Origin of the sequence: Chryseosolibacter histidinae, from assembly GCF_018598225.1 — a bacterium.
Taxonomy (GTDB): Bacteria; Bacteroidota; Bacteroidia; order Cytophagales; family Cyclobacteriaceae; genus Chryseosolibacter; species Chryseosolibacter histidini.
Genome location: NZ_JAHESF010000006.1, coordinates 173,015 through 230,685 on the forward strand (window position 1 = coordinate 173,015; position 57,671 = coordinate 230,685).

General features: G+C 50.9%; 40 protein-coding genes (2 of these 40 running past the window's edge). 13 read left to right on the plus strand and 27 right to left on the minus strand.

Annotated features, from left to right (window positions below; genetic code table 11):
• From KK083_RS08310 to KK083_RS08365, 13 genes are all read right to left on the minus strand, one after another.
• A protein-coding gene (locus KK083_RS08310; protein ID WP_254162387.1) for a VCBS repeat-containing protein crosses the window boundary here: on the minus strand, positions 1 to 2,937 show its 5' portion. The gene continues 396 nt to the left of window position 1, outside the view; 2,937 of the gene's 3,333 nt are visible here — the first part of the coding sequence; it begins with the start codon at positions 2,935 to 2,937; its stop codon lies off the left edge, out of view.
• A gap of 90 nt (positions 2,938 to 3,027) precedes the next feature.
• A complete protein-coding gene (locus KK083_RS08315; RefSeq protein WP_254162389.1) occupies positions 3,028 to 4,629 on the minus strand; it encodes a RagB/SusD family nutrient uptake outer membrane protein in 1,602 nt (533 codons plus the stop codon).
• A 13-nt stretch (positions 4,630 to 4,642) separates the two neighbouring features.
• Positions 4,643 to 7,792: a SusC/RagA family TonB-linked outer membrane protein gene (locus tag KK083_RS08320; RefSeq protein WP_254162391.1), complete on the minus strand. Its 3,150-nt coding sequence runs from the start codon at positions 7,790 to 7,792 to the stop codon at positions 4,643 to 4,645.
• Positions 7,793 to 8,215: 423 nt separating this feature from the next.
• A complete protein-coding gene (locus KK083_RS08325) occupies positions 8,216 to 10,075 on the minus strand; it encodes a glycoside hydrolase family 13 protein (protein ID WP_254162393.1) in 1,860 nt (619 codons plus the stop codon).
• 438 nt (positions 10,076 to 10,513) lie between these two features.
• Positions 10,514 to 10,876, minus strand: a complete 363-nt coding sequence (locus KK083_RS08330; protein ID WP_254162395.1) for a DUF4890 domain-containing protein — start codon at positions 10,874 to 10,876, stop codon at positions 10,514 to 10,516.
• Positions 10,877 to 11,074: 198 nt separating this feature from the next.
• On the minus strand, positions 11,075 to 14,086 hold the full coding sequence (locus KK083_RS08335) for a T9SS type A sorting domain-containing protein (RefSeq protein WP_254162397.1): 3,012 nt from the start codon (positions 14,084 to 14,086) through the stop codon (positions 11,075 to 11,077).
• A gap of 126 nt (positions 14,087 to 14,212) precedes the next feature.
• Entirely contained in the window at positions 14,213 to 14,335 is a 123-nt protein-coding gene (locus tag KK083_RS32490) for a hypothetical protein (protein WP_262899473.1), read from the minus strand.
• Between the two features lie 279 nt (positions 14,336 to 14,614).
• Positions 14,615 to 17,482 (minus strand): alpha-amylase family glycosyl hydrolase, encoded by a 2,868-nt coding sequence (locus KK083_RS08340; protein WP_254162399.1) that lies wholly within the window; start codon positions 17,480 to 17,482, stop codon positions 14,615 to 14,617.
• 175 nt (positions 17,483 to 17,657) lie between these two features.
• Entirely contained in the window at positions 17,658 to 19,406 is a 1,749-nt protein-coding gene (locus KK083_RS08345; RefSeq protein WP_254162401.1) for a SusE domain-containing protein, read from the minus strand.
• Between the two features lie 17 nt (positions 19,407 to 19,423).
• The gene (locus KK083_RS08350) at positions 19,424 to 20,182 is read right to left on the minus strand and encodes a hypothetical protein (protein ID WP_254162403.1); all 759 of its coding nucleotides are present in this window, start codon (positions 20,180 to 20,182) and stop codon (positions 19,424 to 19,426) included.
• Between the two features lie 6 nt (positions 20,183 to 20,188).
• On the minus strand, positions 20,189 to 20,704 hold the full coding sequence (locus KK083_RS08355; protein ID WP_254162405.1) for a DUF5004 domain-containing protein: 516 nt from the start codon (positions 20,702 to 20,704) through the stop codon (positions 20,189 to 20,191).
• 21 nt (positions 20,705 to 20,725) lie between these two features.
• On the minus strand, positions 20,726 to 22,123 hold the full coding sequence (locus KK083_RS08360) for a RagB/SusD family nutrient uptake outer membrane protein (protein ID WP_254162407.1): 1,398 nt from the start codon (positions 22,121 to 22,123) through the stop codon (positions 20,726 to 20,728).
• A 9-nt stretch (positions 22,124 to 22,132) separates the two neighbouring features.
• Positions 22,133 to 25,243, minus strand: a complete 3,111-nt coding sequence (locus KK083_RS08365; protein WP_254162409.1) for a SusC/RagA family TonB-linked outer membrane protein — start codon at positions 25,241 to 25,243, stop codon at positions 22,133 to 22,135.
• A gap of 203 nt (positions 25,244 to 25,446) precedes the next feature.
• Between KK083_RS08365 and KK083_RS08370 the strand changes: the two genes are divergently transcribed.
• The 6 genes from KK083_RS08370 (at position 25,447) to msrA (ending at position 34,219) form a co-directional block, all read left to right on the plus strand.
• Positions 25,447 to 26,496, plus strand: a complete 1,050-nt coding sequence (locus tag KK083_RS08370; RefSeq protein WP_254162411.1) for a LacI family DNA-binding transcriptional regulator — start codon at positions 25,447 to 25,449, stop codon at positions 26,494 to 26,496.
• A 157-nt stretch (positions 26,497 to 26,653) separates the two neighbouring features.
• A complete protein-coding gene (locus KK083_RS08375; protein WP_254162413.1) occupies positions 26,654 to 29,149 on the plus strand; it encodes a glycoside hydrolase family 31 protein in 2,496 nt (831 codons plus the stop codon).
• A 21-nt stretch (positions 29,150 to 29,170) separates the two neighbouring features.
• Positions 29,171 to 30,703 (plus strand): MFS transporter, encoded by a 1,533-nt coding sequence (locus tag KK083_RS08380; protein WP_254162416.1) that lies wholly within the window; start codon positions 29,171 to 29,173, stop codon positions 30,701 to 30,703.
• Positions 30,704 to 30,782: 79 nt separating this feature from the next.
• Complete coding sequence (locus tag KK083_RS08385; RefSeq protein WP_254162418.1) at positions 30,783 to 31,970, plus strand: alpha/beta hydrolase; 1,188 nt, start codon at positions 30,783 to 30,785, stop codon at positions 31,968 to 31,970.
• A 218-nt stretch (positions 31,971 to 32,188) separates the two neighbouring features.
• Complete coding sequence (locus tag KK083_RS08390; protein WP_254162420.1) at positions 32,189 to 33,325, plus strand: hypothetical protein; 1,137 nt, start codon at positions 32,189 to 32,191, stop codon at positions 33,323 to 33,325.
• Between the two features lie 327 nt (positions 33,326 to 33,652).
• Positions 33,653 to 34,219 (plus strand): peptide-methionine (S)-S-oxide reductase MsrA, encoded by a 567-nt coding sequence (msrA, locus tag KK083_RS08395; protein WP_254162528.1) that lies wholly within the window; start codon positions 33,653 to 33,655, stop codon positions 34,217 to 34,219.
• Positions 34,220 to 34,457: 238 nt separating this feature from the next.
• Here the strand turns inward: msrA and KK083_RS08400 are convergent, their stop codons facing one another.
• The gene (locus tag KK083_RS08400; protein WP_254162422.1) at positions 34,458 to 36,431 is read right to left on the minus strand and encodes a PAS domain S-box protein; all 1,974 of its coding nucleotides are present in this window, start codon (positions 36,429 to 36,431) and stop codon (positions 34,458 to 34,460) included.
• 8 nt (positions 36,432 to 36,439) lie between these two features.
• Complete coding sequence (locus KK083_RS08405; protein ID WP_254162424.1) at positions 36,440 to 36,946, minus strand: YfiR family protein; 507 nt, start codon at positions 36,944 to 36,946, stop codon at positions 36,440 to 36,442.
• Between the two features lie 331 nt (positions 36,947 to 37,277).
• Between KK083_RS08405 and KK083_RS08410 the strand changes: the two genes are divergently transcribed.
• Both KK083_RS08410 and lhgD read left to right on the plus strand, forming a co-directional pair.
• A complete protein-coding gene (locus KK083_RS08410) occupies positions 37,278 to 38,132 on the plus strand; it encodes a class II glutamine amidotransferase (protein ID WP_254162425.1) in 855 nt (284 codons plus the stop codon).
• A gap of 156 nt (positions 38,133 to 38,288) precedes the next feature.
• Complete coding sequence (gene lhgD / locus KK083_RS08415) at positions 38,289 to 39,485, plus strand: L-2-hydroxyglutarate dehydrogenase (protein WP_254162427.1); 1,197 nt, start codon at positions 38,289 to 38,291, stop codon at positions 39,483 to 39,485.
• Between the two features lie 110 nt (positions 39,486 to 39,595).
• Here the strand turns inward: lhgD and KK083_RS08420 are convergent, their stop codons facing one another.
• Positions 39,596 to 40,330 carry a hypothetical protein gene (locus tag KK083_RS08420; RefSeq protein ID WP_254162429.1) on the minus strand — a complete coding sequence of 245 codons (735 nt, stop codon included), beginning with the start codon at positions 40,328 to 40,330 and terminating at the stop codon, positions 39,596 to 39,598.
• Positions 40,331 to 40,538: 208 nt separating this feature from the next.
• Here KK083_RS08420 and moeB point away from each other — a divergent pair, with 208 nt between their 5' ends.
• Positions 40,539 to 41,693 carry a molybdopterin-synthase adenylyltransferase MoeB gene (moeB, locus tag KK083_RS08425; protein ID WP_254162431.1) on the plus strand — a complete coding sequence of 385 codons (1,155 nt, stop codon included), beginning with the start codon at positions 40,539 to 40,541 and terminating at the stop codon, positions 41,691 to 41,693.
• Positions 41,694 to 41,772: 79 nt separating this feature from the next.
• On the opposite strand, the gene KK083_RS08430 is transcribed toward moeB, so the two are convergent.
• The 11 genes from KK083_RS08430 to KK083_RS08480 all read right to left on the minus strand — a co-directional run bounded on the left by KK083_RS08430 (position 41,773) and on the right by KK083_RS08480 (position 53,193).
• Positions 41,773 to 42,954 carry a trans-sulfuration enzyme family protein gene (locus KK083_RS08430; protein WP_254162432.1) on the minus strand — a complete coding sequence of 394 codons (1,182 nt, stop codon included), beginning with the start codon at positions 42,952 to 42,954 and terminating at the stop codon, positions 41,773 to 41,775.
• 6 nt (positions 42,955 to 42,960) lie between these two features.
• A complete protein-coding gene (locus KK083_RS08435; RefSeq protein WP_262899474.1) occupies positions 42,961 to 43,383 on the minus strand; it encodes an OsmC family protein in 423 nt (140 codons plus the stop codon).
• On the minus strand, positions 43,352 to 44,761 hold the full coding sequence (locus KK083_RS08440) for a high affinity choline transporter 1 (protein WP_254162435.1): 1,410 nt from the start codon (positions 44,759 to 44,761) through the stop codon (positions 43,352 to 43,354). The genes KK083_RS08435 and KK083_RS08440 overlap by 32 nt, the downstream gene beginning before the upstream one ends.
• 65 nt (positions 44,762 to 44,826) lie before the next feature.
• Positions 44,827 to 45,711 (minus strand): DUF5777 family beta-barrel protein, encoded by an 885-nt coding sequence (locus KK083_RS08445; protein WP_254162437.1) that lies wholly within the window; start codon positions 45,709 to 45,711, stop codon positions 44,827 to 44,829.
• Positions 45,708 to 46,247: a YceI family protein gene (locus KK083_RS08450; protein WP_254162440.1), complete on the minus strand. Its 540-nt coding sequence runs from the start codon at positions 46,245 to 46,247 to the stop codon at positions 45,708 to 45,710. Before KK083_RS08450 ends, KK083_RS08445 begins: the two co-directional genes overlap by 4 nt.
• A gap of 7 nt (positions 46,248 to 46,254) precedes the next feature.
• Complete coding sequence (locus tag KK083_RS08455; RefSeq protein WP_254162442.1) at positions 46,255 to 46,791, minus strand: YceI family protein; 537 nt, start codon at positions 46,789 to 46,791, stop codon at positions 46,255 to 46,257.
• Between the two features lie 4 nt (positions 46,792 to 46,795).
• Positions 46,796 to 47,119 (minus strand): hypothetical protein, encoded by a 324-nt coding sequence (locus tag KK083_RS08460; protein ID WP_254162444.1) that lies wholly within the window; start codon positions 47,117 to 47,119, stop codon positions 46,796 to 46,798.
• 655 nt (positions 47,120 to 47,774) lie between these two features.
• Positions 47,775 to 50,939, minus strand: a complete 3,165-nt coding sequence (locus KK083_RS08465) for a HEAT repeat domain-containing protein (RefSeq protein WP_254162445.1) — start codon at positions 50,937 to 50,939, stop codon at positions 47,775 to 47,777.
• Between the two features lie 316 nt (positions 50,940 to 51,255).
• On the minus strand, positions 51,256 to 51,882 hold the full coding sequence (locus tag KK083_RS08470; protein WP_254162446.1) for an OmpH/Skp family outer membrane protein: 627 nt from the start codon (positions 51,880 to 51,882) through the stop codon (positions 51,256 to 51,258).
• A gap of 108 nt (positions 51,883 to 51,990) precedes the next feature.
• Positions 51,991 to 52,545 (minus strand): hypothetical protein, encoded by a 555-nt coding sequence (locus tag KK083_RS08475; protein ID WP_254162447.1) that lies wholly within the window; start codon positions 52,543 to 52,545, stop codon positions 51,991 to 51,993.
• Between the two features lie 135 nt (positions 52,546 to 52,680).
• Entirely contained in the window at positions 52,681 to 53,193 is a 513-nt protein-coding gene (locus KK083_RS08480; RefSeq protein ID WP_254162448.1) for a gamma carbonic anhydrase family protein, read from the minus strand.
• Between the two features lie 211 nt (positions 53,194 to 53,404).
• Here KK083_RS08480 and miaB point away from each other — a divergent pair, with 211 nt between their 5' ends.
• The 4 genes from miaB to KK083_RS08500 all read left to right on the plus strand — a co-directional run.
• Positions 53,405 to 54,859 carry a tRNA (N6-isopentenyl adenosine(37)-C2)-methylthiotransferase MiaB gene (gene miaB, locus KK083_RS08485; protein ID WP_254162449.1) on the plus strand — a complete coding sequence of 485 codons (1,455 nt, stop codon included), beginning with the start codon at positions 53,405 to 53,407 and terminating at the stop codon, positions 54,857 to 54,859.
• A gap of 2 nt (positions 54,860 to 54,861) precedes the next feature.
• Entirely contained in the window at positions 54,862 to 56,124 is a 1,263-nt protein-coding gene (locus KK083_RS08490; protein WP_254162450.1) for a sigma-54 interaction domain-containing protein, read from the plus strand.
• Positions 56,114 to 56,680: an LPS assembly lipoprotein LptE gene (gene lptE, locus KK083_RS08495; protein ID WP_254162452.1), complete on the plus strand. Its 567-nt coding sequence runs from the start codon at positions 56,114 to 56,116 to the stop codon at positions 56,678 to 56,680. Before KK083_RS08490 ends, lptE begins: the two co-directional genes overlap by 11 nt.
• A 109-nt stretch (positions 56,681 to 56,789) precedes the next feature.
• On the plus strand, positions 56,790 to 57,671 hold the 5' portion of the coding sequence (locus KK083_RS08500; RefSeq protein ID WP_254162455.1) for a DUF8458 domain-containing protein. The gene runs 174 nt beyond the window's last position; the window shows 882 of its 1,056 coding nt (coding positions 1-882); the start codon lies at positions 56,790 to 56,792; the stop codon falls past the right edge of the window.

Consider the following 57,671-nt stretch of genomic DNA (forward strand, 5'->3'; position numbering starts at 1 on the left):
TTCCAGCAGCTTCGCGTCGAAAATATCAGGGATCGATTTACCCGCGTAGTCTTTGTAGTAGACGAATTTCTTTTTCAGCGAGCTCATCTGCTTGATAAGGTCCTGGCGCAACGCCATCGGATATTCGTTACCATCCTTGCGGTAAGCGAACACCGGCTCGATGGAACCGTTCTGGTCAAAATCGTTCACGTACAGGGTCAGAGGCGACTCCAGTGTAGGTTGAAATTTGGAGTTTAGTCCAAGATTCCCCAACACAAAATCGGTATCGCCGTCATGGTCGAGGTCTGCGGGCTCGATCCGGTTCCACCACCCCGATGTATGATCAAGTCCTTTAACGCTGTCAATGCGCACAAGCTGTTTTCCGTTGTTGGAGAAAACTGTTATGGGCATCCAGTCGCCCACGATCATCAGGTCTTTGAACCCATTGCTATCGTAATCGAACCATACGGCATCGGTAACCATGCCGAAACGTTTCAACTGAGGAGCCATTGTAACCGTTGCATCTGAAAAGTTTCCTTTGCCATCGTTGATCAGCAGAAACTGGTCGCAGGGCAGACCATAGTATGAAGGGATCGCGCGTGTGCCTACAAACAGGTCGATGTCGCCGTCCTGGTCTACGTCAGCGGGGCTTATGCAGCTGCCACTGAAATACAGATCGGGGATCCGGCCCGACGATCTGCTGAATGCTGGCTTCCCTTTCTTCAAACCTTCGTTGATGTACAGGATGTCTTTCAATGCGAGCGACTGGCCTGTATGCTCAGAGCCTCCGGTGACTACATACAAGTCGAGGTCTTTGTCCCCATCCGCATCGAAGAACGCCGCGTCTACGATGTCGGCCAGTGTATCGGCTTCAAAGGCTTCGATCGGCACGGGTGAGAATTCGCCGTTCGTGCTTTGAACATAAAGCTTGCCAGGGCTGCCGACAGAACCGCCGAGGTAAAGATCGTCGCGGCCGTCATTGTTGAGATCTGCCTGGGCAAAGGCAGGTCCTTGTGTGGAGAGCATGTGATAATTGAGGCGGTCGCGGTCAAAATCGTTATAATCGTTCTCTTCATGACGCACCGTTCCTTCGTTCACTGTTTGCAGCAGCGGACTTGCGATCCTGGATGCCTTGCCATCTACTTTCGTTTCTGTTGCACGGGCATGGTCGAGCACCAGCGCCTGGTCTGCCCCGACGGATCGCAGCATCTCCGTTTTGCCATCGGGCCATGTCACGAGCAGGCTATCGGCCTGGCTACGGGTTCCGAGTCCGATCACCATCCTGTAATCCATGCTGGACTGAAATCCCCGGATGGGCATGTTCTCCATGCCAATGATCTCATCGCCCATATACACTTTTACACAGGCGCCGAGGCCGAATGAATTTTTGTCATAACCCTTGAATGAAAGGGTGAGCGCATGATGGTGGTTCTGTTCGCTCGCCAGGTTCTGATAGACGAACATCGGCATGTTGACATTGTTCACCACCAGGTCGAGGTCACCGTCGTTGTCGAGGTCACCGTAAGCCGCGCCATTGGAGAAGCCCGGCGTGGCAAGCCCCCATTCTTCCGACACGTTCTTATACTGCCATGGGGCCGTCCTGGTGAACATATAATTGCTTTGAGGAGCGGAAGGCATCCTGTCAACAAATTGTTTGAAGTCGATCTTCTTTCCTTCAATGGCGGCGCGCATCTGGTCGCTGCTGCCGAGGTATTCGATGAAGTCCTGGTTGATAAGGTCTTTGTAGATGCCGTTGCAAACGTAAACCTCTTTGTAGCAGTCGTTGTCGAAATCGGCGATCAGGGCGCCCCAGCTCCAGTCCGTGGCCTCCATGCCTGCCATGGTTCCGATCTCGCTGAAGGTGCCATCGCCATTATTCCGGTGTAGCATGTTGCGCATGAACTGGTGGTAATAACCGTTCCTGAGCCGGAGCTGGTACACATCGTAAGTTTCGAAAGCTGTCAGCGTCTTGAGCCGGTAGTCGTCTTCCGGCAGCATGTCGGTGGAGAAGATCTCGGGATACGAGTCATTGTCCATGTCCGCCAGGTCGGCGCCCATGGAGAACATACTGATGTGCCCCATGTAATCTTCTAGCTTTTCTTTGAAGGTGCCGTCGTGGTTGTTGATGTAGAGGTAATCGCGTTCGTAAAAATCGTTGGAGATATAGAGGTCGGGCCAGTTATCCTGGTTCACATCGCCTACGGTGACGCCGAGGCCGAAGCCGATCACGCTGCCGTAAATGCCAGCCTGCTCACTTACATCGGTAAAGTGTCCGTTGTCGTTGCGGTAAAGCTTATGGCCACCGAACTCGTCACGTACATTCCGGAGGTTGCGATAGCCGAGTGTAGAAACGGGGCGGTAAGAATTGTTCAGCACATAGCAGTCGAGATCGCCGTCCTTATCGTAATCCAGGAATGCTGCGTGGGTAGAGAATCCCCTGTCGGCCAGGCCGTACGCTGCTGCCTGCTCTGTAAAGGTGAGGTCGCCGTTGTTGATGAACAGCTCGTTCTCACGGTTGTTGCCTTTTACATCGCCCGCATTGCAGACGTAGATGTCGAGCAGGCCATCGGCGTTGACATCTGCGATGCTGACACCGGTTGACCATACTTTTGTTCCTTTGACGCCAGCCTTCGTGGTGATGTCTTCGAACTTCCAGTTCCCTTTGTTGAGGAACAGCTTGTTATCGCCCATATTCGACGTCATGTACACATCAGACAAGCCGTCGTTATTGAAGTCGGCGATGCCCACACCTCCACCGTTGTAATAGTTCCGGTACCTGAACACGTCGAAGTCCTCACGCTCCTCCAATGTGTTGGTGAAGCGCATGCCAGTCTCTTCCGCTGTCAGGCTCCTGAAAAGCGCAGGGCCATGAGCATGCGCTGCGGGGGCATCTTTTTCTCCGGAACTGCACGCGCAGCAAGTCAGCAAACAGGCATACATCAGCCAAGGTCTCCACATGATCGGAATAACATTTTTACGCGTGCTAAAAATAAAAAAAGAAGGCAAGCATCGTACTTGCCTTCTGATAATTTAGGTCACTAAATTCAATTATTCTCCACCGTATCCCGGGTTCGGTTTCAGGTTAGGATTGGTTGAGAGTGCATTGGCAGGAATGGGATAAATGCTCAGGTGATCATCTGCTATGGTCATGTAGGGGAATGGCTTGCTGAAGGTACCGAAGCGTACCTGGTCGTTCCTTCTCCATCCTTCGATGTACAGCTCCCTTCCTCTTTCGTTCAGGATATCATCCAGTGTGATGGCGCCTGCTGGTGTTGCCTTGCGGATGACGCGCAGCTCGTTATAGAGGGCCAGCGCATTATCGGTAGAGGTTCCCCCTCTCAGTATGGCCTCGATCTTCATCAGGTGCGCATCGGCATAGCGGAACAATACATAATAGCTATTGGCCTGACCATTGGCGGGGTGATATTTGATCACGCGGATACCTTGCCGCTCGTTGTTACCTGTTAAGCTGTTTTGGCTGGCAAATTCTTTTGTATATACCAGCGGATTGCCCGGCCTGTCTTTCATGGCATTGCCGGATGAGTCATACTGCTGCCCTACCAGGAAGCCATAACCGATACCGGCATGATACCAGTCCGTTTTCTTGGGCACAAATCCTCTCCTTTCCTCCTGCCCTGCGCCTGGTTCGTTCGAGTTGGCATCGCCTTCAAACAAAGCGTAGAACTCTGCAGTAGTGGAGAAACCATTCCAGCCACCCCCGGTGTTTTCGCCGAAAGTATCGTCCTTATATTTATCATAGGTTTTCTGGAAGTAGTGAAGTCCGGCCCAGATCCTGTTACCGCTGGAGGCGTCTGTCCAGAAAATGGTTTCGCTGTTGTTGGCATTTTTAAAGATATCGAAATAGCCATCGTGCAGCTTGAAGCCCACGGCTTTGATCGCATCCACGTGCTGGATCACGCTGGTCATATCTGCCGCCACGGGTGTTCCGCCAACGTATACGTGTTTGTTCAGGTACATTTTCGCCAGCAGGAAATGAGCCGCGGCCTGTGATGCTTTCTTCCTGTCGCCGCCGGTGCCTGTAGCAGGCAATGAGGGAAGCGCTTCCGTAAGATCCTTGACAATGAAATCAAAACCTTCCTGCGCTTGCATCACACGTGGGTCAACGTCAACCCCGTCTGTGGCTTCACGCAGCGGGATCTGACGATAAAAGTCCAGCACATGCCACATGTTGAATGCCCTGAGAAACTTGGCTTCCGCCAGCTGCGCCGGTGTCGCCGCAGTGCTGGATGCAATGATGGTATTCAGCTTGTATACATTCCTGTTCAGGATATTCCATGCGCCCAGGATGTCGCGGTGGGTTCCGTCCCAGGTGTGCTGCCGCAGCGCTCTCCAAACGCCATTGTCTCCCCAGTCGGTACCACGGGTAGGCACCAGGAGCTCATCCGAAGAAACTTCCTGGAGCGCATACATATTCTCCTGGTTACCCCAGTTATCCCTGAGGTCAGCATAGGCAGACTGCAATGTAGCCGTGACGCCTTCCGGTGTAAGGGGTGTAAAAGCACCCGCCTCACTCCTCAGAAAAGAGTCCTTCTCTTCCACTTCCAGGTCTGTGCAGGCTGAGAAGACGAGCACCAATGCCAGCAGTCCCGCACCGAATATTTTATTGCTGTGTTTAATATATCTGTTCATAGTCTTCATTGAATTAAAATGTTGCACTCAGTCCGAGGGTAAATGTTCTGGCTCTTGGATAAGCTGTGTAGTCGATACCCAGCGAAGGAACGCCATCCCTGGCTTTGTTGATATTCACTTCCGGGTCAAGGCCTGAATAATCGGTGATCAGGAACAAGTTCTGCGCGGTGCCTGAGATCCTCAGCTTCTTAATGAACTTCTCTTCGAAGTTGAGGCTGTAGCCAAGGCTCAGGTTCTGCATTCTCAGGAAATCTCCTTTTTCCAGAAAACGGGTCGAAGCATCCGGAGCATTGGGTGCCGCCTCGCCGGAGGTGAGCACATCGGTTGTGACATTTTTGCCCTGGCCAAGCGAGCCCATGTTGAAGAAAGCGTTGGCGGTGTTGTTGTAGACATAGTGACCGAACTGACCGTTGAGGTAGGCTGCAAAGTCAAATTTCTTAACCCTCGCGCTAATGTTAAATCCCAGATTATATTTCGGGATCGGGCTTTTGCCTACGTAACGTTGAAAATCGCCGTTGTATGTGGCAAGTCCATTTTCATCGAACCCGGTGAATTCACGGATAAAGTAAGCGAACAACGGCTGGCCATCTGCGATACGTTGCGAAAATGCGCCGGTAAGTCCCTGGCCATTGATATCACCTGTATTCAAAGGAGCGCCGGTGTAATGCTCAACTTTGTTGGTATTGTGTGCAATGTTGAAGCTGAAGTTCAGCCCGGTATTTTCATTATCGATGGCATAATAGTTCAGCGTCAGCTCAACGCCGTTGTTGATCACATCCGCATCGAGGTTTTTCCATACGAAGTTCTGGGCGGCAGGTTGTGCCGAAGTTACCTGGATAAGCAGGTCATTGGTGATCTTCTTATATACATCGATGGTACCGCTGAACTTACCCTGTCCAAAGCCGAAGTCGAGGCCCAGGTTCCACTGCGTGGTCTGCTCCCACTTCAGGCCGGGGTTGGCGAACGTCACCTCGCTGAGACCGGGCGGGTTGATCTTGCCGTCATTGGCGATGGCAGGTGCTGCGGGTGTTGCCGTAGCATTCACACCAAAACGCACGCGGGTCTGGTGCAGGTTGTGCGGGATCTCCTGGTTACCTGTAACGCCGTACCCTACACGGAACTTCAGGTCATCGAAGAGCTCGGGAATAAAGTCTTCTTCAGAAAGCCTCCATGCCAGCGCGGCCGAAGGGAACACGCCGTATTTATTATCACCGCCAAACTTGGTGGAGCCGTCGGCCCGCACGGTAGCGGTGATCATATACTTATCAGCCAGTGAATAATTCACCCTGCCAAAAAACGACTGCAATTCGTCAGTGGTGTGGAATACATCGCCGCTCACAGCTTTCACTGTAGACGCAGGAAGCTCACTGATGGCTATTGCGGGCGTAGGCTGCGGGAACAACTGATTGATCCAGAAATCAGGACCGTTGTCGGTGTTTGCCGGGGCATAACCATATTGCTGATAAGAGCGGTTGCCTATGGCAGCTTCGATGAGGCCCCTGGAGTGCTCGAGGTCGTTCATCATCACGTCCATATTGGGTGATGCGAATCCCCATCCAAGCACGGTTTTGCCTTCGCGGTTGAACTCCTGGTAAGAGTAACCGAGCACTGCGCTGAGGTTGCTGTTCTCGAATTTCTTATTGTAGTTGAAATAGGTTTCCAACAGGTTGCTGCTGGTCTTGATATCAGCAATGGCGCCGCGGCCGTTGCCGAACACACCACTGCTCATGTTGAGCAGGGATGAGAACGCTTTTTCGCGGGTGGAAGACGACCTGTCGAAACCTGCATTCACTTTAAAACTAAGTTCTTTGGTGATGTCAAAGTTTCCATTGAGGTTGATCAGGCTCCTGTCAGTCTCTGTATTATCCTGGTGATATTTCAGGTATGAGTTCGGGTTCAGGTTGTTGCCACCGGCGGGCTGAACGTCAGGGTCGGCAGACCAGGTGGGGTTCGCCATGTAAGTAGACCCGATGAGGTCACCTTCAAAACCGGAGTTGTTGGTGATGGGGGCAGCCTGGTCGTTAACCTTTGAAACGGTGACCTGCGCGCCCAGGTCGAGCTTGTCGTGAAGGAATGAGTGGTTGATATTTAATCTTCCTGTCAGCCTTTCCATGCCGGAATTCCTGACAACACCTTGCTGGTTATCGTAGCTCAGCGATGCACGATAGTTGCCTGACTTATAGTTATCAGCGAAGGAAAGATCGTGCCGGTGCGACACCGCGGTGCGTGTGATCTCATCCTGCCAGTCGGTATTGGAGCCACCATCGAGCTCTGCAACGTTCGAGCCCAGCGCAGCAGCGCCTGACAGGAACTGCTCGCGGTTCAGCAGGTCATAACGCCTGGCCATGGTGGAGAAGCTTACGGAAGGCGAATACTCGAGCTGCCTTCTCTTTCCCCTGCCACTTTTTGTGGTGATCAGCACCACACCGTTTGCGCCGCGTGAGCCGTAGATGGCTGTAGCGGAAGCGTCTTTGAGGATGTCGATGCTTTCAATATCATTCGGGTTAAGGAAGTTCAACGGATTCTTCGTGGCTGCATTTCCCCTGCCGAGGTCAAGGCCTCCCGCCGTAATATCTTCACCCGACAACGGAATACCATCCACCACAAAAAGAGGATTGTTACCACCACGAACCGAAGATGTTCCGCGGATCCTGATGTTGACACCGGCACCGGGCTCACCACTGGCGGAAGTGATCTGCACACCTGCGGATTTCCCCTGGATGAGCTGCTCGGGCGACGCAATGACACCACGGTTGAAGTCTTCAGCTTTCACGGAAGCAACGGCACCGGTAGCATCGCGGCGCTGAACCTCGCCGTATCCGATCACCACGATCTCCGAAAGCGCCGTAACGTTCGGGGCCAGCGCAATGGTGACAGACGACTGATTGCCGACAGCGATCTCCTGCGACTCATAACCAACAAATGAAAATACAAGGGTAGCGCTACTGCCACCTGTTACGGTGATCGAGTAGGTTCCATCCACATCTGTCACGGTACCATTATTTGTTCCTTTTTCGAGAATGTTCACGCCGGGAATCGCGGTTCCATCATCCGCCGAAGTTACTTTTCCTGTTACGGTTTTGCTCTGCGACCACGCTACGGTGGCCAATAGGAGGAGCATGGCCGTCAAATACCTGCTGAAAGACAAGTAGAATTTTGACATACGGTTATTTTGGTTTGGGTTAAAAAAATTCTCTTCCGGACGTGCGCCTTCAGACAGTAGTCTATAGGCACAAAATCCTCATATAATTTAAGGATATAGCCCAGAATTGCTAGTGAAAAATCGTATGAATTTTAACAGGAATCGATGCCGCAATCGTTTCCAGTAACGAAATTTTGATTTCTATGCCCGTTTCAGACGGTTGTATTGAAAATCTGAAAATGATGGAATTGGTGCCTGCCTGGTGTAAAAAAGTGTGCCAATGGAAAGGTACGAGGTTCGAAATACGAGGTACGGAAGTAGTTGACAGTTGACAATAAAACAGTTGACAACGGGGCGGATAGATCAATGTGATGGGATCTTGTGATCGAAGCCAATGTCAATTGCCCCGATAACTATCGGGGTTTTGTCAATTGTCAACTGTGCTTACTTCACTTCTATGATCATCGCGGTGTAAGCTGGAACATTCACCTGATCTCGTAAGCTCACCTCCGCCTGCGAGATAACATCCACTCCCCTACCTGCGCCTCGAAGGCATTCTGTGAACGGCGCGAGGGATAGTGTTTTCTCCTGGTCATTGGCGTTGAGGATCACCATCACCCGGTGGCTATTGCTTTCGCGGAAGTAGACGTAAATGTTGTTCTCGGGGATGAAGTGTGTGAGCTTTCCGTTATGAACGGCGGGCTGCGACTTGCGCCAGTGGAGCAGCGTCTTCATAAAATCAAAGGCTTCATTTTGTGCTTCGGTCCTCCCCTGCCTGCTGAAAGCACTCGTCTTATCTCCCGGCCATCCTCCCGGAAAATCTTTGCGTACATTGGGGTGATAACCGCCGTCACCATCCATCAGCAGCTCGGTGCCATAATACAGCTGGGGAATGCCACGGGTGGTGAGCAGAAATGCGAGGCCGAGCTTGAATTTCTTCAGGTCCTTGCCGGCCGAAAGAAAGAACCTGCTCATGTCATGGTTATCCAGGAACGTGAGATTCCGGTTGGCATCGGGATAGATAAAATCCTGGCTGAGCAGCGTATACAACCTTCGCATACCGGTATCCCATCCTGCCGGCTCGTTCAACGCCTGGGGTACCGTAAAGCAGAAGGGAAAATCGGTCACCGTAGGGAGGTTCGACTGATAACTATCTTTGTTGATCATACCTTTCTGCCAGTATGCCGTTGTAGCCACACTGTTGATCCATACCTCGCCCACAATGTTGAACTGCGGATACTCATGCATCACCACTTTTGCCCATTGCGCCATGAAATGTTTGTCGGGGTACGGCTGTGTATCCATCCGGATGCCATCGATGCCCGCGTGCTCGATCCACCACAAAGTATTTTGAATGAGGTATGTGGCAAACAGCGGATCAGTCTGGTCAACGTCAGGCATAGTCGTATCGAACCATCCATTGCTCATTTTCGTGGCGTCGTACTTCGACTGATAAGGATCGGATATAACATTGCCCTGATAGTTGGAGCGGGTGAACTCCGGGAACTGGTGGATCCAGCCCTTTGCGGGAAGATCGTGCATGAGCCAGTGGTCGTTGCCAATATGGTTCATCACCATATCCTGGATCACTTTCAATCCCATGCTGTGACATTTGTTGATGACCGACAGGTAGGCTTCATTGCCACCGAAGCGCCTGTCTACCTGATACAGATCGGTAATAGCGTAGCCGTGGTAACTTGACTTGCGCTGGTTGTTTTCCAGCACCGGGTTGAGCCAAAGCGCGGTGACGCCGAGATCTTTGATGTAGTCGAGGTGATCAGCGATGCCCTTCAGATCGCCGCCATGCCTGCCTTCCGGCTGATCGCGGTGCGCCCCCTCGAACATGCCGGGGATTGAGTCATTCGCCGGATCGCCGTTCGCAAAACGGTCGGGCATGATCAGGTAAAGCACGTCAGACGAATTAAAGCCCTGAATGCGGTTGGTGTCTCCGGACTTGCTTTTTATCTCGTACTGATAGGTGAAAGTTTTCTTTCCCGCTGTAAAAGTAACGGGCACTTTACCTGCCTTTGCCGTTGGCGAAATGTTGAGTGTTACAAACAGGTAATGCGGATTTTCAACAGTCTTCGTTTCGCTAATGGTAACACCGTCATACTTCACCGTTGCGCTGAGCGATGACAGGTCTGCGTCTTTGTTATGGAACAGGATCTGCACGGACGGGTTCTTCATGCCGGTCCACCAGAACGGAGGTTCAACGTGGTGGAAAGTGGGCTGTTTCTTTTGTGCTTGCGCGATGATGGATAACAAGAAAAAGAAGACGAGGGCTATGCGGGGACGGGGAAGCATGACGGTGAACGTTAACGTTAATTACCGATCACAATATACGAAAGTCCGTGGGCTATAGACGCCATGGCCTTACAACCATGGCTAGGTGTATTGCGGCCCTTCAGGCCTTTTGGGAAGTGGGTGACCTATACCTTGGTGATACCGTTCCGTTCCTATAGGCGGCGATCGGATGAAGACGAGGTGATGACTATATGAAGGCCATACGAAAGTCTGTATAAGGTCTCTATAAGGCCTGTATAATGTCTGTATGAGGGCTGTGAAAGGTCTGCTTAGGGCCAGTATAATGCCCCTTTAAAGACAAGGGGCACGATTTGCAGATGTTCGTACCAAAAGCTACGATGTGATCGTTCTATTGTTAACGTCGAAACGAAGGGAATGAGGTTTGTGAAATGGAGTTCAAAGTAGCCATGGGGTTTTCTACCCCATGGCTACGGATGACTATGACCTGCGGCCACCCTTTTTACGGTGCTCCATTTGGTTGGCGCGGTAAGCTTCCCATTTTGTATTCTGGTCGGTGGTCAGTACTTTTTTGAGCGCTTCGTTTTTTTCTGTTCCCAGCGCTTTCATCTGCGTCATCTTTTCTTCGCGGCTCAACGCGCTGTTATCCCGTAAGGCCGTCTGCTTCTTTGCAAAATCTTCGTTGATGGCTTTTACGGAAGCATACTGTGTATCGTCCAACGCGAGCTCAGTTTTCATTTTCTCTGTTTGCCGCGCCGCTGCCGCCTGCGGGTCGATCTTCCGCTGCGCAAAAATGACACTGCTTATCATCATCAATCCAAGAAACACAACACTCTTTTTCATAATCATATTGTTTTTGTTGTTTGTCTTTAGATGGCAGATATCGTTCCGGGTTTAATGGGGTGGGAAGTTTTTAGACAAAGAACATGCTTGGGTCTATGGAAAGGGTTTGGAGTTCGACGATTGGGTTAAAGTCCAGGTCCTCCGCCTGCTGACGAATGGCTGAAGACTTGAACTGGTGTAGAGCATCAGATGACGCCATTATTTGCTTACGACAATCTTTCGGACATCCTTTTCACGCTGATGCGATGCGACCAGGAAATAGATGCCAGGTGAAAGCTTCTCACTATTCCAGGTATAGCCATTGGCTCCCTCCAATCTGAAGGATGAAATGGTTTGTCCCAAGGTATTTCTGATTGAGTAAGATCCACCCTGGAGTGACTGAATGGTAAATGATCCGTTGCTGGGATTGGGATATACTGTAAGCTGATCGTTATGTAATTCCATTTCTTCCGTAGATGTAATGGTCACATCCACGCAGTCCGAAGTAACAGAGCATCCGTTTCGCGTGACCGTCACAGCATAGTCTCCGCTTTTATCCGGAACGTAACTTTGCGCTGCTGCGCCAGCAACCGGAAGGTTGTTCTGATTGCAATCCAGCCACTGATAGGTTGCGCCATCCTGGTTTGCCTTGAGGGTTGTCCCAGTCAGAGCTACTCCTTTATCGGGAAGCGCATTAACAGTAACTGCCAGCGAAGCGCAGTTGCCTGGCGTGACGCATACTCCTTCACCTCTTGCGTAATAGGTGGTGGTGGCTGCTGGAGAAACTGTGATCGAAGTGCCCGAACCCAATGCTGTACCACCGCAGGAGTCATTGTACCATTTCCATTCTGTGGCGCCGTTCAGGGTACCAGTGGCTATACTGAGTGTGGTGTTTTTGACGCCGCAATTCACAACGCTGCTTGCGGCAAGTGTGGGCGTTGTCGCCGCAATACAAGGTATCGCAATTACCCTGGCGAGCCGGTTCCGTCCTGTTTCCTTATAGGCCGTAAAGGCTCCACCGAGCATGATCTTTCCATCATCTTGCATAGCCATGGCATACACGTCATTGTTGACACCTGTTCCAACAGCAAAATCATTATCAACCGTACCATTAGCATTCAACCGCGCAATGCGGTTTCGCGCCACACCGTTGTAGCTCATAAAAAATCCGCCTATAATAACTTTGTCGTCCGATTGCACGACACTCACCCAGACAGCGGCATCAGTTCCTGATCCTGTATCAAAAGCTGCATCAAAACTGCCATCGGTATTTAATCGCGCGATGTTCTTATAGGTCTTGCTTGCGCCGGAGGTATCGAAGTATCCGCCTATAATGATCTTGCCATTTTTTTGGATCGATGCCGAATTGATCTCGCCGTAAACCATAATACCCGTCCCTGGATGAAAGGCTGCATCCAGTGTACCATCGGTGTTCAGACGAGCAATGGATTGATAATTCTTCCCGCCATCGGAAATAGTAAAATTACCACCGACAATTATTTTATTATCATTTTGTATGGAAGCAGTGCGTATCGCGCCTGAAAAATAAGTTCCGGAGCCAAAACCAAACCCGATGTCGACGCTGCCGTTTGAATTGAGCCTTACAATGGTGTAACCCGCACTGGCCTTATAGATATCTCCTCCGATGATAATTTTTCCGTCACGCTGTATGACAATTTTATAAACATGATTGTACCAATAGTCGGGATCATTGCCGGGGTTAAATGTTACATCCAGAGAGCCGCTGGCATTCAGGCGTGCGACCCGGTTGCGATCAGTATCGTTACAACGATCGAAATCACCTCCGATAATTATCTTTCCGTCATCCTGAATGGCGATTGTATGTACGGCGCTGTCAACGCTGGCTGTAAAGGAAGGGTCGATACTTCCGTCAGCGTTCAGGCGCGCGATGTGATCGGTAGCTTTGCCGTTATACATGGTAAAATCTCCTCCGATAAGAATCTTACCATCGGCTTGCATCGCTATCGCGTGTACAATCCCGTTCGCACCCGTTCCGGCACCAAAGAGAACGTCGAGGGCTCCGTCTGTATTCAGGAATGCCAAATTATTCCGGCCAGCACCGTTGTAGACTTCAAAAGAACCGCCGATGATGATCTTTCCGGTGGTGTGCACTGCTATCGCATAGATCTGACCTGCGCCTACACTCGTTCCAACAGACAACGACGGACTTGGGAAAGGGCCTCCGTCCGCAGTTAACCTGGCCAGTCCGTTCCGGGGATTAGAATCATAAGACTGAAAAGCTCCGGCGATCAGGATCTGGCCATCGCTTTCTATTGCGATCTTGGTTACATACTCATCCGGGCCGCCTCCGGTAGGAAAGCCGGGGTCCCAACTTCCATTGGCATTCAGGCAAATCAAATGACGCACTGAAACGCCATTATAACTTGTAAAAAAACCTCCCAATAAGATCCTGCTATCACTTTTCAAAGCCACTGTGTTCACAGCGTCGTTTGGCCCTGTTCCAATGGTAAAACCTCCATCAAGGCTTCCATTGGCATTCAGGCGCGCAACGCGATTTCGCCCTGTACCGTTATAACTGGTGAACCCGCCAACGATAACGATCTTTCCATCATTCTGTACTGCGATGTCGGCAACACGGCCATTGGCGCCGGTTCCAGGCGTAAAGCTACCGTCAAGACTGCCGTTTGCATTCAGACGTGTGATCTTGCTCCTCGCGCTGCCATCGAATGTTGTAAATTCACCACCGATCATGATCTTTTGATCGCTTTGGATCGCAATCGTGGTCACTACATCATTCGCTCCGGTTCCAATTGAAAAAGAACCATCCAGGCTTCCATTGGTATTTAACCGGGCGATACGCGAGCGCGCTGTGCTGCCATACATTGTGAACGAACCTCCGATCACGATCTTTCCGTCAGCTTGCAACGCAACGGTGCTTATATTGTCATTTGCGCCGGTGCCGACGTTAAAGCTGGCATCCAGGCTACCATCTGCGTTCAATCTTGCTATACGGCTTCTAGCCACACCGTGGTAGGTTTTGAAGGCGCCGACGATGATAATCTTTCCATCGGTTTGTACTGCAACGTCTGTCACTGTGCCATCAGGGCCATCTCCATAACCGAAACCAAGATCTGTTGGGTTGAATGAAGGATCAATAGCACCGGCCTGCGCATAGGCATCCTGTGAGAATAAAACTGAAATGATTGAAAGGAAGGCAGAGGCCACGACGACAGAGAAACGGAATTGCATTAGTTAGAATTTTGGGGCATAATATAGGGTTATAGACGCTTCCCTGCAACGAAAGAAATACCCGCCGGTAAAATAGATGCTTGGCAAGCGTGGAATGTATGGCGAAGTGCTTTACAAACAAGCGCCCTACCTTATCGCCTTCGGATTTCCCAGCAACGGAATATTCAGCTCCTCAACAAAGACCGTATTGATCTTTTTCTGGTCGCCACCACAGGCCAGGTTCACGATCTTCACCTGTGACGGCATCACGTTATCTTCTAACTACGCATAACCCCGTTGGCTAAGGAACTCAAATTTGGCGAAGGACCGGAATCCCGCCAAAGCATTTACTTTCCGCGCCTGGTACTGGACAGAGATATTCGGTCCCAGTCCTTGGGTTCACCACCAGCTGAAACTCAATACGAACCTCTTTTAACCCAGCTTCTCTTGCAATCTTGTGTCGAATCAGACCGCATTGTTTTTAAATCCTGGTCAGTCTCTGACGTAAAAGGTAGGATGTCTGATAGTTAACGGCAGTTCATGAAATAATTATCTCTTCAACACCTTTTTTCTGTGAACTTCCCCTCTAACCCTAAATTCAATAATATACAACCCCGCGGGAACATTGGCCAGGCTCCATGAGTTTTCATCGATCATCGGGGGCACGGTCCGTATGCCCTGCACGTTGTACAAGCTAAGCGCTGACGCCCGTTCCCCTTGCGCTTCCACTATCAGCCTGTCGTTCACAGGATTGGGATAAATGTTCACACCTCCTCCCACCTCCTCCACCCCCGTGACAAACGGCGACTGAATAGCATAATCCGTGAAGAGCTTGTACGCTCCAGGCTTCAGCACAAAGCTGGAGGGTGTGCTTGTAATGTCAACGGCATGGCCACCCTCATAGTAATCGTACCAGGTGCCGGTGTGTGGGAAGGACGCTGATACATTCTGATCGGTAACGTCGAAGTTTACCACGACGAGGGTGTTCATGTCTGCTGCCTGTGCTGGCGAGGCTGTATAGGGAACGTTGCGGAGAATGAGCTGCTTTACCAGGTTGTTGCCGCTGGGGAATTCGGCGTTGCCTGAGGCGAACACGTCGTGTTCTTTTCGGAGGCGGTTCAGGTCCGCGATGTGTTTGTAAAGGTCATAACGCCGCGCCTCGTTGCGGTAATTCCATCGTACGGGTTTGGGTGACACGCGGCAATTGGAATTATTACTGCCATCGGGACACTGATTGATGCTCAGGTCGTAACCCAGCTCGCCGAATTGCCAGAGCATCTTCGGGCCAGGTACGGTATAAAAGATTGTGGCCGCGGCTGCCATCCGTTTCAACGCTACGTCTATGGCTTTTGTATCGTGACCGGTGACGGTTCTGCCATACTGAACGTTCTTGTACATCAACCGTTCTTCGTCATGACTTTCCATGTAGCCCACCAGGTGAGGTACGCTCCAGCCACGGGCTCCGTAATGCACACAGCTGATGTCTGAGTTGTTTGCGTAGCCCATGGTGCTCTCGTTGTAAGGGTCCGTCATCTTACCCCACAGCATCATTCCTTTTCCTTCGGCGGCGCGGTATTCGGCAAGCTCCTTCTCTTCTGTATTCACCGACAGGTGTTCGAGGATCACATAAGCGTTAGGTGAATGCGCCCAGATCTTATCGGCCATGCGTTTCAGTAAAGCGATGCGTGAGGCATCGTAAGCCGACCAGGCATTGACCTCCGCGCCGGTATCACAATTGGGCGTAGTGCAATAATTCGTTGTTGTAAATCCTTTTGAAAGATCAAAGCGGAACCCGTCGACCTTATACTCATGCAACCAGTGGTAGTTTACGGTGTCGAGATACTTTTGGGTATAGGAGCTGCCGTGGTTCATGTCGAAGAAAACATTGAACGGATGCTGGGCTGTCTCGTAGAACCATTTATTGTCAGCTTGTGGTCTGCCAGCGGTGAAATCGTAATCCATGAGCACGTAAGGATTCGGAAGGTCGTGGTGATTCATGGCGATGTCGAGGATCACTGCCACACCCTGCTGATGACAGCGATCAACCAATTCTTTTAGCTTGTTCTTCGTGCCGTAATATTTATCAGGGGCAAACATGAACGTGGGATTATAACCCCAGCTCTCGTTGCCATTGAACTCCATCACGGGCATCAGCTCGATGGCGTTGATACCTAATCTCTTAAGGTAGCCCAGTGTATCGATCAGGTTCTGGTAGTTACGCTCTCCATCGGCAAAAAGATCACGCACCAGCAGCTCATATACCACCAGCTTCTCTTTGGCTGGCCTCACGAAATCTGTCGCCTGCCAGGTGTAGGGTTGTTGTGCCGTCTGCAGCACCGCTACACGATTAAAATACCATTGCTCTTTTTTTGCCCTGGCGGGAAAACTCTTCAGCGAAGGGTAAGCTTTGGCAGGAATGTACTGATCGTCCGGATCGAGGATCTTATCCGCATAAGGATCGGCCATGTACACAGACTCGTCTACAAGGTATTGATAAGCGTACTCCTGTCCCGGCACCAAACCTGTCAGCTCAAGCCAAAAGTGCTCGCCATCTTTCTTCATGCGGTAAGCGGGGTCGATCTGCCAGTCGGTAAAATCACCGATCACGTACACAGACGTTTTACCCGGAGCCCACAGGCCTACCGTAGCTTTGCTCGGGTCAGCGCCATAATTAATACCATCAATGATCTCCTGCGGACGCTGCTGCGCCACTGTGGGTGCCCTGACAATGTAGGTAAATGACGCTGTTTTGGTTTCAGCACCGTTGTTTCCTTCTATCACCACGTTGACCACACCCGGTGCTTCGGCGATGGTATGGACGTAGCTCAACGACATTGCACCCGCAGCAGTCTGCACGGTTGCGTTATTGATCTTCAAGGTCAGCGTACTGATAGCGGAAGCATTGGCAGTGATGCCGATCTGTTCACCCTGGTTCTTGAAGACCGGGAACGTGGCAGGTTGGGAAAAATTGACTGTGAAGCCGGTGGCGAATTCGATAAACCGGTCGTTGTCGGTCTGCTTGCCCCCGTTCCAGTCACGGGTCTTCAGCTTGAGCCCGATCTTTTTGATCTGTGCCGCCGGTTTATTGAAGAACGTTGTTGGTGTGAACGTGATCTGGTAACGGTCAGGGTTGATGCTAACGCGCGCTACTTTCGCGGCGTCCTGGGCAGCCGTGGCAGGGTTCACGTTCGTGGGCGCATCACAACTAGACGAACAGCCATCGGCGATCCAGGTCCAGATCCACACGGGATTGGTGCTGTTGTCCCACGCCAAGTTATTGAGCGATGTGCCGGTGACGTCAACGGTGATGGTAACAGGCTGGTCAGCGCGTGGGATGGCGGGAATGGTGGTGACGGTCTGGGCGAATGAAGCGATACTACCCCATAAGATAAAAAACGATTTCAGGAAAAAGCGCATAGGCTACGTTCAGCGGTTCGAAGTTTAAATAACGAATACTGAATATCGAACGCCGAATGTTGAAGTTGAGGTGGTCACATCCTTCGGCCTTCGAAATTCGACATTCGTTATTCGATATTCAAGCAGATAAAAGAGGCTGCCTCTTGCAAGACAGCCTCCGGGTTTAGGTTAGGAATTATTGTGGCGTGATGGTGTACTTGTATCCGGTAATAGGATCGAGTATCATCTCAATTACGTAAGTGCCTGCTGTTACGGCGATATCACTGCCTCCGTATTCCAGGCTTCCATTGGCGCCCGTGTCACCGAAGTTAGTATCCCAGCCGTCATTGGCCCTGAACTTTATGTTACCATTGAAAAGGGTTATGGTCTTTGTCCACTTGTAACTGCCTTTTCCGCCTACGAAGGTCATATCATCGTCACTTGCCCAGCCCGCGTCGTTGCCAGTTCTCGCAGATCCTATGATACCCCATGCCATGGGCTCGACTTTATATTTCAGGGTATTGTAATCCAATGTAATCCGGTAGAATCCACTGGCATCGATCGTGGCGTTGTCTTCGTCATCCTGGGCGAGGTCGCCGGAGATCACGCCGTTGCTCACTGAGCGGCTTTGTTTTTTAGAGCCCCAGTCTCCCGCCCAATCCTGCACCTGCAGGAACTTAAAACCTTCACCGGTTTCCATATAGGCATAGATCTCGAACACATTGGTTGCTTTTTTAACAAATTTGACGGAGTTGCCCGGGTTCCAGCCAGCGGAGGTCGAGCCACCTACCAGGAACATATCTGTAGGCGGCGTGAACGCGGTAAGCTTGAATTTGCCGGTAGCGAAATCAGCCCTTACGAAATAACCTGAGGCATTTTGCACCTTGATGTTATCACCACCGAAAGCGTACTCCGTTCCGGAAGTGATGGTTGAACCCGTCGAGCTTCCCCAGTTCACGTCCCAGCTTCCGCAGGTCAGCACAAATTTGAACTCTGCATTCGCAGGAATATTGATCAGGGACTCGAACACACCGCCGCCTTTGTTGGTGAGCTGGATGGCATCTGTACAGTTATTTGACCAGTTGTTCGTGAAAGACCCCACGATGTACAATGTGGGGACATCGAAAATCTCGAACCACACAAACCGTGTCTCTGGAGCATAGCTGAAGTCATTCACGGTAGCCTGCACACGCCAGAACAACCCGTCGGTGTAAGTGATGCCGTGCAGCAGCTCGATCAGCTTCTTATGTGTCAGGGTAAGTGTGCTGGCCGTTCCATTGTTGTCAGCGTCCAGGGTGAGCACGGGATTGGCAAAACCGTCAGCAGTAGTGGCAGCGATCCATTTGTATTTTACAGTTCCCTGTGTGGAAGTGGCTGCTGACCACGAAAACACAACGTTCTGGTTAGGCGTGCGAATCCCGTCCAGGAAAAGCTTCTGGTTGGGAGAAGGTGCTGCATAGGTGAACTCACCAATGCCGGTTGGCGAAACAGAAAGTTTCAACGCAAAACTGCCTGCTGCCTTTACCTTATTCTCTCCGAGCTCGTTAACGGTTTTGGCTTCCACCGTCCAGATAAAATCAGACGTGCCACCGGAAGAAGCAATATTAGATAAGGTGCTCATGGTAAGCGTGACCTTGGGCGATTTACCTTCATTGTCAGCGTCAACAGCCAATAGCGGTGCCGTGAAGTCGTTGCCCGCTTTGTCCAGCAGGAAACGGTAAGTGGGCGTACCGCCAAGGCCGGTTTTGGCGGCCTCCCACTCCAGCACAATGGCTTTTTGCGGTGTACCGGGATTCAGTGTAAGCGCGGTGAAGTTGGCGGGAGTTACCAGCTTGAAGCTGCTGATGGACTCGCCCTTCCCGATATTCTCATTTTCCTCGTTATCGCACGCTGCGAAAACCAGCGTGATGATGCAGAGCTTGAATATATAGTGTAGAATCTTCATGTAGGTCGATGTTTAGATTACTGGAAGAACACAAGAGAGAATTCATCCGACTGAACGTTGCTGCCAGTGCTTGAAAAACGGTATTTGATCGAGCGAACCTCGCTGCTGCTGAAGTTGAAGCTGGGCATGATGCGGATATAATGCAATCCGTTGCCGGCATTCACGGTAGCAGCGTTCTCGATCTTTCCGATCTCCGCGTTGGCCTCATTGTAGGCCCGGATGGTAACCTTGAAATTGCTCAGCTCATACTTGAGCGCCGGAACTGTGGCGATCGTCTGATCGAGGTACAGGGTAACAACATCATCTTTGGTGACTTTGGTCGGGAAAATGCGGTTGACTTTGGGTGTGAACACCAGCGGCTCTACATTGATGAGCACGTCGGTATCCGACTGCTTGCCATCACCCCAGTCTGCGCTCTTCAGCTTGAGGCCGATCTTTTTGATCTCAGAAGGCGGCTTGGCATAAAAAGCCGACGGAACAATTGTAATGGAATACACATTGGCTGACACCCGTGTCATTTTCGCCTTCTCGGTACTGGCACCGCCGGCAGGGTTCACGTTGGTAGGTGCGTCGCAGTTGGCTGAACAACCTTCGGAGATCCAGGCCCACATCCATACATCGCCGGTATATCCTGCCAGCGATGTGCCCGTAACATCCACGGTAATGGTGATCTCGTCCTCAGCCGTAAATGAAGGCGGGGCCACTGTAGCTTTGGGTTGAGCATACGCTGCTACCACCCCTGTCAGAAAAAGTATAGGTAATAATAGTCTCTTCATAACAAATCATTCTTTGGTGAAAGAATACTGATAAGTGACAACTGCTTCCGGTACACCAGCTTTGGGCTGGGTACGGATGAGCTTGAAGATCATCTCTCCATTGTTCAGCCCTGCAAAAGAGCCCAGCTCGATGCTGGTGCCGCTGCTTCCGGAGAAAGTGATCTTGCTCGGGTAGTTGACATCGTCAACGGACCAGTTACCAGATGAAATGCCACTCCCGATGATGTTGGGCGAATTGCCGGCCTGCACGGTAAAGGTTGCAGGCGCATTGCCTGACACGCTGAGCACCAGCTTGAAATCCTTGAACGCGAAGTCATTGGTGATATCCTGAAGCTGTGCGAAGGACGGAAAGCCTTTGCGCTCTGCGTCATTGTCGCGCTGTACCACTTTGCTGAGGGTCCAGGTGCCGGCGAGCTTGGGTACAATAGGCTCCCGTGCGCCTAAGGCCGGGAACTCGTCCGGCTGGCAGCACAGCAGCACCAGCGCTATGAGTGTAAATGAAATGGATCTATAGTAGTTCATAATTGATGTCGTGTTTGGTGATTAATTACATCCGCCCTGCGGGTTCATGATAAAACCTCTTGTCGACTGCTCCGACGCCGGGAACTGTAGCACCATGCCGTTACAATCCCAGGGCGCTCCTCTTACAATCACATTTTCACCCAGCACGCCGATGCGCTTGAGGTCATGAACGCGATTGCCTTCTCCCAGAAATTCCTTCCTCCGCTCCTGCCTTGCTTCGAGTATCACGGTCTCAGCGCTGGGTCCTGACAACAGCGGAACGTTTGCCCTGCCTTTGATCTTGTTGATGTGATTGGCGGCAGCAGCAAGATTCTGGTTCAGCTCGCCATAACTCTCGGCAGCGATCAGCAGCATTTCAGAAAGGCTCACATGGGTCACATTGAAATAGGTTGAGTCGAAACGGGTGAACACTTTGGTAAGACCTGTCTTATAAGGTTTCTCGGCCACCCATGATGCACGCTTGTCAGCAGGATTGCTGGTCAGCAACGCATAGGCTTCGTTGGAGCTGCGGATGGTAGGCGGTGCTATGCCGGCGGTGTTGTTGAGACCGGCCTTCGGATCAGGATTGACTGAACGGTACGAATCCCTGAACTGGGTGTTCCTCACATCGTTGGCGCTGGTGCTGATCGTTGCAAAGATAGCCTCCGGTGATATCGTTTTTCCAAAACGTGTGTTGATGTCGGCAGGCAGCACATAATTGGGGCTTGCGATCACCTCTTCGGCTTTGGCGGCAGCGTTGGTGAAACTATTCATCTGAAAATAGACCCGCGCCAGATAAGCTTTCGCGGCGAAACTGGTGGCATAGACCCCATTGGTAGGCGGCAGCAGTGTTTCGGCATCGGTGAGGTCTTTGATCACCTGCTCATATACTTCGGCAACAGTGTTGCGCTGACGGGGTTCGATCTTCGTTGACGTTTTGATCACGATGCCCAGGTGTGAATTATCCTGCGTATAACCGTAGGGCTGGGCGAACAACCTGACGTGCTCGAAGTGGCACATCGCCCTGATGAACTTGGCCTCGCCTTCAAACCTGTTCTTTTCGGCATCGCTCAGGCTGATGGCATTGAGGTTTTCCAGGATGGCGTTGGCCCTGCCGATGGCGACATAAGGATCTTTGTAGTATCCTCCCACATCGGAGTTGAAGAAGTCAGAGCTCCTGTTGTACACCTGCACGAGGAAACCCGTGTTGCCGGAGATGGTGACGTTGTCGGTCAGCAGCTCTGCGAAGCGTTGATTGTTGCCGTTGAATGCGTTGGCGATGACATCGTAAGCGGAGTTCAGAACCTCCTGCATATCCTGCGCCGAACGGATGGCATCTTCTTTACGGATCTCGTTGTCGGGCAGATCATTCTCGAGCAGGTCACTGCAGCCGGCAGCGATCAGCGCACAGACGATGATAATGCTATATAAATTTCTCATGATGATCTTTTAGAAAGTGATGTTCAATGAAACATTGTACGATTTCTCTTGAGGCGGAGTCAGGTAAGTAATGTTAGGACTCAGGTTCCTGTCGGTCTGGTTATCGAAGTCCCTTACCACCTCCGGATCGAGGCCGGGGAACTTCGTAAAGGTGAGCAGGTTCATGGCCGAAAACGACAGCCTGCTCTTCGAGATCCTGAACTTCGACAAGAACGTAGCCGGAAGATTATAGCCCAGTGAAATGTTGCGCAGCCTCATATAAGAAGCATCGTGGATCCACATATCGGTATTGAACCACTCTTTGCTGTTGCCATGTTCAGCCGGCGTGAGGGTGAGCTTGGGATATTGAGCCACATCACCGGCTTTTCGCCAATGGTCTCCAACATCTTCCCGGGTGTTCCAGTCAGAAAGGAATCCCAGCTGACGTTTGGAAGATGAATCGTAAATGTCTCCGCCGATCACGAATACAAACAGGAAGCTCAGGTCAAATGACTTGTAGTTGAATGTGTTGGTGAAGCTTCCCACAGCGTCGGGCAGCACATCGCCTACAGGCATACGATCGTCCTGTTCATTGTACGTAAAGGTTTCATAACCGTTTTTGTCTAGGTACACCGGCTTGCCGGTAGCCGCGTCCACGTGCGAGAACCTTACCAGGTAGTTGGTGCCTACAGGATAACCCTCCACTATGCGGGTATCGTTGGTGCCACCACTCACAGCATCGGGCGTGTATCCGCCGATAGACAATACCTTATTCGTGTTGTACGCAATATTGAAGGTGGTGCTCCAGCTGAAATCACCACGCTGGAAATTGGTGGTGTTCAAGGTCAGCTCCACACCTTTGTTCCTGATCTCTCCTACGTTGCCATAGAAGTCGCTGAACCCGTTGTAGTTGGGCAGGATCAGCTTCATGATCACGTCCTCTGTGTTCTTTTGATAATAAGAGAACTCGGCGTTGATCTTGTCATCCAGCAATGCCAGCTCGAAACCCAGGTCAAGGTTGCGGGTGGTCTCCCATTTCAGGTCAGGGTTCTCGACTTTGTTAGGATAACGGATCGGTCGCTGATTGTACACCGGGTTAGGGTTCGTCAAATACGTGCCGATGGCCTGGTTATTCTCGAAGCTCGCGTTACCTGTGATACCATAGGCTGCCTTCAGCTTCAGGGTGCTCAGAACTTCCGAGTCTTTCAGAAAATCTTCTTCGGAGATCAGCCACGCGCCCGATACTACCGGGAAGAAGCCATACCGGTTGTTGGCCCCGAAACGCGACGAACCGTCTACGCGGCCAGTAGCCTGGAAGTAATACTTCTCACCAATAGCATAATTGGCCCTCAGGAAATAGCTGATGAATGACCACTTCTGGTCGGGACGAACATAAACGTCGTTGGCTACCAGGTTCGTTTCTGAAAAGTTTCCTTTGTCCTTATACTGCGTGCTGAGCACATCGAGGCCGCGGTAACGGATATTGTCTTTGCCGGAAGTGATGGACTGCTGGTATTCTGTGCCGAGCAGGAGCTTCAGCTTGGAGCGCTCTCCCATCTTATAGTCGTATTCCGCCAGCGCATTGATGTTGAAGTTGTCAACATAACGCAGGTCGCGCTCCGCCTGGTTATAGTTGGTGCCCTGGAGCAATGCCGATTGCCACGTATCGTTTTTCTGATCGAGGTAATCATAGCTGCCGCCAATGGTGAACTTGAGATTGGACAGCGGCGCGTAACGTAATAAAAGCGAGTTGATGGTGCGATAATCCACCGTGTATCCCTGGAAGTTATCGCGCTCGAAAAGCGGGTTGTTGCCATTGCCGCTGGTGCTGGTCCTGAAGTAATCGCCATTATCGTCAAATACCGGGTAGATAGGTAACGCTGTAGACATGGCCAGTCCCAGGCCTCCCGTATAGGCTACGCGCACACGGTGGTTCAATACCTGGCTGTAGGATGTTGACAGTCCGAGATCAAGCTTATTGGAGAGCTTGTAATCGATGTTGGCCCGGATGCTGTAACGCTGCAGGGAGTTGCCGGCGATATAAGATTCATTGTTGGCATACGAACCGCCGATATAAGCACTGAGCTTTTTCCGGTTGAAGGTAGTGGAGAGGTTGTATTGTTGTTTGAGACCGGTTTGGGTAACAAGGTCCCACCAGTCTGTGTTCACCTGTGATGCTTTCTGAAATGCAGCGAGCCGCGCTTCAGGGGAGTCGTCGGCATCGGAATAGCCGGGAAGCCACACCGCGCCTGTGTTTCCGTCGTTCTCCCATGCTTCCTGCCGCGCCTGCAGCCACTGCTGGCTATTGTAGAACTTAGGCTTCGCTACGGGCGATGAGGTGCCGATGTTCATGGAGAAATCGAAGACAGGTTTGCCGGTGAGGCCCTTCCCTCTTTTGGTGGTAATGAGCACCACGCCGTTCGAGCCCCGTGATCCGTAGATCCCTGCCGCCGCTGCATCCTTCAATATTTCAATGGATTCAATATCCGAAGGGTTGATGGCCGACAAAGGATTGTTGTTGAAGGCACCATTCTGCCAGTTGGCCTCCTGCAGAAAGTTATCAGCCGTGATCGGAATGCCGTCTACTACATACAGCGGATCACCGTTAGCGGATACAGAAGCGATGCCGCGGATGCGGATCACGGAACCGGAGCCTGACAAGCCACTGCCCTGGATCACCTGAACACCTGCGGCCTGTCCTTGCAATGCGGCCTCGAAGCTGGTGGTAGGCAACGCAGCGATCTTATCGCCACTCACTTTTGCGATCGATCCGGTGATCTCCCGCTTGGTCTGGGTGCCGTAGCCTACGACAACAACCTCCTGTAATGTCTGCACATCGGTAGACATCCGAATGTCTACCTGGGTTCTGTTGTTAATGGGGATCTCCTGGGTGTTATAACCAATGAAGGAAAAAACGAGGATGCCGTCGGCGGGAGCCTGGATCACATACTTTCCTTCTTCATCCGAAAAGGTGCCCGAGCTGGTACCTTTAAGCGAAATACTGACTCCGGGTATCGGAGCTCCATCGTCCATGGAGACGACGCTGCCTTTGACGGTCACTTCCTGCGCCTGAACCTGAAAACAGGCAAGCAGCAGGAGCAAACACAAAGGCGTTTTAATGAGCGGATAGAATTTTACCATAGGTTAATGATTAGGGATTAATTGGAAGGCGAGAATTACCTCAACCGTTTGAAAAATAGGTTTTGTGGTAATCCAAAACCTGAAACCAGCAATAAAAATTCACGAAATCGTGCCCGTTAACGAACGCGCAAACGATTGCGATTCTTTATAAAAATTTGTGCAACGGTTGCGGAGATATTGCGAACACGTTTTAACTTGCGTATATGAAATACAATCAAGTAACCATTAAAGACATCGCCCGTGAATTGGGCATCTCTCCCTCCACGGTTTCAAGGGCCCTAAAAGACCATCCCGATATCAGCCCCGAAACCAAAAAAGCGGTCAATGAACTGGCCGAAAAACTCAATTACCAGCCCAATATTGTGGCGCTCAGCCTCCGCCAAAGCAAAACCAACACCATCGGTGTGATCATCCCTGAGCTGGTGCACTTCTTCTTCTCTACTGTTATCAGCGGTATTGAAGACGTAGCCTATAGCGCGGGTTACAACGTGATCATCACACAATCGAATGAATCGCTGCAGCGTGAAAAAACCGACATCAAGGCACTGTTTAACAGCCGTGTAGACGGAATGCTCATCTCCGTATCGCGCGAAACCAATACTTTCGACCACATTGAAGGCATCCTCGCCAAGGGTGTTCCCATGGTGTTCTTTGACCGCGTATATGAGAACGCCAACTCCAGCAAGATCATCGTTGATGACCTCAGCGGCGCCAAAGAAGCAACGCTCCACCTGATCGACCAGGGTTGCAAGCGCATCGCTCACCTGGAAGGACCGCCGAACCTCGAGATCACCAAACAGCGTCTCGAAGGCTACCTCGAAGCATTGAAAGACCATAACATTCCCGTAAACAAGAACCTGATCATGGCCTGCCCCCTGGGAACCATTGAAGAAGGTAAAAAGGCCACTGAAAAGCTGCTGGCGATGGCAGAACCGCCGGATGCGATCTTTGCTACCAACGACCCTGCCGCCATGGGTGCTATGCAGGCTATCAAGGAAGCTGGACTGAAGATCCCTAAAGATATTGCCGTGGTAGGATTCAGCAACTGGTTCTTCAGCGCACTGCTCGATCCGCCGCTGACGTCAGTTGACCAGCCCGGTTTCGAGATGGGCCAGGAAGCCGCCAAACTGCTCATCCGCCAGATCGAGATGAAAACCAAAAACAGCGATATCGACGTACAACCCGAGACGAAGGTTCTTAAAACCCGGCTCGTAGTTCGTGACTCTTCCCTCAAAAAAGGAAAGAAGAAGTAGAATAGTAGAATAGTCGATGGTCCATAGTCCATAGCCGTGCATCGGTTGGATTATGGACCATTGCTTTTTACTTCATTTCCATCTTCTCGAGTAACTCTCCCATACTTACGCAATCGACTATACGTACTGCGCATCCACGGTTTTATCGCGGCATGCCATGGACTATGGACCATCGACCATGGACTTTTATCCCAATTTCCTTACTTTCGAAAAGTTAACCATCCAACATCCATTCTTCATGTCGTCAACCATCCATTCAGTAGTGAGCCAGTCCGTGGGAAAAATAGTACGCTGGCAAAAAGAGCAGGCAGGTATTTCGGGAGAAACAGCAACGGAAAAATTCAGGATCACTTTATATAACGAACACATTGCGCGGGTCAGCATTACACGCGAAAGTGAGCCCGAGACCTTTTCGTATGCAGTGATCGCACAACCGGCAGGTGTTGCATTTCATGTTGAAGAAAGCGACCGCCAGATCACGATCAAGACATCCGCATTCACAATGATCATTGGGAAAGATCCGATGCGCATCAGCTTTCTCAATCCGGCCGGCGAAGTGATCAACGAAGACGATCCTGCCTTTGGCACCAGCTGGAGCGGGGAACAAGTGACTACGTACAAGAAGCTGCAGGAAGCAGAACGGTTTATCGGTCTCGGTGAAAAAACGGGGCCTCTCGACCGGCGTGGCGCTGGTTACACCAACTGGAACACGGATAACTTCGGCTATGGCTCCGGCGCTGATCCGCTCTACAGCACCATACCTTTCTATATCGGCATTCATCACAAACTGGTCTACGGCATTTTCTTCGACAACACCCACAAGACCTTTTTCAATTTCGGCGCTTCCAACAACCGCTTCTCCAGCTTTGCTGCCGACACCGGAGAAATGAATTACTACTTCATACACGGCAGCAATGTGCGCGACATCATCCGGCAGTATACACACCTTACGGGAAGGATGGAGCTCCCTCCGCTCTGGAGCATCGGCTACCAGCAATGCCGTTACAGCTATTATCCCGACAAGGAGGTGCTCAGTGTTGCCAACACATTCCGCGAGAAAGATATTCCCGCCGACACCATCGTGCTCGACATCCACTACATGGAGAAGTACAAGATCTTCACCTGGAGCAAAAAGGATTTTCCCGATCCCAAAGGCCTTATGGAAAAACTGAAAGCGCTTGGATTCAATGTAGTGGTGATGTGCGATCCGGGAATAAAAGTTGAAGAAGGATATCAAACTTATGAAGACGGTGTGAAGCATGACGTGTTCATCAAGTACCCGGACGGGACCTATTATACAGGTCAGGTGTGGCCGGGCTGGTGCCACTTCCCGGACTTCACACATCCCAAAACCAGGGCCTGGTGGAAAGATCAATTCAATGACTATGTGGCCCTGGGTGTTGAAGGTTTCTGGAACGACATGAACGAGATCGCTACCTGGGGAAACATGCTGCCGGAAAATGTGGAGATGGACTTTGAAGGCAACAGGACCACTACACGCAGGGGACGGAACATCTACGGTTTTCAGATGGCGCGAAGCACCTATGAGGCCACCAAGGCGCTGATGAAGAACAAACGCCCCTTCAACCTCACACGGTCAGGTTACTCCGGCATCCAGCGTTATGCTGCCGTATGGACTGGCGATAACGTTGCCTATGACGAGCACATGATGCTGGGCGTGCGCATCGTGAACAGCATGGGGCTGTCAGGCATCGCTTTCGCGGGATATGATGTGGGCGGATTTGTGGGCAACGCCGATTCAAAGCTCTTTGCGCGCTGGGTCTCCATCGGCGCCTTCTCCCCTTTCTTCAGGGGCCACTCCATGATCAACAGTCGTGATTCGGAGCCCTGGGCGTATGGCGAAGAGGTTGAGCAGATCTCGCGCAACTACATCAGGTTCCGCTACCAGCTGCTGCCCTATATTTACGCGCTGTTCCACGAAGCGAGCGAAACAGGAATGCCTGTTCAGCGCTCACTCGCCATCGACCATACACACGATAACAAGGTCTATGACGGACAATTCAATCACCAGTATTTCTTCGGTCCCTCCATTCTTGTGGCACCCGTAGAGAGCAACAAGGACTTTGTAAAAGTTTACCTGCCAGAAGCAGATTCATGGTATTACCTGTACGATGGAAAAAAACACGCCGGAAGCGCCGAGCTCATCCTGGCGTGCCCTATGCACAAGCTTCCCGTTTTTGTCAAAGCCGGCGCCATCATACCCATGCAGCCGCCCACGTCACACACGGGCCAGAAGCCTGAACAATTAATCGTGCATGTGTATGCCGGGCCATCCGCCAGCGACTTCCTGTTCTACGAAGATGACGGCGCTACATTCGATTACCAGAAGAAGGTATTCTCGAAGCGTGTCATCGAATACAAACCCACCGAGCGGAAGATCGTATTCCGCGCGGCGGAAGGAAGTTATCATACACAGTACAAGACCACACGGCTGGTGCTGCATGGTTTCGACGGAGCGATCTCGACAGCACAAGTGAACAAGGAAGTGCGGTCTGTCATTCCGGAAGTGAACAGGTTCTTCGCCGGGCTCGAGAAGTTCGATCCCATTCACGACCCGGAACCTGCCCCGGAAGAACCGGTGCTGGTGATCGAATTTGATTACCACGCGAAGGAGATCGTTGTACAATTTTGAGTTTAACTACCCTGCTATCGAATGAGTACTGCAACCATGACCTTCACCAAACCCAGGCTCAGCTTCTGGCAGATCTGGAACATGAGCTTCGGGTTCCTCGGCATCCAGTTCGGCTTTGCGCTGCAGAATGCCAATACGAGCCGCATCTTTTCAACACTCGGTGCCAACCCTGATGATCTTGCCATCCTCTGGCTTGCTGCGCCGGTAACGGGATTGCTCGTACAACCGCTTATCGGCTACTACAGCGACCGCACCTGGCACCCCGTGTGGGGGCGCCGCAGACCATACTTCGCCATCGGCGCATTGCTGGCATCCATCTCGTTGTGTGTAATGCCCAATTCCTCCTTCTTGTTTATGGCGGCGGGAACACTCTGGATCATGGATGCCTCCATCAACATCAGCATGGAGCCGTTCCGCGCTTTTGTGGGCGACAAACTTCCGCCGTCGCAAAGGACCACCGGTTTTGCCATGCAGAGCTTTTTTATCGGCATTGGTGCCATCGTGGCCTCTTACCTCCCCTATATCTTCAACAGGTTCATGGGCATCTCCAACACCGCAGCGGTTGCCGGAGAGGTAAGTGACAACGTGAAGTATTCATTCTATGCCGGGGCTGCCATGCTTTTTATCACCGTGATGTGGACCGTGCTCAGCACCAAAGAATATCCGCCTGACCCGGCCTTCGAATCGGCGCTGAAATCCAAACAAAAAAAGAACATCGAGAACGAAGGGCTGTATCAGCAGAAGTTCATGAGAACAGGACTGGTGCTGGCCGCGCTGGGCACGCTGCTGTCCCTGGTCATCGCTATGTTTGCGCTTGAAAAGGAGCTTTTTGTGCTGGCAATAGGCCTGGCGTTGTTCGGCGTCGTTCACATCATGGCGTCATACCTCATCCGGCAAAACCGCTCCTATCTCGGCATTGTGCACATTGTAAAGGACTTCAATACCATGCCGCGCACCATGATCCAGCTGGCCTATGTGCAGTTCTTTTCGTGGTTCGCCTTGTTTGCCATGTGGATCTATACCACCCCCGCGGTGACCAGTCATATTTTCAAGACCACCGATCCCCGCTCCGCTGCGTATAACGATGGCGCCGACCTCGTAGGCAAATTGTTCGGCGACTACAACGGCATTGCCGCGCTGGCAGCCATTGCGTTGCCTTTTATTGCGCGTTATACAAGTCGCCGCGTCACTCACCTTATCGCCCTGAGCTGTGGCGGCGTCGGACTCATTTCATTCCTGTTCATTTCAGATCCCGGTATGCTTTGGCTTCCCATGATCGGCGTCGGCATTGCGTGGGCGAGCATCCTTTCCATTCCTTATGCCATGCTCTCGGGCTCACTACCCTCAGAGAAGATGGGTTATTACATGGGGGTATTCAACTTCTTCATCGTGATACCACAGATCGTGGCGGCTACACTTCTGGGATTCCTGCTGAACAAAGTGTTTGGTGGTCAATCCATTTATGTGCTGGTGGCCGGAGGTGTGTCAATGATCGTGGCCGGGCTGTTGAGCTTGATGGTAAATGACCGTGATGAGGTTAATCCGGGGGAGTAAGTTTAAAGTTTAAGGTCTCAGGTTTAAAGTTTAATGTTTAAAGTTGCTGAGCCAATGGCAAGTTGTAAATTGCTGTATCATGCGAGTTTTCTTTTTTCTGCTGGTCGTTTCGTGTAACTGTTTTGCGCAGGACTATTCGTCGTTTACGGCTACTGTTCAGGAGCTTTATACGCTTAAAACTCCAAGCGCAGTAACAGAAGTGTGGAATGAGCTGGTGGAATCCGAAGACATTCCATTGGTGCGCGAAGATTCTGTGGCGTTCCTCTATCGTGGCGAGGCAAAGTCTGTGGTGTGGATGGGTGACTTCAACGGATGGGGCTACCACAAGAATTTCAATAACAAAGGCAAACGGATTCCGAACACGGATCTCTGGATCCTGAAGGCTGCGTTCCCGAAAGATGCCCGGCTCGATTACAAGATCCTGATCGATGATGCCAACTGGATCCTCGATCCTTATAACACAGATCATCAATGGTCCGGCGTAGGCGGTGGAAGCCCCAACTCGGAGCTGCGCATGCCCGGATGGAAGGAAGATCCACTCACTACCACACCGCTCCCGGACATGAAGCGCGGCAAGCTTGAAAAAGACCTGCTGCTCAACAGCCAGGCGCTGGCCTATCAGATAACCTACAGCATCTATATTCCCAGCGGTTACAAACCTTCCAATGTTTACCCGGTGATCTACGTTACGGATGGCTACGAGTACATGCACGATCGCCTTGGCAACATGGTGACCATTCTCGATAACCTCATCCATCTCGGAAAGATCAAACCGGTGGTAGCCGTTTTCATCGACCATCGCGAACCCGTGAACAGGTCTAACAACCGGCGCATGACAGAGCTGGCCATGAATGAAAAATACATGAGCTTCCTTACGGAGGAATTGATGCCACTCATCGAACAGCATTACAGGATCACTAAAGACCCAGCACAACGCGCTGTGATGGGTACCTCGATGGGTGGATTGTCTGCAGCCTATTTTGCTTTCTCCAAACCTGGTCTCTTCGGACTTGCCGGCATCCAATCGCCTGCCTTCTGGTTCAAACCCGAGATCTATACGCTGTGCGATAATCCCGAGAACCCTCCCCTGAAGATCTTCATGACCACCGGCCTCATCCACGATACCGAAGAAGGCGCCCGTAAAATGAAAACCATTTTGGAAAAGAACACCTGCACCTATGTCTACAAAGAAGTGAACCAGGGGCACTCCTGGGGCAACTGGAGGGATTCGATTGATGATATTCTGGTGTATTTCTTCGGAGGTTAGACTCAACCCTTCGAACACCCCTTTATACACACCCCTTTGAGGGTTTTGCAGAGGCGTACGAACTTTAAGAGGCACTGCCTCGTGAAAAGCCCTCAAAGGGTTATATAATAATTCTATATTCTATATTCTTCTAATCAAACCTACATCCTATTTCCCAAATCCCGATTCTGCCGTAAATTCGGCACCTGATTTGATTTCATTCATCAAACCCCTGGTATATGAAAGTACGTTTACTGATCTGGTGTTCCTTTATATTGCTGGCCGCCTGCAGCTCGGGCAAAAAGGCGTATGAACGCGGCGATTATTTTGGTGCGGTTACAAAGGCTATTACACGCCTCAGGCAGAATCCCGATCACTCCAAGACCGTTGAAACGCTCAGAAGCGCCTACCCTTTGGCGGTTGACTTCTATGAGACTCAGGCCAAAAACGAAATTGCTTCCAATTCACCGTTCAAGTGGAAAAATGCCATCCAGTCTTACAGCCAGATCAACTACATGTATGAGCAGATCAGGCAGTGCCCTGGCTGTTTGAAGGTGATCAGCAACCCCAAGAACTATTACGCCGAGATCGGCCCGCTTAAAGAAAAAGCTGCCGATGAAAGTTATAACGCTGGCATTACGGCCCTCATGAAAGGTACCCGTGCCGATGCCAAACAGGCTTATTTCAATTTTAAAGATGCCCAGGCTTTTGTACCTGGCTACAAAGATGTTGTGGAATACCTGGACAAGTCGAAGTTCGAGGCCACGGTAAAAGTGATCCTGGAGCAGATCCCGGTTCCCGCAAGGTACAACCTGAGCGGCGGATTTTTCCAGGACAAGGTTGAAGAATACCTGCATACCAGCTACCCTGACGAAGGCTTTGTTAAATTCTACACGCCACAGGAAGCCAGCAAGGCCAACCTTCCCCAGGCTGACCAGATCATGCGCATCCAGTTCGACGATTTCTCCGTGGGCAACGTGAACATGAAAGAAAAGGAAGAAACGGTATCAAAAGACAGCGTAAAGGTTGGCGAAGCCAAGGTTGAAGGCAAAACCGTTCCCGTCTACAATACCGTAAAAGCAAAGCTTACCACCTATCGCAAGGAAGTGATCTCCACAGGCCTGCTGAGCATGCTCATCGTGGATGCCAAAAGCAACGGCGTGCTTCAGCATAAAAAGTTCAATGGCGAATACAGCTGGGTAAATTCCTGGGCGCGCTACAATGGCGATGAGAGGGCCCTTACCGATCAACAGCTCAACCTCTGCAAACAAAAAGAGATGCAACCTCCTGTGAACCAGGACCTGTTCCTCGAGTTCACCAGGCCGATCTATAATCAGCTGGTGCCGGCGATCAAGGGGTTCTACCAGAACTATTAGAATCGTCCACAGTCCACGGCAGTTGGGGTATAAACTCTTCTGAAATACAGAATCAAGGAGCCCTTTTTCTCGTAGAGGAAGGGCTTCTTAGTTTTTGGAAAGCCTTATTCAGAACTTAACCTGGCTAGGGGAATCTATATGCCGTGGACTGTGGACCGTCGACTGTGGACTTTTTCATCCAGGCCAATCCAACAGAACTATTTTCTACGTAAATAGGGTTATTGATAAAAAAATAATCACATGCGACTCGCTATTGTCTCATTGGCTGCATGCCTGATGGTCGCCGGAAGCTCCTGCGGCCAGAAAAATAAACAGGAGGAAAAAACCATGGTAAACGAAGTGTCAAACAACGCGGCACTGGAAACAGCCACCTTTGGATCAGGGTGTTTCTGGTGTACCGAAGCGATCTTTTTGAATGTTGATGGGGTAAAGAAGGTAGTATCCGGCTACATGGGTGGTAAAGTGAAGAATCCCACCTACAAAGAAGTCTGCAGCGGACTGACAGGCCATGCTGAGGTCATTCAGCTGACGTATGATCCGGCCGTTGTAACGTACGAAGAACTGCTGGAGATCTTCTGGCAAACCCACGACCCCACTACCCTCAACAGGCAGGGAGCGGACGAAGGCACGCAATACCGCTCGGTTGTATTTTATCACAACGATGAGCAAAAACGGCTGGCTGAATTTTACAAGAAAAAGCTGGATGAAGCCAAGGCATTTGACGGCCCTATCGTCACTGAGATCACCAAGGTGAGCGACTTTTACAAAGCTGAAGACTACCATCAAAATTATTATAACCTAAATAGCAACGCTCCATACTGTTCATTTGTCATTCAGCCGAAATTGCAGAAGTTTAAGAAAGTGTTTAAAGAAAAATTAAAAAAAGAGATTTAAGCCGCTGAATTTTCAAAAAAATCTAAAATAATTATGAAACTAATCATCTAAACCTGCGTTATAAATACTTGAGTAGAGTAATTCTTCTCATAGGTTTAGGTTTAGGTAACAAAAAAGCCCAGAGACGCTGGGCTTTTTTGCATTTATGGCCACTGGTGAAATCTCGCGGCAATTGATCGGCAATAAAAAAAGCCTGCAGCATTCACTACAGGCTCTTCGGTTGAGTTTTTAAGTTCTGTTATGACACTGTGACCTTGCCGTTTACTTTCAGTGAAGTAATATCGTAAGCGATCTTCAGCACTTTGGTCACTACACCTGCTTTGTTCTTCACAGGCGAATAAGACGCCTTCAGCCACACTTCTTCACCGTTCTTGTTGATACGTTTAAAGTCGCCACGGTTTACACGGCCTGAAGCCAGGTCGCGCCAGAGGTTCTTATAACTATCGGTGCTTCTTTCTTCTTTCGGTACAAACAGCCTGTGGTGTTCACCCACGATCTCTTCGGCCTTGTATCCCATCAGGTCGAGGAAGTTATGGTTAGCCTTCAGCACCACACCTTCAACGTCGAACTCCACAACGGCCATGGTATCGTTTATTACCCTCATGGTACCTTCTACTTCTGCCTGGCCGCGTTGCATTTCTTCCTGCGTTGCCTGGAGCTCTTCCATGTTCTGGCGCATTTCCTCTTCCTGGGCGCGCATCTGTTCGGTCATCTCCTGAGACTCTTCCAGCAGGCGCTGGGTCTTGGCGTTGATCTTCACAGACGAGATGGTAGAAGCAATGCTCTCTGCGATCTTCTGAACAAACTCCATTTCGTAATCCTGGAACACTGTAAAAGAAGCGATCTCCACCACACCGAAGATCTGGTCGTTGACCTTCAGCGGCACGATGAGCACGCTGGTAGGGTTGGCGTCGCCCAGCCCTGACGTGATCTTGATATAGCTCTGAGGAACTTCGGTGAGGTATACGATGTCTCCCTCCTGCCACGCCTGACCCGCAAGGCCTTCGCCTCTGTGGATCTTGTGGTTGAGGAACTTCTTCTTATCCCACGCATAGCAGGCCTTCATAGACATGCTGGGCTCGCCATCGTCTTCGGTATCGTCAACAATGTACAACGCACCCTGATTGGCCTTGAGGTACTTCACCAGGTTGCCAATGATCTCGTCAGCCAGCTTCAGCAGGTCGCTGTTATTGGTCCGGAGAATTTCACCGAACTTCGCCTGGCCCTCAGTGGCCCAGTTGCGTTTCTTATCATCTTCCGCAACCTTGGAAAGGTTATCACGCATATTGATCAGCGCGTTACCGAGAACGTCGTGCTGGCTCAACGGTTTAAAGTCTGACTGGTAATTTCCATTACCGATATTCTCCGCAAAGAAGGTAGTAGCCTTCAGACCATTCACCAGGCTGTCCATCGCTACGGCCATATCGCCGATCTCGTCGTTGTTGAACTTGGTCTGCTTGTCTTCCACCAGCTCTCCTTTGCCCAGCTTCACCACGATATTCTTCAGGAAGTTCACCGGTTTGGTGATGGAGAGTACAAGGTAAATAGCACTGATGATGGCAATGGCCAGGAACACACCACCCAGCATGAGGGTCAGTGTCTTCAGCCTGTCGATAGAATCGATCACTTCTATATCCGATTTCGCGGTAAGCTCATTCTGCTTTTGCGCGATAAAGGCGAGTTTTTTGATCAGCGTATTGGTAATGGGAATAACCTCGCTTTCTATGGAGTTCTCGGCCATGAACTTCACCGTAGGATCTTCATAGTTCTCGAAGGTCTGCAGGTTGGCCATGATCGACTGGCGCTGGATGTTGATCAGTGAATCGAAATTATTGAACACTGTATCCATCCTCAGCTTCTGGTCAGGGGCCCAGTTCACCGCAAGCTGTTCGATCTGCTTTCTCAGGGCGGGGTAGTCCGTTTCCTGGAGCTGACGCAATGCGTTTTTGTCTTCCTGGTTGGTCTGAAGGTATACCCAGTTGGTGACCAACATCCTTGAGCGGGTTACCAGGAGGATAAACTCGTTCACAGCATCTTTTGAAGGCCTGTAATTGTCCTTTGAGCTCTTCACAACATTGTCGATGGTGTTGCCATTACCAAAGATGATGGACACGACAAGGATGAACAGCGCAATGAGAACGATAAAACTACCTAGGATTTTATTCCCGATCGTTAACCGAAAGCGAAACTTCTTCTTTTCTTTTTCTTCCATAGTGGGGTTTAGATCAAAATCGCCATACTGGTGAGTGTATTTGAGATCTTTAAGTTATGCTTGCTGGCTGCAGCCTGATTTAACTCAAAGGCTAATTTACCATCTTTCATGATAAAGTTGATGTGACTGCCCTTCGTTCCCAGTCCCGGTTCTTCCGTGATCACGAGCACTGGCTGAACACCAACTTTCCCCATCACATCGGCCAATTGTGCAGAATGTGCTGCAGGAATAAACAGAATATTACATTTCCTGATCTCGGCCACTGAATTGATCCGCGTGATCTTGATGGAGCGATCCCCTACCTTCTTACCCTGCGTTCCCTGCCTGAGCTCTTCTGTGATCGGTGAATCGCCCAGCACGAAGATCTCAAAATCACCCTGACTGGATTCGTCGGGCCAAACCACATGCCGTGTAAAACTGAATATATAAACCGAATGCATTCTATAGCTCTGGGCCTGAACGCAGATGATGCTTGTCATCAGACACAACAGGATGAGTGGGGCGCTCTTTCTCATGATCCGGTAATTATAACAAGTTTCTTAAAAGCAAACAAAATTAACCCCCTGCACGCTGTAAAAAGTGCATATTCTCGAAATTTCTGACACTAGAACAGGATGGACAGGATTTACAAGATTCGCAGGATGGACCAGGATTAACCAGGATTAAAGATTCACGGGATCAGTCAGGATCTAATGGATTGACAGGACGAACAGGATTGGTCTTAATTAAATATTATGGGCTTTCCTGATGACCCCGGGCATTTATCCTGTCAATCCTGAAAATCCTTTAATCCTGGTTTTTATTTAGAAGGAAAGCCACTAACTTTTAAAATTAAATTACCCTGCTATGTGCCGACTAATGGCTTACCTGGGCTCGCCCATTATTATTGATAAACTGCTTTATCAACCAAAAAACTCACTTGTTAACCAGAGTATCAATGCCAAAGAGCTGGAAGAGCCTTTGAATGGCGACGGCTTCGGTCTTGGCTGGTACGCACGGGAAGTAAACTTCGAGCCCGTGACCTTTGTGTCGGTGCACCCGGCGTGGAGTAACCGCAACCTGCGCAACCTCGCGCCCAAGATCCGCACCGACTGCCTCATCGCGCACGTCCGGGCTGCCAGTGTGGGAGAAGTATCGGAGTCAAACTGCCACCCCTTTCAATACAAGAACATGCTGATGATGCATAACGGTGGTGTTGAAAATTTCTCCAACATAAAAAGGAAGATCCGCGAACCGTTGACCGATGAGCTTTATAACTGGATCAAAGGACAAACAGACTCAGAGCACATCTTCGCTTACCTGCTGAACGACCTGTTCCGGAACCACAAGACGCTCAGTCCCGAAGCCGTGGTCGATGCCTTTGAGAACACCTTCAAAGCGCTGAAAAAAATGATGGCTGAAAATAATATCCACGAGGCCGCCTACCTGAACATGGTGGTGACCAACGGACTGTTCATTGTGGGCACACGTTATGTCACAGACCCCAAAGAAGAACCCCTCACCCTCTATCACTCTGAAGGAAGCCGTTATGTGGTGGAAGACGGCGTCACACAGATGATGGCCCCGGAAGACGATGACCAGGCAGTGCTGGTGGTATCTGAAAAACTCTCCGACGACAAAGACTGGACTCTCATACCACCAAACCACTTTGTTATTGTAGACAATACGCTGAATGTAAGGATCAGGGCGATCAAGGCTTAAATCAGTTTGCCGGTTGCCAGTTGCCGGTTTAGAGAATAGTATACATCATTTGTGGGCTTAGTTCAGAATTCAAAAGTGCTTCTGTATAGTACTGAACTGGCAACCCGTAACTGGCAACTGGCAACTTTTGTGTAGTTTCGCAGGAAATTCATCCTTGTGAAATACGACATCATTATCGTTGGCGGCGGAATTGTAGGACTGGGCACGGCGCTGAACCTCATCAACAGCAATCCCAGGTACAAGATCCTGGTGCTTGAAAAGGAGCCACAGCTGGCATCACACCAGACCGGCAACAACAGCGGCGTGATCCACTCAGGCCTGTACTATAAGCCGGGAAGCCTCAAGGCCCGCAACTGTATCCATGGCTACAACCTGCTGGTGGACTTCTGCCGCCAGAATGATATTCCTTTCGAGCTCTGTGGCAAGATCGTGGTAGCCACCGACGAGCAGGAACTTCCGTTGTTAAAAAATCTCTATGACCGCGGCCACCAGAACGGCCTGAAGAATTTCAGAATGCTGCGCAGCGAAGAGCTGAAAGAATACGAGCCTCACGTAACAGGCCTGGCCGGATTTTTTGTTCCCCAAACCGGTATCGTAGACTATAAGGTGGTTGCCGAGAAATATGCCGAGCTGATCCGCCAGAAAGGAGGCGTGATCAACCTGGGTGAAAAGGTCACGGACATCAAGCTTGAATCCGCTGCCGTAACTGTGGTCACCACACGTTCCAGCTACAGCAGCTCGCTGATCGTCAATTGCGCCGGCCTCTACTCAGACAAGATCGCCAGGCTCACCACACCTGACCTCAATGTGAAGATCATTCCTTTCAGGGGCGAATACTACAAGCTGAAGAAAGACAAAGAATACCTGGTCAAGAACCTCATCTATCCTGTACCCGATCCGAACTTCCCTTTCCTGGGTGTTCACTTCACCCGCATGATGAAAGGTGGCGTCGAGGCTGGTCCCAACGCCGTGTTGGCTTTCAGTCGCGAAGGATATAAGAAATCAGACATCAACCTGGGCGAGCTGTCAGAGACCCTGGCATGGCCTGGATTTCAGAAAGTAGCCAGGAAATACTGGAAAACCGGGATGGGTGAAATGTACCGCTCATTCTCGAAGGCAGCCTTCACCAAAGCCCTGCAGAAGCTGATCCCCGAGGTACGGGAGACAGACCTCGTTGAAGGTGGTGCCGGCGTACGCGCGCAAGCCTGCGATCGCACGGGAGGCCTGGTGGATGACTTCCTCATCGTTGAAAAACAGCAGGTGATCAATGTCTGCAACGCACCCTCGCCGGCGGCTACGTCTTCGTTAGCGATCGGAGAAACGGTGGCTGCGCTGGCGATGAAGAGAGTTTGAAAAGGTACGAGGTACGAGATACGAACTACGACAGCTCGGTGCATTCATCGTACCTCGTAATTCGTACCTCGTACCTTGTAAATGTTAAGCGTTAGACCGCTGTACTTGGGCTAGAATATGCTCATCACGACTCCACCCTGCAATCCCCACACATTTACCTGCTGGTAGTAGCGCTGAAATACGGCGCCGGCGGTGAGGTAGCCGTGAAGTTTGCCACGTTCGAAGAAGCCGTAGCGGAAGTGAGCACTGACCTCTTTGCGCGCTTCCGAACCACGATACTCGGCTACGCCACCCAGTTTGCCGAAAGGTTTGATCTGCACCCCTGCTGTCCACTCCGGATATGACTGTCGCATCTCATAAGCTTCAGTGATCACACCGCCCCCCACACGAACCGTAACATCCCTTGTGGTAATAAAGTTGAGCTGCAATACCTGCCATTCATTGGTGCGCAGGTGTTTGACGCCGTCGAAGTCTTCTTCAAGGATATAGTTGAATCTGAAATCGGTGGAGAACAACCCCCAGTTTGCACGCAGACGCGGATTGGCGATATAATAACTGGATGGCTGCGCGGCTACCTGGAGCATGGCATCAAGCGAGATGATGGACGGGATCTCGCGCTTGCGGCTCACAGCATGCTGCTGGGCGTTGATCACTTCCACGAACATGAACTGAAAGAAGAAGTCGATCATAAAGCTACCGGAGCTACCGGATCCTCCGGAGGAGCCTCCGCTCCCGATCTCGCGTGATCCTTTTGACTTGGATGCACTTTTGATCTCGTCGACCTGTGCCCGGGTTGTGCCGGCGAGCACCAGGAATACAAGGATGATGAGTAGAATGCGGGTCATGGGGTACAGGTTTTAAGGGACCAAGCAACAATTTTGGAGCCAAAGTCTTGGAGATCAGGTATGCTGCGAAAGTAGAGATGATTGATTTCGGAGTTTTGTGCTTCGCATCATGAAAGGTACGGGGTACGAATTACGAGGTACGATAAATCCAGGATCGGGCATCGTACTTCGTATCTCGTACTTCGTACTTCTTTACTAAATTGGCGTCATGTCATTGACCTCCGAAGAGCTTAAACGATATAGCCGTCACCTGGTTTTGCAGGAGTTTGGGATGGCGGGGCAATTGAAACTGAAGCATGCGCGGGTGCTGGTGGTGGGCGCTGGCGGTCTGGGCTCGCCGGTATTACTTTACCTGACAGCAGCCGGCATCGGCACCATTGGTATTGCAGACCATGATACCATAGACATCTCCAACCTGCAGCGACAGGTACTGTTCATCACAGCATCGGCAGGCGAAAGCAAGGCGCTGGCTGCGGAGAAAAGATTACAACAGCTGAATCCGCTCGTGAGCTTCCGGGTACATCCTGTAAAGCTCACCTCGCAGAATGCACTTGACATCCTCAAAGATTATGATGTGGTGGTGGATGGCACCGACAATTTTGCCACCCGTTACCTGCTCAACGATGCCTGTGTGCTGCTCGACAAACCCCTGGTCTATGGCTCTATCCTGAAGTTCGAAGGGCATCTGGCGGTGTTCAATTGCCCAAAAAGTGACGGAAGCCGAAGTCCCAATTACCGCGATCTTTTTCCGGAGCCTCCTGCCCCCGGAAGTGTGCAGAACTGCGAAGATGCGGGTGTCATTGGCGTGCTGCCAGGCATTATCGGCACCATGCAGGCCAACGAAGTCATTAAAATAGTGACAGGCACAGGCGAACCCCTGGCTGGTAAACTGCTGATCTTTGACAGCAATTCCATGGAACAGACCCTGATCACCGTACCTGGCAGGAATTCCCGGAACGCCATTAAAACTTTAATCGATTATGATGATTTTTGTGGCATAAGTCCGGATAAAAATAAATCTTTGGACGTAAAACAAACCCAAAACATGAAAGAGATCACCGTACAGGAATTGAAAAAGCTTAAGGATTCAGGAGCTGATTTTCAGCTGATCGATGTACGTGAGCCCCATGAGTACGATATCTGCAATCTCGAAGGAGAACTGATCCCGATGTCAGAGATACCCTATAATGTCGACAAAATTTCGAAGGATAAACAAGTAGTGATCCACTGTCGCAGCGGCAAACGTAGTGGCGACATGCTCTTGTGGCTCGAGAAGAACCACGGCTTCAGCAACCTCTACAACCTCAAGGGTGGCGTACTGGCCTGGGCCAAAGAGATCGACCCGACCTTTCCAACGTATTAAATTAAGTACGAGGTACGAAATACGAGGTACGGCAGCTCGATCTGCATTCATCGTATTTCGTACTTCGTATCTCTTCAGATTACTTTCCTGAAACTTCTATCGCCTGCTGCACATCGGCAATGATGTCTTCAATGTGCTCGAGCCCTACAGCAATGCGGATCAATCCTGGCGTAATACCTACCGCGCCACGCTCGGCATCGGTAAGCTTCGAATGCGTGGTTGACGCCGGGTGAATGGCGATGGTCCTTGTATCTCCAAGGTTCGGGGTATGCGAGATCATCTTCAGCGCATTCAGGAATTTACGTCCCTGGTCGAGTCCTCCTTTTATTTCAAAGGTCACAAGCCCGCCTCCTGCGCTCATCTGCTTTTTCGCCAGCGCATGCTGCGGATGTGAGGGCAGGTAGGGATATTTAACCTTCAGCACATCTTTATGCTTTTCGAGGTACTGAGCCAACGCCAGCGCATTCTGGCAGTGACGATCCATACGCACCGCCAGCGTCTCCAGGCTTTTCGACAGAATCCATGCATTAAAGGGCGACATCGAAGGCCCTGTGTGCCGCGCAAAAAAACGGATCTCCTTGATCAGCTCTTTTGTGCCGAGGATCGCTCCCCCGATCACGCGGCCCTGGCCATCCATGAACTTGGTGGCGGAATGGGTCACAATATGAGCTCCCCATTTGGCGGGGTTCTGAATATATGGCGTTGCAAAGCAGTTGTCTACATTCAGGATGAGGTTGTGCTTCTTCGCCAGCTTGCCCAGCCACTCCAGGTCTATGATGTCAAGCGCGGGGTTGGAAGGGGTCTCCACAAAGATCATCCGGGTATTCGGCTGGATCTTGGCTTCCCACGTTTCCGGCTCATTCACATCGGCATAAGTATGCGTAATGCCTACCTTGGGGAAGATGGTATTCAAAATCTGGTGCGTGGATCCGAACACGGAACGGCAGGCCAGCACATGATCGCCACTCTTCAAAAGCGCCGCCATGCTGGCATACATCGCCGCCATGCCCGATGCGGTAGCGATACCATCTTCGGTACCCTCCATCGTACAGAGCTTCTCGATCAGCTCGTTGGTATTGGGATTGGAGTAACGGCTGTAGATGTTGCCGGTGATCTCATCGGCAAACATGGCCCTCGCCTGCTCTGCATCGTCAAATACAAAGCTCGAGGTGAGGTAAACGGGAACAGCGTGCTCGCGGAATGAAGAACGTTCGTGCTGCTGGCGGATGGCATCCGTCTCAAAGTGTTTTTTCTTGCTCATCGGGAATCAGGGGGCAACAATCTCAAAACTATAGGTAACCTTGGCGGTTTTCTCCAGGGTCTTGGCTACTGAACAATATTTATCTACGGCAAGGCTCACCGCTTTATCGGCCTTGTCTTTGTCAAGGTTGCCGAAAAGTTTATAGTGGGCGTGAACTTCGGTGAAGAGCGATGGGATGGCTCCCTGCTCCCGCTCGCCGGTCACGGTAACCTTGATATCTTTCAGGTCCTGCTTCTGTTTCTTTAAAATATTCACCACGTCAATGGCGCTGCATCCGCCCATGGCAGCCAGCAGCATTTGCATGGGACGCATTCCCTGGTTGGTACCTCCGATGTCGGGCGATGCATCGATGTGCACACTGTTACCATTCTCATTGGCAGCCTCGAAGTGGAAGGCGTCATTCAATCGTTTTAACTCTATCTTGATCATGTTTTTCGTTCTTCGGCCATAAGAGACTTCCTCCCACAACACTCAGCACGCTTACCACCGTTGCCGGGATCAGACTGGGCCAGGAGGTCTCGCAAAATTCAAAGATAATCCAAGTAAGCATACCAAGCACCATCCCCGCCAACGCTCCTCCCCGGCTTGTACGCTTCCAGTAGAGTCCAAACGTTAAAGGAGCAAATAAGGATACAAGGCTCAGGATAGAAGACTCTCCCACCAGCTCATAGATGTTAGACCGCATGCACGCCATGACGGTGGCCAGCACACTGAAGATAAGTACGGATAAACGCGTGAGGATCAGCAACTGCCTGTCTGAATAGCGGTGCCTGGCCAGGGGCTTCACCACGTTCTCTGAAAAGATCGCGGCCGGCGCCAGAATAGCCGAGCTCGTGGTGCTCATGATGGCCGACAGCAGCGAGCCGAAGAACATGATCTGCACCGGCAATGTGGTGTGCATCAGCACCATGCTGGGAAGCGCGAGCTGCGTATCGCCGTTGATCTGGTCCGGATACAGGTGCCTGGTGCAAAGACTGATGAAAAGCGGAAGCATGGCAATGGTCATGTAAAGGGCTGCAGCCAGGTAACACGAGCGGACTGCCGTGTGCACCGAGTTGGAAGACATGGACCGCTGGAACACATCCTGCGAGGGAATAGAGCCAAGCCCCAGCACGCACCAGGCCGCCACATACGCAGCGATCTCTTTGACCTCGAAGGCCGGCAGGAATCGGAAGCTCTCCCTGGGCATCTCCGAGATAACCGTGCTCACACCGCCAGCCTTCACGGCGAGGATGACCGCCACGATCAGCAGCCCTGCAATGATGATGATGGTCTGTATAAAATCGGTAATGGTGATGGCCCACATACCACCAATGTACGTGTAAACAGTCACCACCACGGCGCTGATCACCACTCCCTCCCACACCGCGATGCCCGTGACCACGTTCAGGATCAGTCCCATGGCCACCAACTGCGCGGCGATATAACCAATGTAGGGAGGCGCGAGGAAAATGCTGGCCACAAGCTCCGTGGTCTTGCCATATTTCACTTTGAAAAAATCGCCAAGGGTGAGCAGGTTCATGTTGTACAGCCTGCGAACGTAGAACATGCCGAACAATACCAGGCAGAACGAAGCACCGAAAGGGTCTTCGATCACGGCATACAATCCACCCTTGAGGAACTCGGAAGAAGCCCCGAAGACGGTTTCGGAGCCGAACCAGGTGGCGAACATAGCCGAAGAACTTAGCAATAGCGGAAGGCTTCTGCCCGCCAGCATGTAGTCATCAGAGGTCTTTACTCTCCGGGATGCCCATACGCCCACCAGGATGGTCAGTACCAGGTAAGCAATGATGGAGAGTAATAACAATTCGGCTTTACTTTAATGAAAGGGTTAAAGTAAAAACAACAGCGCTATTAATTCAAGCGGGCCGTTTATTTTTTCTGGCCGAACTGGAAGGTACGGGTCACGTTGAAGCCAAAGTGGATGTCACCGTCGGCAAAGTCTCCGTCCGTTTGCGTGATGAAGGCGCGTTCTGTGAGGCCCCGCGTGTTGGTGAACACGAGCTGAAATACGTGGCCACCGGTCTCGATGTCGACACCAATGCCGAACGTGTTGTTGTAAGGACTGTTTTCAGGAACGTCGAGGCGGTAGTAATATTCCGAGGTGAATGCCACACTCTTTGTCACCTTGATCCTGCCACCTACTCCCAGGGCGAGCTGGTCATTCTTCTCGATGAGTTGGGTTACAGCATTGCGGTGAACAAGTGTTGGCATGAGCTGCAGTGAAAGGCCTGGTGTGATCTTGCGGGCGATAAGTAGCTGCCCTACGTATGACAGGCGGTCAATATTTTCGAAGCCGTCGGGTGCAGCATTCTTCTTGGGCGAGAACTGGTAAGCAGCGCCGCCGAGCAATACCATGGTAAATGGCATGTTACGCGAGCCCTTGCTCTGCCGCATCACTTTGTATTTGAAGTAGCCGTCCGAGGTCTTGTCAACCGAGTTGCGGCCTATGCTTACACTGAGGTTGTCTGTGATGCCGTAATCGAGGCCGTAACGCACATAGGCCTGGTCAAGCCCGAACATCTCATATGCCCCTCCGTTGATCGGACCGAACCTGTGCGCAAAAATGAACTCGAGTGTGCTCTTGGGTTTTGTTTCCACCGTATGCCCGTTCACCAGGCGGGTACCTTTGAAGGTCTGAAACGCGTAGTCAGTGTCTGACTGTTGGCTTTGTTCCAGTTCTTTCATGAGATCATCCTGCGCAGCAACAGATAATGCAAACATCAATACAGACAAAGACAGTACAAGTTTTTTCATATTGGTTTATACGTAAATTCTACTCTAACCTCGATCTCTTCAGCGATATTCTGCCACACCAGCTGGGGAATGGTGATACTGTAGTCCACCAGCTTCACCATGAACTTCGACTTCACCACCGCTTTACCTCCTGTAAATTCTATGGTGCCGGGGATCTCCACATCTTTGGTTACGCCGTGGATGCTGAGCTTGCCCACCGCCTTTACTTTCTGCTCACCCGGATTGCCCGCCTTGAAGCCTACAAGCTTTCCCTGAAAAGTGGACTTCGGAAATTTTTCGATCTCCATGTACTTCTCATTGAAGTGCTCACGCATCAGCGACTTGGCAAATTTAAAATCTTTTATCTTGACAATGTAAACAAGGTCTCCGCTGCCGGCATTAAAAAGGCTGCCCACCATGTTGTTCACCGCCTCGATATCTTCGATGGCGGCGTCAGAATAAAAGGAGATCTGACCCTTCTCTGATGAAAACTTCTGAGCATGCAGGCTAACTCCCAGCCCGATGCCTGCAATGATAAGCAGGGTTGTTTTATTCATTAATGGTTTACTGCGGCTTGTATGAAAAGTCAACGGTAACCTCCACCTGTTCCGCGATGTTCTGCCATAACAGCTGCGGAATAGTGATCTTGTAATCTTCCAGCTTCACCATGAATTTCGATTTCATCACCAGCTTGTTATCCTGCTTTTCAATGGTGCCCGGGATCTCCACATCCCGCGTAACGCCATGAATGGTCAGCTTCCCTGCGGCCTTCACCTGCTGAACACCCTTGCCATTGCTGTCAAATCCCGAGATCTTGCCCTGGAAGGTAGACTTGGGGTACTTGTCTGATTCCATATACTTTTCGTTGAAGTGCTCCTGCATCAGCGATTTCTTAAACTGAAACCCGTTGATGGTGATGGAATAAACGATCTCACCGCTCTCGCTGTTAAAAATACTGGAAACCTTCTTGTTCTCAGCCGTGATATCCTCGATGGCAGCATGGGAAAAAAAGGAAACGTTAGCTTTCTCCAGGGAGTACTTCTGCGCTACGGCGCTCACCCCCATCACACCTAGTACCAGTACGAATACGGATCTTATCATTGGGTTAATTGTTTGGCGCTCCCTGGTCTGACCAGCAAGCTATCTTTGCAATCTCATCCGCTGTGAGCGGGCCTGCATCACTGCTCGCAGGAGGCATGATCCTGTTCACAACCCTTCTCTTTACTTCGCCGGTTTGCGCCTCGTCCTGGAAAATGGCAAAAACAGACCAGTTCTTGTCTGCACCATTGTCTCCGTTGTGACATCCGGAGATCGCACACTTCGTGGCCACAATGGCGTGGACATCCGCTGCATAGCTGACCGGCTCATCCGGGCACGTATACGCAGGGAACTCGTGCTTCACACACGACTCCTGGATCAGCATAATCACGAGAAAGGAAAATAAAATCTTTAAAGATGTAGCCTGACGCATAATTTAAAATCGATATACTGTTACAAAGATGTTTAACCAACGATCGGTTTTGAGAAAGGACAAGTAACAGATTATGCGACAATAGTGCAATGGAGGGGCCAAAAATGAAAATCCCCCGAAGTCCTGGACCACGGGGGAAAATCATTGTCTATAGTTGGCTTTAATCTTGAATCAAAGATATAGTAACATGCTTTTTCTGCCATTTCCGAATCGACCATTTGATCATAACGGAGATGAACTGCTTTTTTTGAGGTTAGAAAGACTTTGAACGATCTTATGCGAGACGTTTTAAAATAAAAATCCCCCTGAGTACACGACAAAGGGGGACTTTCATGTCTATAGTTGGCTTTAATCTGATTCAAATTTAGGGGAAATATTGATTGAAGCAACTGTTTGATTTTTTTTTAGCGCTTTTTTTACTTTTCCGGCCCACCATTTATGGTATCACGCGCAACTGAGTCGGTATCCATATAATTCTTTTTGAGCCGTTCCTTGAGCTGAGCCTTTGACCCGGGGAAAGTAGTCCTTCGGCTGATATCGTAGCTCGCATACGCCAGGAGAATGACGAACAGAATACAGGCTCCTATAAAAATTTTCTTCGACAACTTCATGACTAAATGAATTCCAGGATCTTATCGGCAAGCTTCACGTTGTCTGACACCAGCTCGTAGAACTGATCCTTGTTGAGCTTGAGAATAACCACTTCCGATCGGGCAATGAGCAGGTTGGTATTCACAAAATTGGGTAATGGCATCATTTCACCGATGAACTGTCCCTGTGAGAACTGTGTGATGAACTCGCCGCGCTGATAAAAGTCTATCGCTCCCGTTACCAGCACATAGAAGTTGTTGTTCGACTTCTCGTCCAGCAGCAGGGTTTCTTCCGGCCTCACATGAAGCTCGTCGCTGATGTCGGCCAGGTACGAAAGCGCGAGGCCCGGCAGGTTCTCGAAGATGGTGATCTTTTGGAAGAACAGCACCTTTTCAAAAAGTGTCATCTTGCGGCCGTGGATAATGAGGGCGTCGAGCTCGCGCTTCTGCTGCTCTCCCAGGCGCCGCGTATTCTGATGGTATTCGTCCGGACTGATCTGGTACAACGCCCAGGCCGATACTTCCTTGATGAACAGGTCGGGATTGAAGAGCTGCGCGATGAGGTCGAGCTTGAAGTCAGCGATGCGTTGCATGCCGATCTGGAAGATCACGCAGGCTTTGGTCCAGCGGTTGGATTGTGTGAAGTCGCGGTTGATGATGAATTTCAGCACCAGCTTCGAATCGAGCTTCACGCGCGGATAAAAATCTTCGAGACGGTAGATGCGCTCCACATCAGAAAGGTCATCCAGCACCGGTATCACACGCTGCTTGAGCTGATCGGAAAGGAACACGTCGAGCAGCTCGATGGCATAGGTGATACCATCTGCCGTGCCGCTGTCGATATTCTCTTTCACCAGCTGGATCGATCGCGTGTCATACAACATCGCCATCAGCATGTAAATGTGCTCGATATCGCCCTGGATCTCCCAGCGCAACGCCGACTTGATCTGCTCATTGAACCCTTCCGCGCCACCGATCTCCTGGATGGCGCTCAGGTTCCAGCGAATGTCTGCAATATCGGCCTCGATGGCGTACTTGATGCGGGTGATCTGCGAGATGCCTGCTTTGAAACCACATTCACCCAGCGACAACAGCACTTGCGACACCACAACCTTGTTGGGATAATCGATCTTGTTCCAGAGCTGCTCCTTGGCGCGCTGCCCTCCTATGCGGCCCATAGCCTGTACGATCTTCAGCATCACCTGCGTGTTTTGCCCGCTGCGGTAAAAACCGGCATCGAGAGCCTGCAGTGTTTCAGGGCCGATGAGCACCAGCGCATTCATGGCCTGGTTGCTGAATACGGGGCTGCCGAGGTTCTCGATCAGCGCGTTGATCACTTCAGGTGTATACCGTTTGATGGAGGTCTTGATGGCGGTATTCCTGACCTTCGGCTCGGTGTCGTTCAGCAGCTCCATCAGGAAAGAGATGCCCTCCTCCCGTTGGGTGTGCAGCAACAGCTCGGCAGCATAATGCCTGTCGTTCGGGTTCACAGAACGCGTAAGCTTCATGATGCGGCCTTTGGTAATATCACCATCGTTATCGATGATCATCTGGAGGTCTATCTTGCTGAGGATGTTCTTGGCACCGCCCTCCACTTTCGACTCGTCCAGGCGGATCACATACTGGTCAGACACTGACAACCCCTTCAGCTCGTTCATACGTTCCTGGGCATAGTAGCGGGTGGCTTCATCATCGTTCTTCATCAGGTTATTGATCCACGTACCGGTAAGCGCCGCGTTGATCTTCTCCAGCAGCTTGAATGAGAACACCGCCTTGCCGGGAGCCGGTGTCACCAGCATCTGCTCAAGCCTGGTCACCACCTGCTTGAACCCTCGCTCCAGCTTTTCCTGCTCAACGTCAGACGTGGTTTCCAGCTTCTGCCTGATCTTGTTCCGGTAGCCCGAGTAAAGTTTGTTCACCACAATGAAATAGAAGATTGTGAGCACCACGATCAGCAAACAGATGTGGATGAACTCGAAGAACGGAATGAAGGCAAAGCTGAAGATCAGGATACCGGCGATGAACCGCGCACTCTCATTCATCAACCCCTCCACCTTCGACTGAATGTTGAAGCGGTAACGGTTATCAAGCGGGATGAAGAACAGCTTGAAGACGGGGTTCTCCAGTGAATCGCGGAGCGTCCAGTTGAAGAGCCTGTTCAACGCCACAAAAAGGAAAAAATACAGGAAGCCTGTAGGCGAAGCCACCCTGTCGTAACCCATCACAGACCCCAGCACCAGCGCGCCCAGCGCAAACACGCCTACTACCATCGGCAGAATGAAAAGCGAAATGCGCAGGCCATAGTTGGAGATGATCCGGCTGTTGATAAAGGTCTGCATGATGAGGCTGAGCCCGTACACTGCGCCAGTAAAAAATGAGTTGAAGTTGGTGAGCTCGCGCTCGTCAGGGTATTGCTGTTTCACCAGCTCCTGGAATGAGTACTGCGAGAACATCAGCGTGACCATAGACAAAAGCAGGAACAGCCCCAGGGACCGGATATATTTGTCGCCGAATAATTTGTCGATCTGGGTCTCGCTGCGCACCGCGGTCCCGAACTCAAAAGGGTCGTTCTTGGCAATGTTGAATGACGATGCTATCGCGATCAGCAAAATGAATACGATGAAGATACTGATACAGCAAAGCAGCAGGTAGTTGGAAGTATCCTGCACCAGCTGCGATGAGAAGGGAATGATGATCAGCGTGGCCACGATGGCGGCGATGAGCTGCCCGGTATCGATCCAGCCAATGATACGTTTAGACTGCCGGAAGTTGAACAACCTTCCGAAGATGCCCCAGAAGCTCAGCAGCAGCACGGCTGTAATAGGCCCCGTCATACAATACAGGGCAAAGATAAAGGTGTTGTGCAGCGTAGTGCCCCCGAAATGCAGCAGCAGGTAAGCGCCGAGGGTAAAGGCAAAGACCAATATTACACTCACCAGCGAAAGCGTGGTAAATTTGATCCAGTTCTGAAAGAATGAGAACAGGCCCGTGGTCATGATGCCCAGGGCACCGGCAATCAGGAACGCACGGTTGAGCTGATCGCCAAGACGGTTGAGAAACAGCGAGTCTGCCGTTACCTGATAGGTGGCAATGAATACCCCCATGAAAAATCCTGTGGTGAGCATCAAAGCGATCTGCTTTTGCTCCTGCGACCTGATCTGAAGCCGTCCTGCTATTCCTTCTGCCATGCTAACTTCAAAGATAACAGAATCCCCGGGATAGTAGTAGGCAGTAGGCAAACGGCGGTAGGCAAAAAATGCAGCCCACGGTCGACGGGCGACTGTCCACGGCATGTGGAGCAATGCCTAAAGTACGAGGTACGAAATGCGAGGTACATAAATGCAGATCGGGCAGCCGTACTTCGTTCCCGATAGCTATCGGGATCGTACCTCGTACTTAAGAAAAAAGCCCCTTCAGGATGGAAGAGGCTACTATATTATGAATCCAGTCTACGAGGCTCACACTGACCGTCCGTGGACCGTCGACTGTCGACCGTGGACTATTTTATTTCTTCGCAGTGGTGTCGGCTTTCACTTTACCACCGGCCTTCTCCACCTGGTACTCGTCGTTCAGCCCTTTGATCACATCCTGGCTGATGTCAAGACCCGGGCCCCCGAAAAGTACGTCGCTGGCAGGGTCATATTTCAACACTACCTGAAGTCCGCGTTCCTGACCATATTTCTTCAGGAAAGCGGTCACACGGCCATACAATTCCCTGTTTAGCTTGGCTTCTTCTTCCATCAGCGCCTGCGCGAGGCTCTGCTGATACATCTGCAGGTTCTGCTGCTTCTTGCCGAGGTCTTCTTCGGTAGCGCGCACCTGCCCGAGCGTCATGCTGTTCACATTGCGCTGGTATGCCTGGATCTCGCTCTGCAGTCCCATGGCCCTGTTACGGTAATCCTGGTCCATTTTTTTAGTCTTGGCTTCCAGCTGCTCCTTGTTCACTTTCAGGTACTCATAGTACTTCAGCACGGTGTCTGAGTTGATGTAGGCTATTTTAAGATCCACGGAAGTGGTATCGCCTGAACCTGAATAAGATGATGCGCTTTTAGGACCGGAGAAATGCAAGTAAAATAAAACACAGACCGCCACCAGCAGTACGATGTTCAAAACCAGGGACAAATTCTTCATGGATCTTGAAATAGGGGTTCGATTAACTAGGGCGCAAATATGCCTAGTATTTGCCCAACATTCAAAGGTGCAACTAAAGAAAATCGGAAATTGAAAAGAAAAATGTGGCTATTGCGCTACATCCTGGGTCTGGAAAGAGTACAATGTCTCATCCAGGTCAAGGGTATCTTCATTGAAATCCCTGATGAATCTTTCGATCTCGTGTGAGGTGATCTTTTCCACATGCAGCCCGATATCAAGCGCTACACCAAAGTCAGTGTTGGCATCCATGTCCACATGCTCTTTCACTTTCACGGCCTCGTCTTCTTCCAGCTCCATGATCACTTCGGCGATGTATAAACCGATCTCTTCCTGCAGCGGATCCAGCGCGGCGAGGTTGCCGTTCTCATCCTCCTCGTAAGTGATCTTCTTGTATTCCGGAAAGTGTTTGGCTGCCCTGTGCTCGGCGATCTCGAAAAGCTCGCTCTCATGCTGCAATCTCAGCGTGTACATCACGGCATCGTATACAACGTCTTTGCCTTCGTAAACTCCGACAAAATAAAAATGTACGTATTCATCGGTGTTCTCATCTTCCTCATCCATCACATAGCCTCTTCCCGAAGCCTGGATCCTGGCTTTAAAATCATGAATAACCTGGGGATCGAATCCTTTATTCTCGTTCATGCCGAAAGATATTAACGTTGATTAATATAAGTATAAAAAGACCTTTTTTATACTATTTTTTTCTAAAATTCTAAAAGACGAAAGCCGCGATAGATTGGGTGAACGCCCAAAAAATTTATGCCAGCCCGGCTACTACTATTGTTTGAACCATTCGGCATACATGGGGTAGTTCCTGGCGGTGCGCTGGATCACGGCCTTCATTTCTTCTCCGGTATCTTTCACTCTTTTTGCGGGCACACCGGCATATACGCTGCCCGGTTCCACCTTTGTACCCGGCAGGATCACCGCGCCGGCCGCGATCACCGAGTTGCTGCCGATCACAGCATCATCCATAACGATGGCTCCCATACCAATGAGCACATCGTCTTCCACAGTACAACCATGCACAATAGCGTTGTGCGCGATCGATACATTATTGCCGATCACGGTCTTCGCTTTCTGGTAGGTGCAATGGATCACCGCCCCATCCTGGATGTTGGTGTTATTGCCGATGGTGATGGAATGGACATCACCCCTGACCACGGCATTGAACCACACCGTGCAGTTATCGCCCATGGTCACTTCACCCACTACGGTTGCATTGTCGGCCAGAAAACAGTTGTTGCCGAACTTCGGCGCATGCCCCCTCACCTCTTTTATTAAAGCCATATTGTTTTGATTCTAAATCCCCCGCAGGTCTCGCCGGTCCCGATAGCTATCGGGATACGCAGATTCTCATGCATTAGACTTTTCTGCGTTAATCTGCGGAATCTGCGGGAAACAAGCATTTCAGCCCAAATATGCGGAAATTTTAAATCCCCTGACAAGATGTCATTTAGTAAAGACTAAAAATTGTATTTTTGCGTCCTACTGTTAGACCATGGAGAAATTATTTGAGGATATTGGGATACTGGACAACGCCGGGCAGGAGAATTGCGAAACTTTTCAGGTTTCAAAAGAGCAGAACACGGGCAAATCGCGAAAGCTGTACATTGAAAGCTACGGCTGCCAGATGAACTTCTCCGACAGTGAGATCGTTGCCTCTATTCTGCAAAAGGAAGGATTTGACACCACCTCTGATATCAACACAGCCGATGTTGTTTTTCTGAATACCTGTTCCATCCGCGAAAAGGCGGAACAGACGGTACGCAACAGGCTCAGCCATATCAATGGACTTAAAAAGCACAAACCCGAGCTTATGGTGGGCGTTCTTGGCTGTATGGCCGAGCGCCTGAAAGCCAAGCTGCTGGAAGAGGAGAAGATCGTTGACCTGGTGGCAGGACCCGACGCGTACAGAGATTTACCGAAGTTAATTTTACAGGTAGACGAGGGCGAAAAAGCGGTTAATACGTTTCTCTCTCGCGAAGAGACCTACGCAGACATCAGCCCTGTACGGTTGAATTCCAACGGCGTAACAGCCTTCATTTCCATCATGCGCGGCTGCGACAACATGTGCACGTTTTGCGTGGTGCCTTTTACCCGGGGCCGTGAAAGAAGCCGCGACCCGCTCTCCATTGTAGCGGAAGCGCGCGACCTTTTTGAAAAAGGCTATCGCGAAGTTACGCTGCTGGGCCAGAACGTGGACTCCTACAAGTGGAGCGAGCAGGAGAACAACAAAGCGTGGATCGAAAAGAAAGGGGTGCAGGACGTCGTGACCTTTGCAGGATTGCTGGAGAAAGTGGCGCAGGTAAGCCCCGAGCTCCGCATCCGGTTCTCTACATCGCATCCGAAAGACATTACTGATGATGTGCTGCACGTGATGGCCAGGTACGAGAACATTTGCAAATACATTCACCTGCCGGTGCAAAGTGGCAACAGCAGGATCCTCGGGCTCATGAACCGCGGCTACAGCCGTGAGTGGTACCTGGGCAAGGTTCAGCGCATCCGCGAGATCCTGGGAGAAGATTGCGGCCTGTCGTCTGACATGATCGCCGGGTTCTGCTCAGAGACGGAGGAAGAACACCAGGAAACCCTGAGCCTCATGGATGCCGTGCAGTTCGATTTCGCCTATATGTTCTTCTATTCCGAACGCCCGGGCACACTGGCCGAGAAGAAGTTCAAGGACGATGTTTCAGCCGAAGCCAAGAACCGGAGGCTCAGTGAGATCATCGACAAGCAACGAGACCATTCGCTGCAGCGGAACAGGCGCGATGTGGGAAAAACTTTCCGTGTGCTGATCGAAGGATACTCCAGGCGGTCGGATCAGTTTTTACAGGGACGGAACACGGCCAACAAAGTAATTGTTTTCCCTAAAGAAAATTTCACCAGAGGCCAGTATGTGAATGTGTATGTAGAAGATTGCACAGGCGGCACCCTGGTTGGTAAAGCAGTTTAAGAATGACGATCACAGAAACAGAAATACAAAACATCAAACAGCGGTTCGGGATCATCGGGTACTCTCCCCTCCTGAACAACGCCGTGCGGGTGGCCATGCAGGTAGCACCTACGGATATGTCCGTTCTAATCACCGGCGAAAGCGGGAGCGGAAAGGAATCATTTTCGAAGATCATCCACCACCTCAGTCCACGCAAGCATGGACAATTTATAGCCATTAACTGCGGATCGATCCCGGAAGGTACCATCGATTCGGAGCTCTTCGGCCACGAAAAAGGATCTTTCACGGGCGCCCATGAAGCGCGCAAGGGATACTTCGAAGTAACCAACGGTGGCACTATCTTCCTGGACGAGATCGGCGAGATGCCCCTCGGCACCCAGGCACGCCTGCTGCGGGTACTCGAGAACGGCGAGTTCATCAAAGTAGGTTCATCCAAGGTGCAGAAAACGGATGTGCGGGTGGTGGCCGCCACCAATGTGAACCTGATGAAGAATGTAGAAGAAGGAAAGTTCAGGGAAGACCTGTACTACCGTCTCAGCACCGTGCCCATCTTCGTTCCACCCCTACGCGAGCGGGGCAAAGATGCCGAGCTGCTCTTCCGCAAGTTCGCCACAGACTTTGCCGAGAAATACAAGGTGAAGCCGGTCATGCTTACTGAAGACGCAAAAGATGTACTGGCCAAGTACCGTTTTCCCGGAAACATCCGCCAGCTGAAAAATCTGGTGGAGCAGATCTCCGTGCTGTCAACTGAAGACAAAGACATCAGCGCAGAAGTGCTCCAGCGTTACCTGCCCAAAGAGAATAACTTGCCGGCGCTCTATCGCAACCCCACTATGGAAAAGGATGGCCTGTCGGAACGCGACATTCTCTACAAGGTGCTGTTCGATATGAAAAAAGATGTCACCGACCTGAAGAAGATCGTGCTCGACATGCTCAACGGACAAGCGCAGGCGGGACAGCTCGTCAAAGACAACCCGCACCTTTTCCAGGATATCCCCACGGAGAATGGCGATAACAAAGATCAGCACGTGGTGCTGAACATCCCGGCACAGCAGGCCATTCAGAATGGCGAGCATGTTGAAGATGTGCACGACATCAGCCATGAGGCCGAAGACGACTCGCTTTCCATCGAGAAGAAAGAAAAAGAGCTGATCATGCGCGCGCTCCGGAAGAATAACAACAGACGAAAATATGCGGCACGTGATTTGGGGATATCGGAGCGGACCCTATACCGTAAGATCAAACAATACGAGCTTGAAGAATAGCCTCATGAACCCGGTGAAACGTACGTTCTCCTCTTTTTTTTCGGTCTGTTTCTGTCTCATTGCCCTGATCATGACAAACTCATGTGGCATTGGCGTGAATTATTCCATGACGGGCATATCCACCACCGCCAGTACCATCTCCATCAGTGAGTTCTATAACAATGCTGACCTTGGGCCGGCCAACATGGGCCAGACCATCACCAACCAGCTGAAGAACTATTTCATTCAGAATTCAAGTCTTAAAGTAGTGGCGGAAGAAGGTGAGCTGATGCTAGAGGGCGAGATCACCGGCTTCTCCCTCACCCCTATCGCCCCGGTATCTACCGGCAACCCAGAAGATATCAACTCCGCCTCTTCCACCAGGCTAACCATCACAGTTAAAGCCACTTACATCAATACTTTGGATGATAAAATGAGCTTCAAAGACAAGAACTTCTCGTTTTACAAGGACTTCCCCAACGAGATCAACGTCGCTGATGTCGAAGAACAGTACACCCGGCAGATTTTTGAGCGCATTATCAACGATATCTTCAATGCCTCCGTGGCCAATTGGTAAAATTTCTTATTTTTACCCTGGTGTCGGGTCATCTTTGAACTGCCTCAGGGTCAATCTTTTATGACCCCGTCATTTCGCGGTGACACGCCCCCAGCACCTAATGACCATTGTGGATAAGAATCTCTTTACATCACTGCTTCAACGATACACCGACAGCTCCCTCGCGGAGGCTGAAGAGGTTGTTGCATTGAAAGCGGAATACCCTTACAGTCAGCTTCTTCATACCCTTTCTGCCCGGGTTAGCAAAGACCATGGGTTCAATTCTCACCAGCAAGAGCTTCAACTGGCCGCGATCCATGCCGCCGACCGTGGTGTGCTGAAAGAGATCATTACGGCCGAAGCTGTTGAGTCGGAGCCAGAACCCACGCCTGCAAACGCTTATACTCCCGTCACCATACAGGAAACTCCCTCGGCCGCGCCGGAATTCAAAATACAGCGCAACGATTCGGCTGATGTTGCTGATGAGCTGATGCGCGATCTTGACAAGCTCAACACCCTGAAGAATAATTTCGAGATGCTGCTGGTAGAATACTCTGAAGTACAGAGCGAGGAAACAGCAGCGCCTCCGGTGGAAGAACCTGCTCCTGTTAAAGCCCCGGTTCAGACAAACGAACCGGTACCGGTGAAAAAAACGCCGCCGGTAAAGGAAGCCGTTCCCGAACATACCGAGCCCGACGGACAGGATGCCACGCCGGCACCGAAACCCAAGGGAAAATCAAAAAAACAAAGGATCATAGAACTGGCAAAGGCAATGAACGAAGCTGAAACCGAAGAAAAGGACCTTGAAGATAAGGACAAAAAGGATCGGGCAAGCGCCAGAACCGGCAACCCTTCTGACGAGCTGATCGAAGAGATCCGTGTATCGAAGGAGGAGATCGTTCCGGAAAGCGACAAGCAAAGGGAGCAGATGGCGATCATCAATAACTTTATCAAGACCCAGCCTTCTATTACGAACGCCAGAGAACGGCAAAGCCATGCTTCCGGTGATCTG

What these genes read in the sequence shown, in the direction of transcription:
- KK083_RS08465 (WP_254162445.1), bottom strand. Translation starts at nt 50,939, where the DNA reads ATGGCAGAAGGAATAGCAGGACGGCTTCAGATCAGGTCGCAGGAGCAA.
- KK083_RS08450 (WP_254162440.1), bottom strand. Translation starts at nt 46,247, where the DNA reads ATGAATAAAACAACCCTGCTTATCATTGCAGGCATCGGGCTGGGAGTT.
- KK083_RS08355 (WP_254162405.1), bottom strand. Translation starts at nt 20,704, where the DNA reads ATGAACTACTATAGATCCATTTCATTTACACTCATAGCGCTGGTGCTG.
- KK083_RS08490 (WP_254162450.1), top strand. Translation starts at nt 54,862, where the DNA reads ATGACGATCACAGAAACAGAAATACAAAACATCAAACAGCGGTTCGGG.
- KK083_RS08445 (WP_254162437.1), bottom strand. Translation starts at nt 45,711, where the DNA reads ATGAAAAAACTTGTACTGTCTTTGTCTGTATTGATGTTTGCATTATCT.
- KK083_RS08315 (WP_254162389.1), bottom strand. Translation starts at nt 4,629, where the DNA reads ATGAACAGATATATTAAACACAGCAATAAAATATTCGGTGCGGGACTG.
- miaB (WP_254162449.1), top strand. Translation starts at nt 53,405, where the DNA reads ATGGAGAAATTATTTGAGGATATTGGGATACTGGACAACGCCGGGCAG.
- KK083_RS08390 (WP_254162420.1), top strand. Translation starts at nt 32,189, where the DNA reads ATGAAAGTACGTTTACTGATCTGGTGTTCCTTTATATTGCTGGCCGCC.
- moeB (WP_254162431.1), top strand. Translation starts at nt 40,539, where the DNA reads ATGTCATTGACCTCCGAAGAGCTTAAACGATATAGCCGTCACCTGGTT.
- KK083_RS08410 (WP_254162425.1), top strand. Translation starts at nt 37,278, where the DNA reads ATGTGCCGACTAATGGCTTACCTGGGCTCGCCCATTATTATTGATAAA.
- KK083_RS08475 (WP_254162447.1), bottom strand. Translation starts at nt 52,545, where the DNA reads ATGAACGAGAATAAAGGATTCGATCCCCAGGTTATTCATGATTTTAAA.
- KK083_RS08340 (WP_254162399.1), bottom strand. Translation starts at nt 17,482, where the DNA reads ATGCGCTTTTTCCTGAAATCGTTTTTTATCTTATGGGGTAGTATCGCT.
- KK083_RS08345 (WP_254162401.1), bottom strand. Translation starts at nt 19,406, where the DNA reads ATGAAGATTCTACACTATATATTCAAGCTCTGCATCATCACGCTGGTT.
- KK083_RS08330 (WP_254162395.1), bottom strand. Translation starts at nt 10,876, where the DNA reads ATGAAAAAGAGTGTTGTGTTTCTTGGATTGATGATGATAAGCAGTGTC.
- msrA (WP_254162528.1), top strand. Translation starts at nt 33,653, where the DNA reads ATGGTAAACGAAGTGTCAAACAACGCGGCACTGGAAACAGCCACCTTT.
- KK083_RS08435 (WP_262899474.1), bottom strand. Translation starts at nt 43,383, where the DNA reads ATGATCAAGATAGAGTTAAAACGATTGAATGACGCCTTCCACTTCGAG.
- KK083_RS08385 (WP_254162418.1), top strand. Translation starts at nt 30,783, where the DNA reads ATGCGAGTTTTCTTTTTTCTGCTGGTCGTTTCGTGTAACTGTTTTGCG.
- KK083_RS08420 (WP_254162429.1), bottom strand. Translation starts at nt 40,330, where the DNA reads ATGACCCGCATTCTACTCATCATCCTTGTATTCCTGGTGCTCGCCGGC.
- KK083_RS08350 (WP_254162403.1), bottom strand. Translation starts at nt 20,182, where the DNA reads ATGAAGAGACTATTATTACCTATACTTTTTCTGACAGGGGTGGTAGCA.
- KK083_RS08320 (WP_254162391.1), bottom strand. Translation starts at nt 7,792, where the DNA reads ATGTCAAAATTCTACTTGTCTTTCAGCAGGTATTTGACGGCCATGCTC.
- KK083_RS08430 (WP_254162432.1), bottom strand. Translation starts at nt 42,954, where the DNA reads ATGAGCAAGAAAAAACACTTTGAGACGGATGCCATCCGCCAGCAGCAC.
- KK083_RS08370 (WP_254162411.1), top strand. Translation starts at nt 25,447, where the DNA reads ATGAAATACAATCAAGTAACCATTAAAGACATCGCCCGTGAATTGGGC.
- KK083_RS08480 (WP_254162448.1), bottom strand. Translation starts at nt 53,193, where the DNA reads ATGGCTTTAATAAAAGAGGTGAGGGGGCATGCGCCGAAGTTCGGCAAC.
- KK083_RS08455 (WP_254162442.1), bottom strand. Translation starts at nt 46,791, where the DNA reads ATGATAAGATCCGTATTCGTACTGGTACTAGGTGTGATGGGGGTGAGC.
- KK083_RS08360 (WP_254162407.1), bottom strand. Translation starts at nt 22,123, where the DNA reads ATGAGAAATTTATATAGCATTATCATCGTCTGTGCGCTGATCGCTGCC.
- KK083_RS08470 (WP_254162446.1), bottom strand. Translation starts at nt 51,882, where the DNA reads ATGAAGAATTTGTCCCTGGTTTTGAACATCGTACTGCTGGTGGCGGTC.
- KK083_RS08365 (WP_254162409.1), bottom strand. Translation starts at nt 25,243, where the DNA reads ATGGTAAAATTCTATCCGCTCATTAAAACGCCTTTGTGTTTGCTCCTG.
- KK083_RS08335 (WP_254162397.1), bottom strand. Translation starts at nt 14,086, where the DNA reads ATGCAATTCCGTTTCTCTGTCGTCGTGGCCTCTGCCTTCCTTTCAATC.
- KK083_RS08375 (WP_254162413.1), top strand. Translation starts at nt 26,654, where the DNA reads ATGGACTATGGACCATCGACCATGGACTTTTATCCCAATTTCCTTACT.
- KK083_RS08325 (WP_254162393.1), bottom strand. Translation starts at nt 10,075, where the DNA reads ATGCTTCCCCGTCCCCGCATAGCCCTCGTCTTCTTTTTCTTGTTATCC.
- KK083_RS08380 (WP_254162416.1), top strand. Translation starts at nt 29,171, where the DNA reads ATGAGTACTGCAACCATGACCTTCACCAAACCCAGGCTCAGCTTCTGG.
- KK083_RS08400 (WP_254162422.1), bottom strand. Translation starts at nt 36,431, where the DNA reads ATGGAAGAAAAAGAAAAGAAGAAGTTTCGCTTTCGGTTAACGATCGGG.
- KK083_RS08405 (WP_254162424.1), bottom strand. Translation starts at nt 36,946, where the DNA reads ATGAGAAAGAGCGCCCCACTCATCCTGTTGTGTCTGATGACAAGCATC.